The sequence below is a fragment of the Halomonas sp. SCS19 genome (assembly GCF_040147015.1).
In the GTDB taxonomy this organism is placed as follows: Bacteria; Pseudomonadota; Gammaproteobacteria; order Pseudomonadales; family Halomonadaceae; genus Halomonas; species Halomonas litopenaei.
On the sequence record NZ_JAMSHN010000001.1, the window covers coordinates 3607646 to 3664221 of the forward strand.

Consider the following 56576-nt stretch of genomic DNA (forward strand, 5'->3'; position numbering starts at 1 on the left):
GATCTCGGCGAGATCCTGGGGCGCGAGGTGAAGACTGCCGCGGCGAACGAAGCGACGGATATGCTTGAAGCGTTCGGATAGGCGCTGAATCTGATCGTTGATGCGGTTGAGGGGCAGCGCCAGTTGGTGGGCGGGTTGGTCGGGGTCGCGCTCGAGCTGCATCAGCGCGCCGCTGGCGTAGTTGCCCATAGCCGCCAGCGGCTGATTGCATTCGTGGGCGATATTGGTGGCCAGTTCACCCAGGCTCGCCAGGCGATTGGCGTGGGTGATCTGCTCCTGATGGCGGCGTGCCTGGGCCTCCGCCTCCAGGCGCAGACTGAGATCTCGATTGAGGATCGACAGTCGCGTCTGCCCTCCCTGTTCACGGTGCAGCTGGACCACGCTGAGCACCGGGATCTCGCCTGAGGGTGAGGCCAGGGCCAGCTCGCCACTCCAGCGCCCCTCCAGGGTGACGGCAGGCAGCACCTGTTCACGCCATCTTTGTGCCGACGTTGGCACCAACAGTTCGGCAATGGTCGTGCTTGCGCCTTCGTCGTCGAGCCTGAACAGGCTGCGTGCGGCCTGATTGCAGTAGACCACGTGTTCGTCCTGGTCGCAGAACAGCACAAAATCGGTGGTCGATTCCACCACCCTTGCCAGACGCTCGCGGCGTGCCTCGGACTCGACCCGCCGACTGACGTCGCGGGAGACGCACAGCACGTCGGTGAGTTCGCCGGTAGCGGGGTCGCGACGGGTACGGCTGGTGGTCTCGAACCAGATGTAGTGGCCGCTGCGGGTGCGAAAACGGTAGGTCTGCTCGTAGAAGCCCTCGTGGTAGTAGATACGAGGGGACTTGGACAGCAGCGCCGCCAGATCGTCCGGGTGGAAGAGGTCGTAGGCCGATACACCGATCAAGTCGTCAGGATCATAGCCCAGCAGGGTCCTGGCGGCCTGGGAGGCGTAGAGGAAGACGCCGTTGTGGTCGTGGCGCGAGATCAGATCCGTGGTGCTCTCGGCCAGCCACTGATAGTGGCGCTTCTCCTGTTCGAGCTGCTGTACCCGTTCGCTGAGCGCCTCTACCTGCTGGCGCAAGCGTGCCTCTTCGGTTCGCGGTTCGGCGCTGGAGGCTTTAGCGTCGTTGCTGTCGTGGCGCATGGTCATCAGGCCCTAGCGAGCCGGGTCTACCACGCCACCCAGCGAGGCATTGCGTCTGAACCAGCCGGCGATGCTGGCGCGGGGCAGGCGGGTCGGCAGTACTTCATGCGGCACCTGCTCGGACAGGAAGCACACCAGGGTGCCGGCCCTGGGGGCGACCCTGGTGAGCTCCCTCTGCGGGTCCTGTTCAGCGTAGATGACCATCTCGCCTCCGCCATCTTCCGGCCAGTCGGGATTGAGATAGCCTACCGTGGAGACCACGCGGTTGGCGCGGCCTCGGAAACTGTCGAGATGGCGACGGTAGAAGGCTCCGGCAGGGTAGCGGGCCAGATGCGCCTCGTACTCGAACAGGCCGAGAAACAGGCTCTCGTTGAGTCTCTGCTGGAGTTCGCCCATGGCGTCCAGATAGCGGCGCTGGGCCAGGGTTTCCCGATCGAGCCAGTGGATGGCGTCGCCACGAATGTCTTCGCGGGTATCGAAGTCGGATCCGCGGCCGATGCCGGCCCGGGCCAGGGCCTGCTGGTGCGCTCGGCCCTCGACCTCGGCGTGCAAGGCCTGGCACAGCTCGGCGTCGATCATCGCTTCACCGACATAGAAGCCGCGTTCCACCAGGGCGTCCACCAGCTCCTCCATCCGTTGCGGCGGCAGGGGGCAGGGATCGGGGTAGCTCATGAAATCGGTGCTCGTCTTGTCATCGCGGGGCCGTGCCTGGTCATCTTGGCGCTCTTCTCGGAGGCAGATGGCGTAGTCTACCCTCCGGGCGGCGAGAAAGGCTCATGTCCAGGTCGCATCCCTTGGCCAGCAGCTCCACCAGCATCATGGCGGACAGCCCCCAGATCACGTAGTCGTCGCCCTGGTCGGCGGGGATCAGGTAGCTCGGTACATAGATGTCGTTGTCGTCCACCGGGATCACGTCGGTGTGGGTACGCTGGTCATCGATAAAGTGCGACAGCGGCACCTCGAAGATCGCGTCCAGCTCGCCCAGGTCCGGGACCAGCGGCAGATCCGGCGGAATCAGTCCGACGAAAGGGGTGACCTTGAGACCATGCAGCGACAGCACATCAGAGAGCTGGCCGAGCACCTCTACCTGGCCGGGGGGCAGGCCTATCTCTTCTTCGGACTCGCGCAGGGCGGTGGCCAGCAGGTCGGCGTCATGAGGCTCCCGCTTGCCGCCCGGAAAGGCGACCTGGCCGCTGTGGGTCGACAGGTGGCTTGCGCGGCGGGTGAACAGCAGGCCGGGCTCGGGCCGATCGACCAACGGAATGAGTACCGCCGCCTCGGGCAGCTTCAGCGTCAGGCGGCGGGGGGAATGCGCTTGCAGGCGTTTGCGAAGTTTCTCTAACATGGGGGATCCGCAGGGTTTCACTCCTTGTACCCAGCCCCGTGCAGTGGCGTCAAGCCCGTCCTCCATTCCCGAGCCGGGAGCGACATGAACGATTGCAGCCCATGAATTTTTGCAGCCATTGCGGGCAGACCGTCCGTTTCGTCATCCCCGAGGGGGACGACCGTCCGCGTTACCTGTGTGACGACTGCGGCACCATCCACTACCAGAACCCGCGCATCGTGGCCGGCACGCTGCCGGTTTGCGGGTCACGGGTGCTGCTGTGTCGTCGCGCCATCGCACCGCGTGAAGGCTACTGGACGCTGCCGGCGGGATTCATGGAAAACGGCGAGACCACCCCGGACGCAGCACGGCGCGAGACCCGCGAGGAGGCCTGCGCCGAGGTAGCGCTGTCGGGGCTCTACACCATGATCGACCTGCCCCATATCAATCAGGTGTTCATGATCTTTCTCGCCGAGCTCGATGGAGGTTACGCCGCCGGCCCCGAGAGTCTTGAGGTCGCGCTGTTCGAGGAGCACGAGGTGCCCTGGGACGAACTGGCCTTTCCCACCATCGAGCGTACCCTGCGTCACTTCTTCGAGGACCGCGCAAGCGCGACCTTCCCGCTGCACATCAGCGATATCACACCGGATCAGCGCAGGCGCTTCTTCGGCAGCGCCTGACGGCACTCTTTCAAGGCTTGCCGGGGGCGGGGCCAGGTCTGCCCCCGGTGGCCCGACGCAGATTCGAAAGGCCCCTGGCCGGCTCGTCCGCTTTCGTTCGCGTTATAGATCTGCCAGCCGCCAGACGTCGTAGGCTACCTCCTCGTAGGGGTGGGCCAGCTTGAGCGCGGAGATGGCGGCGCCGATCAGCTCGTCCTCGCACACCAGCTCCACCTTGTATTCTTCTACCCGCTCAAGCTCACCCACCTGCCCGATGTGCGGGTCGGCGCCGTCCAGCGGGCGAAACTGGCCCTGACCGGCGGTCTGGAAGCAGCAGGCCTCGTAGTCACCGATGCGTCCGGCACCGGTGGCAAACACGGCTTCCTTGACCGCCTCGGCGTCGTCTCTAGGCACGAAGAAGGCAAGCTTGTACATGGGGTCTCCTTGCGTAAGCTGGGGGATGGTCGAGCCGGGTGTACCACCCGAGGGTGGCGACGCGCAACCTGCGCCCGGCGAATCTGCCAGCAGCCAGCAGGAGCCAGCATGAAACTGAATGACGCCCTCGAGACGCTGGGGCTAGCCGCCACGGCACCGCCACGTGCCCTGTCGGGGGGTGATATGGCCGAGGTGTGGCGGATCGAGACAGCGCAGGGCGCGGTGGTGGCCAAGCGCGACGATCCTGAACGCCTGGCAGGAGAGGCCGAGGGCCTTGCCGCACTCGGCGATGCCGGTAGCTCGCTGGTGATACCCGCAGTGATGGGCCAGGTCGGCTCCTGGCTGGTGATGGAAGCACTGGAGCCGGGGCCCGCCGACTGGACGGCGCTGGGGCGAGGGCTGGCGGAGCTGCACGCGCCTTGCGAGGCCGCCCACGGCTGGGCGCACGACAACGCCTGCGGGGCGACGCCCCAGCCCAATGCGCCGCTTCACGACGGACGCGCCTTCCAGCGTGAGCGCCGATTGATGCCTCTGGGCGAGGCCTGCCACGGCCGCGGCTTGCTGTCGCGCAGCGAACTTGCCCGCCTGGGGCAGGTGGCCGACCAGCTCGAGGCGTGGCTGCCTGACCAGGCGCCGAGTCTGGTGCACGGGGACCTGTGGTCCGGCAATGTCATCCACAGTTCGCGGGGCCCGGCATTGATCGACCCGGCGGTCTATCGCCACTACCCGGAGGTGGATCTGGCCATGCTGACGCTGTTCGGCGCGCCGGGCGAGGCCTTTTTCGAGGCCTACTGGCAGGCGCAGGGGCGGGAGCGCGCCCCCGCCGACTGGCCCCGGCGCGAAGCCGCCTTCCAGCTCTATCCGTTGCTCAATCACCTGCTGCTGTTCGGCCGTGGCTATCACGCGGCAGTGCTGCGAACGATCACGCGGCTGGAGCAGGACTCCAACGACTAGACAGAGCGGGCTTCAGGAGGCGCCGAGCCCCAGCAGGCGCCGCCACCAGGGACGCGTGATCGCCCTGGACGGCTCGTGAGGCTGCTCGGCGAGGCTTTTCTCGAGAAAGGCCTTGATCGGTGCAACCTGGCTCGGGCGATCGAGCATCGGGGCGTGGCCGCAGCCCGGGACCGCCAGCGTCTCGAGCTGTGGCTGGGCCTCGCCCATGCGGGTGACGATATCCTCGGACAGCAAAGGTGAGTCTTCGCCACGCACGACCATCAAGGGGCAGCGGATGGCCTTCCAGTCGGCCCAGGTGTCCCTGGGCGTGTCGTGGACGAATTGCTCGCCGATGCGCGGGTCGTAGTGGTAGGTCCAGCTACCGTCCGGCAGGCGGCGAGCGCTCTCCAGGGTAAGCTGGCGCCAGGCGTCCTCGTCATCGATGCCGAAGCCGGCGTAGTGGCGGCGAAGCTCCGCCTCCAGTTGGCTCAAGCGGGAAAAACGGTGGGGGACGGTGAAGTAGGTGGCCAGTTCGGCCAGGCCTTGTGGCACCAGTTCCGGACCGACATCGTTGAGCACCAGTCGCTCGATGCGGCCTGCACTGGATGGATCGGCGGCCAGCAGCATGCCGAGCAGCCCTCCCATGGAGGTACCCACCCAGGCTGCCCGGTCGAGTTCGAAGTGGTCCATGACCGCCAACGCGACTGTCATGTAGTGGGAGTACAAGTAGTCATTGGCAGGATACAGCGACCAGCTCGACAGCCCTCGCCCCGGTGTGTCGGGTGCCAGGACTCGCCATTCGGGGCCAAGTTCCCGGGCCAGGGCAGCGAAGTCACCGCCGTGGCGTGCCAGTCCGTGCCAGGCGATGACGGTTCTGGGGGCCTCGGGATGAAACACGCGTACCGCGATCTCGAGCTCTCGGAAGGTGACCAGTCTCAGAGTGTCCATGGTGGCTCCTGGTGATGGTCCTGCAGGGGAGGGCGATCTTGGCTGTGTTGCAGTGCAGCATTATGGTTTAGCCAGCAATATAGTGCGGAATTGCGAATTTTTCACCATCCTTGCATGAAGGGCGGTAGAATACGACGCCAAACATGCGACAATGTATGTATATCGAATACCCCTAGATTCGAACGCCACCCGGTGCTTTCCAGGAAGTCGAGGCGCCCAGGAAATGGCAAGGACAGTGTGTCAGGGAGGTCGTGCTCGCGTCGCGCGGCGTCCCTGGTGTGATGTCTCTGTGGCCTGGTCAAAGGGACTTGTGGACAACGCCGAGCAACAGATCCGAGGATGCTATCAATGACGCCTTCCCGACCAGTCCCCGTCACTCTGACCTCGCGGGTTCCTTCTCGCCGACGCCTTCTGTGTGCCGCTGTCGCCGCCCTGATGATGGGCCAGGTCCAGGCCGCCGATCTGTTGACCATTACCCGCGACGCGCTGGACAACAACTCCGAGTTGGCCTCCGAGCGGTCCACCACCAGTAGTGCGGAAGAAGGCATCAACGTCGAACAGGCGGATCTCAATCCTCAGGTGACCGCCTCCGGCGAGGCGGCCTACAACCATATCTTCGAGACCCAGTCGCAGTCCGGCTTCAGCGGCACCGGCAGCGATGACGACTACCTCAGCTACGGCCTCAACCTGCAGGCGACCCAGAAGCTCTACGACGCCCTGAACAGCCGCGAAGTGAACGTGGCCGAGGCCCAGCTGGAGCAGCAGACCTACACCCTGGCGGCTACCGAGCAGCAGGTGTTGATCGACACCTCGTCGGCCTACTTCGATATTCTGCGCGCCTACGAGATCCTCGAAGCGCGCAGGGCCCAGGAGCGTGCCATCGGGCGTCAGCTCGAGCAGGCCCAGGAGCAGTTCGACGTCGGTTTGATCGCGATCACCGAGGTCGAGGAAGCGCGGGCGACCTTCGACCAGTCACGGGCCGACCGGATCGTCGCCGAGAGCGACCTCCAGGTGGCCTTCGAGGCGCTGGAGCGCTTGACCGGCAAGCGCTACGACAGCATCGAGATGCTCCAGGACGATCTGCCCATTGCGCTGCCCGAGCCGTCCAGTCGTGATGCCTGGATCGAGCTTGCCATCGAGCGCAATCCGGAACTGCTGGCGCAGCAGGCTGGCGTCGATGTGGCGCGTGAGCGGATCGATGTGGCCAGGGCCGCCGATCTGCCGGTGGTGGAGGCCTTCGCCAACTACGCCTACAGCGACGACGAGCGTGATAACTTCGAGGACTACAACTCCAACAGCCAGGTGGGCGTGAGCGCGAGCATGCCGCTGTACACCGGCGGTCGGACCAGCGCCTCGGTGCGCCAGACCACCTACGACCTGGAGTCCAGCCAGTACGACTTCGAGTCCCAGCGCCGCGAGACGGTGCTGCAGGTGCGCTCGCTGTACACCCAGGTCAGCAATGACGTCTCCACGGTGGCGGCGCGCAAGCAGTCCATCGTCTCCAACCAGAGTGCCCTGGATGCCACCCGCGCGGGCTACGAGGTGGGTACCCGCAACATCGTCGACGTGCTCAACGCCGAGCAGAACCTGTATAACGCCATCGCTGACTACGCCGATGCCCGTTTCAACTACGTGATCAACCTGCTCAGTCTGCACCGTCAGGCGGGGGTGCTCGACGCCCAGGATATCGCCGAGCTCAACGCCTTCCTGGTCGAGGAAGGGCAGGTGAACTTCACCCTGCCGGAGCAGGGCGAGGCCGACGAATACGACGCGGTTCTCGATATCGGCGCACCGCCGAGTCAGGACGGCTGACGCACGCCTTGGCGTCCAGGCTGACCGCCTCCTCCCTCGAGGCGGTCAGCGCCCGGCATCTGACGATCCAATTACCCCGAAGGAATCAAGGGATGAAAACCACCATCTATCGCGGCCGCCTCTGGGCCGCACTGGCGGCGGCATTGCTGCTGGTCGGCTGTGGTCAGGAAGAAGACCCGTCCGCCGGTCAGGCCGGTGGTCAGCCACCCGCCAAGGCCATCGAGGTGGCCGAGCTGGCCTACCAGGACATTCCACTGGACAAGTCCTACCCCTCCAAGCTGATGAGCGAGCAGGAAGTCACCCTGGTCGCACGTGTCACCGGTGTGCTCGAGGAGCGCAAGTTCGAACCCGGCGATCAGGTCGAGCAGGGTGAGAGCCTCTACACCATCGAGCCGGACCTGTACGAGGCCACCGTGGCCCAGCGCGAGGCCGACCTGGCCAGCGCCCAGGCCGAGCTGTCGCGGGCCGAGCGTGACGCCAATCGTTTCCAGCAGCTGGCAGCCCAGAACTCGGTGAGCCGTCAGCAGGTCGACCAGGCCCTGGCCGACGCGCGCGTCGCGCGGGCCAGCGTGGCCCAGGCCGAGGCGGCGCTGAAGAGCGCCCAGCTCGACCTGGACTACGCCGAGGTCACGGCGCCGGTGTCTGGCGTGATCGGTCTCAGTGAGGTCAATGTCGGCAACCTGGTGTCACCCAATACCGAACTTGCCACCATCACTCCGCTGGATCCGCTGGAGGTCCGTTTCCAGATGCCTCAGAACGACGCCTTCGAGCTGCGTCGTCAGTTGAAGGACATGAGCATCGAGGACATCGCCGCCTCGCTCGAAGCGTTCTCTTCGCGTGGGGATGAGCCTGCCGTGCTCAGCGGCCACCTGGACTTCCTTGGCTCCCGTGTCGATCCCGAGACCAGCACCGTCCAGGCGGAGGCCACCTTTGCCAACCCGGACGGCGCGGTGCTGCCGGGTCAGTACGTGCGCGTGAAGATCGAGGGGCTGGCGCGCTTCGGCGTGCTGGCGGTGCCGGAGCTGGCGTTGACCCAGGGCCTGATGGGCCCGCAGGTCTACGTGCTCGATGAAGACAACGTCGCCAGGGCGCGTCCGGTGCAGCTCGGTGAGCTGGCGGGCGCCTGGCAGATCATCCTCGACGGCGTCGAACCCGGCGAGCGTGTGGTGGTCGGTGATCCGGGCAGCCTGAAGCCGGGTACCCCGATCGATCCCCAGCCGTTCGACGGCGACGCCGAGGCGCTGATGCAAGAAGCCCAGTACGAGCAACAGGGGCAGGGCGCCGGCCAGGCCGCGCCCGAGCAAGCTGAGCAGGGCGAAGCGGCGTCACCGGGCGAGCCAGCGGCCGATCAGAGCGGGCAGGGCACTGCCGAGAGCGGTGGTCAGGGCGAGGATGCCGCGAGTGCCACCCAGGCCGCCCAGCAGGCGCCGATGAACGCGCCGCAGGGCGATCAGGAGGCCGAGGAGGCTCGAGGAGAGGGTAACGAATGAATTTCGCCAACTTCTTCATCAAGCGGCCGATCTTCGCCTCGGTCCTGGCGATCATCCTGACCATCATCGGGGCGATGAGCATGCGGGTACTGCCGATCGAGCAGTATCCCAGCGTGGTGCCGCCCACGGTGTCGGTCAGCGCCACCTTCCCGGGGGCCGATGCCGAGACCGTGGCGCAGACGGTGGCCGCGCCGCTGGCGGAGGCGATCAACGGCGTCGAGAACATGCTCTACATGAACTCGACCAGCTCCGACAACGGCTCCATGAGCCTGAGCGTGGCCTTCGACATCGGGACCGACGGTGATATCAACACCATCAACGTCAACAACCGGGTCCAGGGCGCGCTGTCCCAGTTGCCCGAGGCGGTGCAGGAGCAGGGCGTCCAGGTCGAGCTGCGTTCCAGCTCGATCCTGATGCTGGTGTCGTTGATCTCGCCCCAGGACGACTACGACAACATCTACATGCAGAACTACGCCACCCTGAACATTCTCGACGAGCTGCGCCAGATTCCCGGCGTCGGTGAGGCCGAGGTGCTGGGCGGTGGCGAGTTCGCCATGCGCATCTGGATGGACCCCAACAAGCTGGCCGAGTACGACCTGACCCCCACCGAGGTGGCGGCGGCGATTCGTGCCCAGAACACCGAGGTACCGGCGGGTAGCCTGGCGTCCACGCCGATCGACAGCCCGCGAGCCTTCACCTACACCATCACCGCCGGCGGACGTCTGTCCAGCGCCGACGACTTCCGCGACATCCTGCTGCGCACCAACGAGGACGGCTCCGCGCTGCGCCTGGATGACGTCGCACGGATCGAGCTGGGCGCCTCCTTCTATGGCGTCGAGGCACGCCTCAACGGCGCCATCATGACGCCGATCATGATCCAGCAGCAGCCGGGCGCCAATGCCCTGCAGACGGCAGACATGGTCAAGGAAAAGATGAACGAGCTGGAGGTGCGCTTCCCGCCGGGCCTCGAGTACGTGGTGCCCTACGACACCACCTTGTTCATCGACGCCTCGGTGGAAACCGTCTTCCACACCTTTATCGAAGCCTTCCTGATCGTCGGCGTCATCCTGTTCATCTTCCTGCAGAACTGGCGCTTTACCGTGATCGCCATGTCGGTGGTGCCGGTATCGGTACTGGCCACCTTCGCAGGCTTCTACGTGTTCGGCTTCTCGATCAATCTTTTGACGCTGTTCGCTCTGGTGCTGTCCATCGGCATCGTGGTGGATGACGCCATCTTGGTGGTGGAGAACGTCGAAAGGGTGCTGTCGGAGGACGAGGAGATCACGGTTCGCCAGGCCACCATCCAGGCCATGAAGGAGGTCGGTGGGCCGGTCATCGCCACCTCGCTGATCATGGCGGCGGTGTTCGTGCCGGTGGCCTTCCTCGGCGGCTTCACAGGGCAGATCTATCAGCAGTTCGCCCTTACCATCGCCATCTCGGTTGCGTTCTCGGCGCTGATGGCATTGACCTTCACCCCGGCGCTGTCGGCGATCTTCATCAAGCACGACCTGCACAAGAAGGAATCCTCCTTCATGCGGGCGGTGCGCACCCCGCTGCGCCTGTTCGACCGCTTCTTCGACGGCGTCACCAGGGTGTTCATGGTGGCGGTCAAGGCGCTGGTCAAGGCCTGGGTGCTGACCCTGTTGCTGGTGGGGCTGGTCGGGGCCGGTTCCTTCTGGCTCTATGAGAACACGCCCTCGACGCTGGTGCCGGAAACCGACCAGGGCATCGCCCTGGCAGCCGTCAGCCTGCCGGACTCGGCATCGCTCAGCCGCACCAAGGCCTATATGGCCGAGGTCAGCAAGCGCATCGAGGAAGTGCCCGGTGTTCGCTATTCCTCGGCCATCGCCGGTTACGACATGCTGACCAGCTCGGTCAACACTGCACGCGGCATCATCTTCATCAACATGGACAACTGGGACGAGCGCGAGACCACGGTGGATGACCTGATCGGCCGGATCTTCCAGATCGGTGCCGAGGTCGACGGCGGCAACGTCATGGCCTTCAACATGCCGCCGATCATCGGTCTGTCCACCACCGGCGGCTTCACCGGTTACCTGCAGTCGTTCTCCGGTGCCACCCCCGAGGAGATCTACCAGGCCTCGCTCAAGGTGATGCAGGCGGCCAACCAGGACCCGGCGCTCAACCAGGTATTCTCGACCTTCAGCGTCAACGTGCCGTCCTTCCGCGCCGAGATCGACCAGCAAAAGGCGCTGAGCTACGGCGTGTCGCTGACCGACCTCAATGCCACTCTGTCGAACACCTTCGGCAATGGCTTCGTCAACTTCTTCAGCTACCAGAACCGCAACTTCCAGGTCTACCTGCAGAACGAGGCGGAGTACCGCGACACCCCGGACGATATCAACAACGTCTATGTGCGCGGCGGCAACGGTGAGCGGATTCCGCTGTCGGAGTTCGTGACCCTTGAGCGCAAGGCCGCCCCTGCAGTGGTGACGCGTTTCGGGGTCTACTCGGCGGCCCAGTTCCAGGGTGGCCCGGCGGAAGGCTACTCCTCGACTCAGGCGCTCCAGGCCATGGAGCGGATCGTCCAGGATACGCTTGGCAGCGACTGGGGCATGGGCTGGACCGGTACCGCCTACCAGGAGAGTGAAGCGGGTAACGCCGGCACCATCGCCATCATCTTCGGCATGGTCATGGTGTTCCTGATCCTGGCGGCGCAGTACGAGAGCTGGTCATTGCCGCTGGCGGTACTGACCGCCACGCCGTTCGCCTTCCTCGGGGGCATCGCCGGTATCGCCATGCGTGGCCTGGATACCAGCGTCTATGTCCAGATCGGGGTATTGGTGGTCATCGGCCTGGCGGCAAAGAACGCCATCCTGATCGTCGAGTTCGCCGAGTTGCAGCGCAAGGAGATGGGCAAGACCATCCGCGAGGCGGCGATCACCGCGGCGGAGCTGCGTTTCCGGCCCATCGTGATGACCTCCATGGCATTCATCTTCGGCACCCTGCCGCTGGCCATGGCCACCGGCGCCAGTGACACCAGCAGCCACCACATCGGTACCACGGTGGCCATGGGCATGGCCTCGGTGGCGATACTGGGTAGCTGTTTCGTGCCGTCGTTCTACGCCATGATCGCGTCGCTCTCCCTGCGCTTGTTCGGAGAGCGTGGTTCCGACGACGATGAGGACGAGAACGCCTCAGAAGCCAAGGGCACTGCCACCGATCATTGAACCAGTGGGCGGGTCAACATGACCGCCCCTCATCGGTAGAATGGTTGATGCAGGTCAAAGCGCCGCCTTTCCAGGCGGCGCTTTTTTTATGCTGCAGAGGCGGTGAGTCGCTGGTGACAGGGAGCTTTTTATTTCGTATTACAAGCTTGTGGCGGGCCTGGGGGAAGTGTGCAGTGCAGCATATTGTGCGTTGCAACATGCTGTCGCCAAAGGAAAAATTGGGATGTGCGGGTCGAGGTTTGTGGCCTATGGCGCTATGCTGCGGGTAGCAAGTACGCAAGTGGCAACGCCACGGGAGGTGGTATGGACATAACGCTGATCAGGGACATTGCCCTGAGTTTTCCGCTGATTCTGTTCACGGTGCTGCTTCCACTCGTCGCGCTCTACTGGATCCTGGTGGCATTGAAGCTGGTGCCGCTGCAGCTGTTCGAACGTGACAGCCTGCGTGACGATCATATGGCCAGCACGATGGTATCGCTGGGGTTTGCCGGGGTGCCGGTGACGGTGGCCTTGACCGCGCTGATCCTGTTCGCTGCTGTCTTCACGCTAGTGGCGGAACTGCTGATTCTGCAGTGGGTCAACTTGGCGATCGTGATCGTGCCGCTGGGCATCGTGGTGCTGTGGGGAGCCTTTGCGCTGTCGTCCCCGCTGGCATCCCGCTTCTGTCGGGTACTGTTGAAGCGCTATCGCGATCGGCCCTCGTTCAACCGCCGTTGCCTGCTGGGCGAGCGTGTTCAGGTGGTCGGCTTCATCGATGGCCAGGGGTGCTGCCGTGCGGTGCTCTGCTCGGACGGAACCCGGGAGATCTGCCTGAGGGGCAAGCCGGGGGCGATGCCGCGGGAAGGGGAAGTACGGGTGCTGGTCAAGTACCTGGAAGAGCACGACAGCTTCCGCTCGGTGGCCGAGCAGGAGTTTCTCGATGCGCGTACCCGCCTGGTAAGGCTCAAGCTGATCGAGCGCCATGAACCGGTACCACCCCATGAGGCGCCGACGCACGGGCACCACTACCACGGCCATCGTCACTCCCACGGCCATCAGCATTGAAGCGTGTCGAGCCCTTCCCGAGTCGATCGAGTGCCGGTTCGCGACGACGGGTCAGTCGCGACCGATCAGGCTGATCAGGTCATCGACCAGGGCAGGGCCTCGTTCACTTAGAGTGAAGGCCTGGGGCGCGCGCAGCCACTCCCAGAACAGCCCGCTCAGGGCATAGTGAAACAGGTCGGTGGCACGCTCCGGGCTAAGCCCGGGGCGTAGCTGCTGCTTGAGATCAGCCTGCTTGAACTGGCGCAGCAAGGCCTGGCAGGTTTCTCGGGCGATCTCGGCCTTGGCCTCCAGCGGGTCGAAATCGTCGGTACGCTCGCAGTGGTGCAGCAGGATACCGTGAACCCGGCGGTGGCGCGGAGTATCGGCCTGACGCAACCCGACATGACAGCTCAAGCGAATGGCCTCCAGCGGGTGGTGATCGACCGAGGAGTCGTCGAGCTCATTGAGCAGGTCCTCGAACGGCAGATGGACACGCTCCAGCATGGCCCGGAACAGATCGCCCTTGTTGCGAAAATGCCAGTACAGGGCGCCCCGGGTAACGCCGGCCCGTCGCGAGATGACCTCGAGCGAGGCGCGCGAGACGCCGCGCTCGAGGAACACTTCCTCGGCGGCATCGAGCAATGCGGCTCGGGTGGCGGCGGCTTCTTGCTTGGTACGGCGGGGCATGGGGGCGGGGTGCTCCGGCGGTGGGTCAGTCCGCGTATTCTACCGGACTGGCCCCGCGAGATCAGCGGCATCGATACGCGCACTGAGGTAAATTGGGCTCGTTTTGGCGACGTCACAAAGGTATAAGGACGACAGGTGCTGTCGTGTTGTCGACGGCGCGGCATGGCGACTAAGGAACTTCCATGGCAAGAGCCCCCTTCGAACTGGCCGGCATTACCGTCAAGCCGGGCACGCGTGCCCAGATCGACGTGCCGGTGGCCAAACTTTACACCCATGCACCGCTGGATATCCCGGTGGAGGTCGTTCACGGACGCCAGCCCGGTCCCACCTTGCTGGTGTGCAGCGCCATCCACGGCGACGAGATAAACGGCGTCGAGATCGTCAGGCGTCTTTTGCGTTCGCGCCAGATCAACCGTCTGCGCGGCACCCTGATCGCGGTGCCGATCGTCAATATCTTCGGCTTCGTTCAGCACTCTCGCTATCTGCCGGATCGGCGCGATCTCAATCGCTGCTTTCCCGGCAGTGAATCAGGCTCGCTCGGGGGGCGTATCGCGGCGCTGTTTCGCGAGCAGATCGTCGACCACGCGACCCACATCATCGACCTTCATACCGGCGCCATCCACCGCACCAACCTGCCGCAGATCCGCGCCCAGCTGGGTGACGCCGGCGAGGAGACCCGGCGCATGGCCGACGCCTTCGGCGCCCCGGTGATCCTCAACGCCGAGCTTCGCGAAGGCAGCCTTCGCCACTACGCCCAGACTCGCGGTACGCCAGTGCTCACTTACGAGGCCGGCGAGGCGCTGCGCTTCGACGAGTGGGCGATCACCGCTGGTGTCCGAGGGGTGCTGCGGGTGATGCGCCGGCTCGACATGCTGACCGGCGAGCAACGCCGTCGCAAGCCACCGGCAGCGGAGGTCGCCAATGGGTCGAGCTGGGCGCGTGCGCCCATCGACGGCATCCTGAGGCCCAAGGTGCGCCTGGGAGCCCGGGTCGCCAAGGGGCAGGTGCTGGGCAAGGTCGCCGATCCCTTCGGCGAGACCGAAGGCGAGATCCTGTCCATGGCCGACGGCATCGTCATCGGCATGAGCCGGCTGCCCCTGGCCAACGAAGGCGAGGCGTTGTTCCATATCGCCCGCTTCGACGCCATCGAAGAAGCCGAAAGCGCCATCGAGACCTTCCATTCGAGCCTGGAGCCGCCGCCCGATTCACTCTACTAGGCCTCAAGGCATGAAGCGGTTCACCCAGGAGCCAAGGTTGCACATGCAGGTGAGCACTCGCTTACCTTAAGGCATGAGGGTGGCGATAGGGGTAGCGGTAGGGCTAGCGAGACAGATGTCCAGAGGGCTTGATGAAGATCGAGTCCCCAACCCCGGACCCAATAAAGAACGGCCGAGTAGATCGCTCGGCCGTTGTCTTTTTTGCAGGGCAGGTTTGCCCGTGCAGCGGAGTGTCGTGCAGCTGTTGTCAGGCGCTGGCGGGCTCCGGCACCAGGCCCAGGGCATCGTCGAACACCGCCAGGCCCGCGCCGTCGCGATGAGCGTTCTCCGACAGATGTCGACGGAAGCGGCGCCCGCCGGGGCAGCCCTGGAACAGGCCAAGCAGATGGCGGGTGATATGGTTGAGCTTGGCACCTTCTTCCAGGCGGCGCTGGATGTAAGGGCGTAGCGCCATGGCGGCGGCGTGGCGACTGTCAGCAGGCCCCGGCTCGCCGTAGATCGCCTGGTCCACCTGGGCCAGCAGCCAGGGATTCTGGTAGGCCTCGCGACCCACCATCACGCTGTCGACGTGATTAAGCTGCGTCTGGCACTCCTCGAGGCTCTTGATGCCGCCGTTGATGCCGATATGCAGATCGGGGCGACTGGCCTTCAAGCGATGCACCCGCGGATAATTCAGCGGCGGCACGTCGCGGTTTTCCTTGGGGGACAGCCCCTGCAGCCAGGCCTTGCGCGCGTGCACGATAAACACCTCGCAGCCGGCGTCGGCCACCTGGGTGATAAAGCGCTCGAGATCGGCGTCCTCGTCCTGATCGTCGATCCCGATACGGCACTTCACCGTCACCGGAATCGACACCGCCTCGCGCATCGTCGCCACCGCCAGCGCCACCTTGTCCGGATGACCCATCAGGCAGGCCCCGATCAGGTTGTTCTGGACCCTGTCGCTGGGGCAACCCACGTTGAGATTGACCTCGTCGTAGCCCCACTCCTCGGCGATCGCCGCGCACTCGGCGAGTTCTCCTGGATCGCTGCCACCTAACTGCAGCGCCAGCGGATGCTCCACCTCGTCGTAGCCGAGGAAGCGCTCGCGCGGACGCCCGTGAAGGATCGCACCAGTGGTCACCATCTCGGTGTACAAGAGCGTCCGGCGCGTCAGGGTGCGCGCGAAGACGCGGTAGTCGCGGGTAGTCCAGTCCATCATCGGCGCCACGGAAAAGCGGCGGGCCTGGGCCAGGGGATCTCGGTCAGTCATCGGCATCAAGAGGTCGGGCAGGAGAGGGCGCGTAGTGTACCAGCCCCAAGGGGGCGTTTTCATCGTTGGTGCTGAGACATTGGAAGCGAGCGTTTACGAGCGGTCCTGCCCTTTCTATCGCAAGTTGGCCATCGTCTTCATAAAGGAGCCGAGCCCTTGAAGTGATCAACGAGGCCCACGGCGAGTGGGTGAGCCTCGACTTGGGGGGGCAGTGCTTTGACGCCGTGAATCACCCCACGCAGCGCTCGAGTTCATGCAGCGCCGCGCGGGCGAGGAAGCCAGAACGGCTTTTGAACTCGCTGTGTCGCGCGACGGTGCTGTCGATGCGCTTGATGAGCAGGTCGGGCAGGGTGACGTTGATCTTGTGGCTCTTGCCCAGATAGGAAGTCATGTCGATCTCGACTGCGGCCCACACCCAGCCGGCATAGTCGGGATCCGCCAGGTGCTGCTCGATAGCGCTGGCTGAAGGGATGGGATCACCATGGTCGGCCAGGCTCTCGAGATGTCCTTCAATGGCTTCGCGCGCGTTGGCGATCGCCTCATCGAAGGTGTCACCGGCCGAGAAGCAGCCTGGCAGGTCGGGCACTGCCACACCATAGGCATGCTGGTCGTCACCTACCTCGATGGCAATGGGATAGTGCATGTCGTGTCTCCTGTGGTGAGCCGGTGTGTCCGGCCTCACTTGAGGCCGGCTTGCTTCTTTGGATCGAGCAATGCGACCGCATGGCTGAGCTGGCCCCGACAGCGAAAGGGCAGGTCGTCATCAGCGTCAACGACGTAACCAAGATGCGCGAGGTGTTCCAGGGGCTAGACCTGTAGACGACGCAGCTGAGGTACACGGTGGTTCAGAAGACCACGGGCCCGAAAGGGGAATTGGTTATCGTAAATTCGTGACCAAAAGCTGGCAGGCTACCACCCAGTGATAGCTTGTCACCTATGGGAAACTATTTTCTAAAGAATTATGTTTAAGCCGGCACTAGCGCCTCGTTATTGATTTAAACCATCGAATCATGCCTGCCAGGAAACGCAAAGCAAACGCAGGGAGTGATAGTGCGAAAAAAGTCACGAAAAACCAGCCGAAAAACACTGAGGCGATAGATCCAAGTTGATACTCGCATTGTGTTGTTCCGGATAGATAACTACAGAATTCTCCTTGTGGATTATGATCAATGGCGATATATACCATAAGTGAAGAAATCGATAGAGAAATGGTGATTGATACGGTTAGATATACAAGTTCGAGATATCTTTTTTTCACTTCCATTCCGAAGTTGGTGGTGATAGATAAGTTTTTGGTTGTTCGGTTTTGCGATATCTCAAAGACTTATAATGTGTATTATTGGTGTTGAATTCGTCAAGAGGTTCGTTCTGGCGATTGGGTAGAATTCTTTTTATCCTTTGGAAATAAGTCGAGATATAAAAGTGTATGTGGTTAAAAGAATTGCCAAAGTTGCCGACAAAACTGCCCATGTGACGACTAGCCAGCTAAAGAAAAGTAATGCTATAGGCCCATAGCGATAATCGCACTCAGGATAAGTGGTATATATACAGTATTCTTCATATGAATTGTGCTGTATGGCTGCGTATACCGAAAATATCGCCATAATAACGCTTACCGCTAAAGATATATATATGTATGTTTTTTCGATTACTTTTTATTCATTTTTGGGGTTTTCTATAATTTTAAATCATTAATTCTCTCGGTTCTTGTGCCGTAGTTTTTCACCTGTTTCGATCCGATAAAACAGTATATGTTTGCAATTTTCTGTATGTTTGGCTCGATTATTCTGTCTTGTATTCTGCAGATGAGAAGCGCTGCCATTCACCGAGAATGTGGGATGGCCCTCGACTATGGGGCATGCCCCGTGTCCCTTTTGAGGGCAAGCTACCATATCACCTACCACCGCTACAGGAATGCCATCGACAAGGTAGTTTTGCCTGCCCTGTCACCACGGTCCCGCCATGTGATGAGCTATCTCCTACACGAATGACTCCATCCCCTGGACCAAACATCGTCTTTTTCCTTGTTTACCAATGTCGTTCTTTCGTCCTATGCAAAGTGAGTAGATCAGCCAGTCATTGGTGTGGCAATGAGCCTATGTGCTGTCTTGGCACTAAAAGCCTCTCTTGTGGTGTGTCGAAAGAGCGCAGTGACACCCGGCGCGCCGTCTACACCCCGGCCCGCCTGCGCGCTAAACCTGTCGATTCTTGGGCATCCTTGCACTCCCGCCGAGGGCGCCTGAACTCTGGGTCTCATGGCGTTAGGGAAAGGGCTAGCTTTCATGCGGAATCATGCGATTCTCACCATCGCTAGGGAAGTGTCGGCCGTCTCTAGTTGTTGAGCTTTTTTGGATTAATGCGCTCGACTGATTGGACGCTTTCGACCCGTATCCCTTCTATGCGAGCCAGGGGTCTACGCCAAGGTTCGTGGGGCAGCGGACTGCGCCATTCGATGAGTTCGGCAAACGATGATGTATCGATCTCAAGTAGTACAGGGTTCTCGGCGGGTGTGAAGTAACGCTTGGCTGTGTAATCAATCGCTTCCGGGAGGTTGAGATGTACGCCATCCTCTTTGTGGTCGTTGCCACAGCGGGGCACTATCCCGCTTTCTTGGGCGGTTTCCCAGGTCGCGAGAGTCAGTACACGATAAAGGGTCTGCAACGTTTGTTTCTCCTTGGCCTGCGACCAACATAGCCAAAGATCGTGTCGAGAGGCTAGGGCTTGTCTGAAAAGTGCCTGCGCTCGGTAATACGGCGTTAAAAATCGGATCAAAATGCTCATTTACACCCCGTAAACTGCGCTTTCTCACCGATTTTTGCCTTGTCTAACCTTCGCTCGTCGACTTTTCGGACAGCGCCTAGCCGTGCCTCCTGCGGAGCATCCAAGTGACTGCTGAGAATTTGTTGCGGATTCTGAGGCGGGGCCACCTCTGACGCGTAGGCACGCGTTCGTCATACCCATGCTCGCGCCTGTCTCACCGACAAGCGCAACTTCAGCGGTAGGATCCGTGCCACTGTTTCTTGCTGGTGCATTTTTGGCGCACGATACCGGGAAAGCCCGTGACTGTGGGTTTTACCTCCGACCGATCGTCGGCGCCACGGAAAAGCGGAGGGCCTGGGCCAGGGGATCTCGGTCAGTCATCGGCATCAAGAGGTCGGGCAGGAGAGGGCGCGTAGTGTACCAGCCCCAAGGGGGCGTTTAGGTCATTGGGATAAGGCCGTGGTACGCCGAGCAAAAATCTTGTCAAGGTGTTAACTATGGTTAACACTTGATGGTATGAATATGATCCGCGAGACGCAGTCCTATGCTGCCTGGTTCGCCAAGCTGCGAGATCCCAGGGCCAAGGCCAGGATACTGGCTCGGCTACGGCGCGTTGAACTGGGTAACGTCGGTGACTGTGAGGCTGTCGGTGAGGGAGTCTCGGAACTGAGGATCCATTACGGGCCTGGTTACCGAGTGTATTTCGTCCAGAAGGGGCACGAACTGATCATTTTGCTGGCAGGCGGCGACAAGTCCAGCCAGGCCAGAGATATCGAACTCGCCAAGCGATTGGCGAGGGAGTTGACGGAGGCACCATGAGCACACTTCAGAAATGGGATGTCGTTGACCATCTGCAGACGGAAGAAGACATGGCCTTGTATCTTGAGGCCTGCCTTGAAGAAGGTGATCCCGCTCTCGTCGTGGCGGCGCTTGGCGATATCGCTCGAGCGCGAGGCATGACGCAACTGGCGCGCGATACCGGCCTGACCCGCGAAGGGCTTTACAAGGCGCTTTCGGCCGATGGGAACCCAAGTTTTGCGACAGTCATGAAGGTCATGAATGCCCTTGGCTTCACGCTGCGAGCCGACGCTCCCTGACGCTTTCTGCGATTCAGACAAGCTATCGTCTTTTCCAAGCGCTTCCCCCCGGTGCTTGTGCTGCGGCTTTCAGGGCCTGAGGGCTGGAGAATTCAGCGCCCAGGCCGTCTGGTTTCATTGGTTGGCTCGGTTAGTGCCTACCACCGGTCGTAGACGCTTCTCTGCCCCATGTATTGCCTTTGCACAGCCCCGTGCTTCGCCCTTGCTTCGCTCCTTGTTTCATTGCTCCGGGCGGCACCGGGTTCAAGCACTTTTCGTTCTTACTGCTCCAGCGCCTCCAGTATCCGCCAGGCGGCTTCGACGCGCTCGCCGTTGGGGTAGCGCTTGTTGGCGAGGATGACGATGCCCAGTTCATGCGCCGGCATAAAGGCGGCGTAGGCGCCGAAGCCGCCGGTGGAGCCGGTCTTGTGGTACCAGCGCTGGGGCTGTGGCTCGCCTGACGGCTCGAGCATGGTGACAGGCTGGGGCTCCAGCGCCATCTCTGCGGTGGTGCCGTTTTGCAGCGTATCGAGGGTCGTCGGCAGGGCGTAGCTTTCCCAGGCGAGTCCCTGCTGCATCTCGCCGACGGTGGCGTAGCCCTGGTGGGTGGCCAGCAGGGCTTGTGCCATGCGCTGGTCGTCCTGGCTGCCTTGATAGGCGTCGATATTGGCCTGAACGAAGCGTGCCAGGTCCCGTGCCGTGGTCTTGATGCCGTAGGCCTGGGTGTCCAGCGGGCCCGGATTGACGCGCACGGGCTGGTCATCGCCGTTGTAGCCCTGGGCGTAGTGGCGGGCCTGGTCGTCGGGCACCGTAAGCCAGGTGGCATCGAGGCCAAGTGTGGGCAGCACGCTGTCCTGAATCAGCTCAGCGAAGCTTGAGCCTTCGCTCTGGGCCGCGAGCAGGCCGAACAGGCCGATGCTGGGGTTCGAGTACAGGCGCTTGGTGCCGGCGGCAAAGTCCGGCTGCCAGTTCACGAAGTAGTCGTGGAGGGTGGCGTCTTCGACGCCCGCGGGAAACTGCAGCGGGAAGCCGCCGGCGGTGTAGGTGGCAAGCTCTACCATGCTGACCTCGCCTACTGGACGACCCTCGAAGTCGGGCTCGATGCTGGCCGCACTGTCGCTCAGGGAGAAGGCTCCGCCTTGCTGCACCCAGGCGCCCAGCGCCGCGGTGAAGGTCTTGCTGACCGAGCCGATCTCGAACAGGGTGTCGTCGTTCACGGCGGCGCCGGTCGAGGACTCCCGGCTGGCGACGCCGTAGTGGCTCAGGCAGATGTTGCCGTGGTCGATCAGTGCCACCGACACCCCCGGGATGCCGTGGTGATCCATCAGTGCCTCGATCTGCTGGTCCATGGTCGGGTTTTCGCAGGATCGGCTACTCTGCTGCTCGACGGTAGTCCGGTCGGCGTCTTTAGGCGCGGAGGCCGCCTGGGCGGAGGTGGTCCCCACGGCGAAGACGAGGGGCAGAAGATGAACGGGGCGAACGGGCATGAGCGGTGATTCCGTCGTGTGGGGGTGTTGCCCGGGGCCGTGGGGCCACGGGGCAGGCGGACAGGCACAGGACGGCGCGCCTTGAAGGCTCACGGAGTCTGCTGTGCCGGCACAATCATCGCCTGAACCCGGCGGCGAGTCACCCGTGGGATGAGGTTCGATCGTGCGGCTCTCACCTCATTTCGTCTCGCTCTACCTCTACCGATCGCCACATTCACCGATCGCCACCTTCACCCTGGTAGCGCCTGCTATATCGCCTCAGGCCAGGACCTTGAGGCCTCGTTGCACGGCGGGACGCTCGAGAAACGCCTGGAGGGTGCGGTCGACGTGGGGGAAGTTGGCAAACTCGACCAGATCCCCGGCGTCGTAGCGGTAGACCAGGTTGCGTATCCAGGGAAGGATGGCGATATCCACCACCGAATAGTCCTCGCCCATGATCCACTCGCGCTGTTCCAGGCGCTTGTCCAGCACCCCAAGCAGGCGTTTGGCCTCGTCCACGTAGCGCTGAAGAGGGCGCTTGTCCTCGAATTCCTTGCCGGCGAAGAAGTGGAAGTAGCCGATCTGGCCAAACATCGGGCCCACGCCGCCGACCTGGAACATCAGCCATTGCAGGGCCTGGTAGTAGGCCTGGGGCGTCTGGGGCACCAGCTGGCCGGTCTTGTCGGCCAGGTACAGCAGAATCGTGCCTGACTCGAACAGTCCGATCGGCTGGCCTTCAGGGCCGTCGGGATCGAGGATCGCGGGAATCTTGTTGTTGGGGCTGAGCGAGAGAAACTCGGGAGAGTGCTGGTCCCTGGTATCGAAGTTGACCCGGTGCGCTTCGTAGTCCAGCCCGACTTCCTCCAGCATGATCGAGACCTTGACCCCGTTGGGGGTCGGCAGCGAATAGAGCTGCAGGCGCTCGGGGTGTGTCGCCGGCCACTTGGCAGTGATGGGGAAGCGGGAAAGGTCGGTCATGGGGACATTCCTTGTGGTGAAGAACGAAGGGAGCGTGACGCTGACATCTGGTGGCTGGAAGTACGAACTGAAGGTGCGAGCAAGGAGCGATCGAGACAGGCGTCGCCCTTGACCTGAACCGGGGAAAGCCGTCAGCCAACGTCTGGAGGGTAGCACCCGACGACGGATTCGAGCGTCGCCAGGCGCAGAAAGGCGCAGCTCTGGTGCATTTGGCGCTGCTGCCAAAGCGGGTTCGGGCGCGTACCGGCGGGTTCGGGCGCCTATCAGCGGGTTCGGACGCCTATTGTCGGGTAGCAGGTTCGGGCGCCTATCAGCGGGGTCTACCCCGGGCTGACTCAGGCCCTGGGTCTTGTACGAAAAGCCACCGAGCGCAGGCACTTTTCCTACAAGCCTCACTCAGGGCGGTTGGGCCAGACGCTCTCCAGGGTGGCAAGCGCGGCCTGCAGCGGCGGCTCGCGGGTACGTTCCTTCTTCCATACAAAGCACAGGGCGCAGTCCAGCGTCACCCCCTCGACGATGGTCAGGCCGCTGCGCTGGCGCTCGGTCAAGGCCAGCGAATCACGGGCCAGGCTCAACCCCACCCCGGCGCGTACCAGGTCGAGCATGCAGGCCTCCTGGTCGACCTGAGCGACCCGCCGGGGCGTCTCTCCGCTGTCCTGCATGGCGCGCTTGAGCAGTCGATGGTGGACCGAGTCGGGGGGTGTGACGATCCAGGGCAGGGTGGCCAGCGTCGACCAGCGGGTGTCCTCGACCCGCGATTCCCAACCGGAGGGCGCCACCACGTAGTAGCGAAAGTGGGTCAGCTCGACAAACGCAAGTTCGCCGGCGCCGTCGGCGTGGGTGCTGCCTGTTCCGGGGGGCGCCAGATAGAAACCTGCATCCAGCTCGCCGCGCTCCACTCGCGACAGGGCGTAACCGCTCATGCCGTGGTGCAGCTCGGTCTCGAGTTCCGGGGCGCGCTCGACCAGCACCTTGAGAAAGCTGCCCAGACGGATGAATTCGGGATCGATGATGGTGCCGATCCTTAACAGCCCCCGCACCGTCGAGTGCAGTGAGCGGGCCATCTGATCGAACACCCGGGCGCTCTCCAGGGCCTTTTCGGCGGTGGGCAGCAGTGCCTGACCGTGGGCCGTCAGCTCCAGTCCCTGGGGGCGGCGGTGGAACAGCGTCAGTCCTAGCGTTGCCTGCAGCTGCTTCAACTTTAGGCTAACCGCCGGCTGGGTGAGATGCAGCGCCTCGGCGGCGCGGGAGACGCTGCCGAGGTGCGCCACCGTGACGAATGCTCGCAGCGTGGGGTAGTCCTGCATGGCGCCTTCCTTCAACAGAGCGTGTTATTTGAGAACTTTATATCTGGGTTTCAAATAACTCAATTGCTCAGATCGCCACTAGAGATAGGCTGTACAGCGACAAGACGAGCAGGCTGGGCACCTTTCCTCATACGGCCACGCTCGAATGACTTAAACAACGCTTATAAAGGAGCACCCCATGACCTCGACGATTCCTCACTTCATCGGCGGCCAGATCGACGAAAGCGCTTCCCTGGGTCATCAGGACGTCTACAACCCGGCGACCGGCCAGGTCAGTGGCCGAGTGGCGCTGGCCTCCGCCAGCGAGATCGACAAGGCGGTAGAGGTGGCCAAGGCGGCCTTCCCGAGCTGGGCCGACACCCCGCCTATCCGCCGCGCCCGGGTGATGTTCCGCTTTCTCGAATTGCTCAATGCCAACAAGGATGCCCTGGCCGAGGCGATCACCCGTGAGCATGGCAAGGTCTTCACCGACGCCCAGGGCGAGGTGGCACGGGGTATCGACATCGTCGAGTTCGCCTGCGGAATCCCGCAGCTGCTCAAGGGCGACTTCACCGACCAGGTCAGCACCGGCATCGACAACTGGACACTGCGCCAGCCGCTTGGTGTGGTCGCCGGCATCACCCCGTTCAACTTCCCGGCCATGGTGCCGATGTGGATGTTCCCGGTCGCCATCGCCGCTGGCAACAGCTTCATCCTCAAGCCCAGCCCCACCGATCCCAGCGCCTCGCTGATGATGGCGGACCTGCTCAAGCAGGCCGGGCTGCCCGACGGCGTGTTCAACGTGGTCCAGGGCGGCAAGGAAACGGTGGACGCGCTGATCGACCATCCCGACGTCAAGGCGCTGTCCTTCGTCGGCTCCACTCCCATTGCCAACCTGATCTACCAGCGTGGCGCGGCGCTGGGCAAGCGTGTACAAGCCCTCGGCGGCGCCAAGAACCACATGGTGGTGATGCCCGACGCCGACCTCGACAAGGCGGTGGACGCGCTGATCGGTGCCGCCTACGGCTCCGCCGGCGAGCGCTGCATGGCCATCAGTGTGGCGGTGCTGGTCGGCGACGTGGCCGATGACGTGGTGGCACGCGTCGCCGAGCGCGCCCGTGGTCTCAAGGTCAAGGACGGCATGCAGCTGGACGCCGAGATGGGGCCGATCGTCACCGCCCAGGCCCATCAGCGTATTACCGGCTACATCGACAAGGGCGTCGAGGAGGGTGCCGAGCTGGTGGTCGATGGCCGTGGCTTCGACAGCAGCAATACCGGCGAAGGCTGCAGCGAGGGCTTCTGGATGGGCGGCACCCTGTTCGACCACGTCACCCCGGAAATGACGATCTACCGCGAGGAGATCTTCGGCCCGGTGCTGGCCTGCGTGCGCGTGCCGGACGTGGCCACCGCCATCGAGCTGATCAATGACCACGAGTTCGGCAACGGCGTCAGCTGCTTCACCGAGAGCGGCAAGGTCGCCCGCGAGTTTGGCCGTCGCATCCAGGTGGGCATGGTCGGCATCAACGTGCCGATTCCGGTGCCCATGGCGTGGCATGGCTTCGGTGGCTGGAAGCGCTCGCTGTTCGGCGACATGCACGCCTACGGCGAAGAGGGCGTGCGCTTCTACACCAAGCAGAAGTCGATCATGCAGCGCTGGTCCGACTCCATCGAGGCGGGCGCGGAGTTCGTGATGCCGACCGCCAAATAACGCCCTGAATCGAGGGATCTGCGATGACAACCGCACAACAATACGACAGCGAGTTTGACTACATCGTGGTCGGAGCAGGCACCGCCGGGTGCCTGCTGGCCAATCGCTTGAGCGCCAACCCCAACAACCGGGTGCTGCTGATCGAAGCCGGTGGTCGCGACAACTACCACTGGATCCACGTGCCGGTGGGCTACCTGTACTGCATCGACAACCCGCGTACCGACTGGCGCTTTCGCACCGATCCGGACGCGGGCCTCAACGGGCGCTCGCTGCTCTACCCGCGCGGCAAGACCCTCGGCGGCTGCTCGAGCATCAACGGCATGATCTACATGCGCGGCCAGGCCCGGGACTACAACCACTGGGCCGAGGTCACCGGTGACGATCAGTGGCGCTGGGAGCACTGCCTGCCGGCCTTCATCCAGCACGAGGATCACTATCGTCTGGACGAGGGCGGCGACGCCGACGCCGCGCACCGGGACTTTCACGGCCACGGTGGCGAGTGGCGCATCGAGAAGCAGCGGCTCAAGTGGGAGGTGCTGGACGACTTCGCCGAGGCGGCGGTCCAGGCGGGTATCCCACGGACCAAAGACTTCAACCGTGGCAGCAACGAGGGCGTCGACTACTTCGAGGTCAATCAGCGCTCCGGCTGGCGCTGGAACACCGCCAAGGCGTTCCTGCGTCCGGCGCTCAAGCGGCCGAACCTGACGCTGTGGCACTCCACCCAGGTCAATCGGCTGATCGTCGCCGGCGGCGAGCCCGATGGCGAGAAGCGCTGTGAAGGCGTCGAGGTCAAGCGCGAGGGCACCACCCAGCTGGCCAGGGCGTGCCGTGAGGTGGTGCTGTCCGCCGGCGCCATCGGCTCACCCCAGATCCTGCAGCTCTCCGGTATCGGGCCTGGTGAGCTGCTCAAGCAGCACGGCATCGACGTCGTCCACGAACTGCCGGGGGTCGGCGAGAACCTGCAGGACCATCTGCAGATTCGTTCGGTGTACAAGGTCAAGGGCGCCAAGACCCTCAACACCATGGCCAGCACCCTGTGGGGCAAGGCCGGCATCGGTCTGGAATACGTGTTCAAGCGCACAGGCCCGATGAGCATGGCGCCGTCTCAGCTCGGTATCTTCACCCGCAGCAGCGACGAGCACGAGCACCCCAACATCCAGTACCACGTCCAGCCCCTGAGTCTGGAGGCCTTCGGCCAGCCGCTGCATCCCTATCCGGCGGTCACCGCCAGCGTCTGCAACCTGAATCCGACCAGTCGCGGCAGCGTCAGGATTCAGAGCGCCGATCCGGCCCAGGCGCCGTCCATCGCCCCCAACTACCTGAGCACCGACGAGGACCGACGGGTGGCGGCGGACTCGCTGCGCGTCACCCGCAGGATCGCCGAGCAGAAGGCGTTCGCCAGGTACGAACCGGAGGAGGTCAAGCCCGGCGTCCAGTACCAGACCGATGAAGAGCTGTGGCGGCTGGCCGGTGACATCGGCACCACCATCTTCCACCCGGTCGGAACCACCCGGATGGGGCAGGCCGACGATCCCATGGCGGTGGTCGACTCACGCCTGCGGGTGAGGGGCATCCAGGGACTGCGGGTGGCGGACGCCGGCGTCATGCCGACCATCACCAGCGGCAATACCAACTCGCCGACCTTGATGATCGCCGAGCGAGCGGCGGGCTGGATGCTCGAGGCCGCCGGCTGAGCGCCGGTGTCTTGCGCAGCAAGCGTCACAACAACAAACGATAAAGGTATCCCTGATGAACGCGCCAGAGTCCCATTCCGATCGGCTCGACCTGCGGGTCTTCGTGCCCGCCGTGCTGGTCATCGCAGGCCTGATCCTGCCCATCATCGTGTTCCCGGAGTCGGGGGCCGCACTGGTCAATGCGGCCTTTGCCTTTGCCACCGGGCGATTCGGCTGGCTGTATCTGCTCGCCGGCATCGCCGTGGTGGTCTTTCTGGTGGGCCTGGCCATCAGTCGCTACGGCAACGTGCGGCTCGGCGGCCCCGATGACAAGCCGGAGTTCTCCTACTTCAGCTGGGTGGCGATGATCTTTGCCGGTGGTATCGGCATCGCCATCGTCAACTGGGCCTGGGTCGAACCCATCTACTATTTCACCGGGCCTCCCTTCGGCGTCGAGCCGAGCTCACAGGAAGCAGCCGAGTGGGCCTTGACCTACGGTCAGTTCCACTGGGGCTTCACGCCCTGGGCCTTCTATTGCCTGCCGGCCATCCCGATCGCCTACTCCATGTTCGTCCACAACCGCCCGGGCGTCAGGCTGTCCGTGGCCGCTCGCGGGGTGCTGGGGCGTCATGCCGACGGCTGGTGGGGCGCGCTTCTCGATGCGGTGGTGGTGTTCGGCATCGTCGGTGGCGTCGGTACCTCGCTGGGGCTGGCGGTGCCGCTCGTATCGCAGCTGCTGAGCGGCCTGCTCGGGGTGTCACCGTCGTTCATGCTGGATATCGCGGTGCTGCTGATCTGGACCGCCATCTTCTCCGCCAGCGTCTGGTTCGGCCTGGCCAAGGGCATCAAGATCCTGTCGGACATCAACGTGCTGCTGGCGGGGGTACTGCTGGTCTTCACCCTAGTGGTGGGCGACACCCTGTTCATGGTGGAAGGCTGGGTCAACAGCCTCGGCAAGATGGTCTCCAACTTCGTGCCCATGAGCATGTGGACCGACCCAGTGGGGGACTCCAGCTTCTGGCGCGACTGGACGGTGTTCTACTGGGCCTGGTGGATCGCCTACGCCCCGATGATGGGCCTGTTCGTCGCCCGCATCTCGCGTGGTCGCACCATCCGTGAGCTGATCATCGCCGAAATGGTGTTCGGTTCCCTGGGCTGCTGGGTTTTCTTCGCGGTGTGGGGCGGCTATGCGCTGGACCTGCAGATCTCCGGCACCCTGGACGTGGCAGCCATTCTTTCGGCCGAAGGCATCCCCGCCGCGGTCGAGGCGATCCTCGGCACCCTGCCGATGTCCGGCGTGATTACCACCCTGTTCGTGCTGCTGTGCTTCATCTTCCTGGCGACGACCCTGGACAGCTCCGCCTACGTGCTGGCGTCGGTGACCTCGCGCAAGTTGTCTGGCTATCAGGAACCGCAGCGCAAGATCCGCCTGATCTGGGCATTTTTGATCGCCGGCGTCGGGGTAGCGCTGATCCAGCTTGGCGGGCTCAAGCCGGTGCAGACCTCCACCATCGTGGTGGCGCTGCCGATGATTCCCGTGCTGGCGATCCTGGCATGGTCACTGGTGCGCTGGCTTCGCCAGGACTTCGCCAAGAAGGTCCTTGAACCCCACCTGGTCATCGAGGACGACAAACACTGACGTCACCGAGGAGGCTTCGGCCTCCTCCCGTTGCCACCCTTGCTTTACAGGAAGACCCCGATGTCACCGAATCCTCATTCCCAACTGCCGCTCAAGGACGTCAAGGTCATCGACTTCGGTCAGTACATGGCCGGCCCTGCGGTGGCGATGATCCTCGCCGACCTGGGCGCCACTGTCATTCACGTGGACCCGCCCACGGGCCCCATGTGGGAGTCACCGGCCAACGCCACCTTGCAGCGCAACAAGCTGATCGTGACGATCGACCTCAAGACCGAAGAGGGCCTCGAACAGGCGCTGGCGCTGATCGAGGAGGCCGATATCGTGATCGAAAGCTTCCGGCCCGGCGTCATGCAGCGCCTGGGCATCGACTTCAGCGCGCTGCGCGAAGAGCGTCCGGAGCTGATCACCCTGTCGATGCCGGGCTTTGCCTCCAACGACGAGCTGCGCCGTGACTGGCGGGCCTTCGAGAGCGTCATCGCCGCCCACTCGGGGGTGTTTACCGACATGGGGCTCAACCGGGTGCTGATGGGGATAAATCCGTCCTTCTCGCCGCTGCCGCTGGGCTCGGCCTACGGCACCATGCTGGCGGCCACCGCCGTCACCCTGGCGCTGCAGGCGCGTGAGCGTACCGGCCTCGGCGACGAGATCGAAGTGCCCATCGCCTGCGCCCTGATGGAAGGCCTCTGCTACAACTCGATCAAGATCGAGGGCCTGCCGGAGCGCTACAAGACCCAGCGCGAAAAGGAGATCGAGCGTCGCCGCATCGAAGGCGCGCCGATGAACCTGGACTACGACGAACTGCAGGAACTGCTCGACCCCTTCTATCGCAGCTACAAGTGCAAGGACGGGCGCATGTTCTACGTGGTCTGCCCGAGTCACAAGGAGCACGCCAAGCGTTGCCTCAAGGTGCTCGGTCTCTACGATGAACTTGTGGAAGAAGGGCTGGTGGAAGAGCCCGACACCTATGCGCCCACCAGCCAGTGGCAGAGTGACGTGTCACTTGGCGTCTACCCGCTGCCCAAGCGGTGGGCGGATCATATCGCCGCGCGTATGAAGGAGGTCTTCCTGACCCGCACCTCCAAGGAGTGGGAGAAGATCTTCGGCCGTGGCAAGTTCCCCGGCGCGCCGCAGCGCTGGCTGCAGGAGTGGATCCACGACGACCACGCCGAGACCGCCGGGCTGATGATCGAAGTGGATGATCCCGAATTCGGTTTGATGACCCAGCCCGGCCCGATGGTCTGGCTGCACGACAGCGGCCACGAGATGCTCACCCCGACGCCGCGCCGCTGGGTGTCGTTCGACCAGGCGCTGGCGGTGCTGCATCGCATCGAGACCAAGCTGCCCCGGGTTCGTGCGCGCAACGCCAAGGACGGTTGGCTCGAAGGCGTCAAGGTGCTGGATCTGTGCAACGTCATCGCCGGTCCCCACTCGGTGGCCTTTTTGGCTCGCTTCGGCGCCGACATCATCAAGGTGGACCCCGCCAAGCCGTTCTACGACTGCTGGAACACGGTCATCTTCGGCCTGTCGCATATGCGCTCCAAACGCTCCTTGCTGACCGATATCCAGGTGCCTCGGGGGCGTGAAATTCTCGATGAGCTGATCCGCCAGAGCGACGTGGTGGTGTGGAATGCCACCGACAGGCAGGTGGAGCGGATGGGGCTGACCGAGGCGGAAATGCAGCGCATCAATCCCGAGGCGATCTTCTGCCAGCTCGACTGCTTCAGCGGGGTGAAGGCGGGCCCCCGGACCAACTACCTGGGCTACGACGACCTGGTGCAGGCCACCACCGGCATCATGCTGCGCTTCGGGGGCAGCATGGACACGCCAGAAGAGCACGCCCACGTCGGCACCATCGACGTGATGTGCGGCTTCGGTGCCTCTCTTGGTGTCGCCACCGCCCTGTACCAGAAGCTGCGTACCCGCCGGGTCAGCCGGGTCAAGACCTCGCTGTCGGCGCTCAGCGGCCTGGCCCAGATGCCGTTCTGCTACGACTACGAGCGACGCGGCCTGTTCGACGAGCCCTCGGGCCGTGAACTCAACGGCTACGACGATCTGTCACGCTTCTATTTCACCGCCGACGGGGTGGTGCTGATCAGCGCCTACGAGCGGGACCTGCACAAGTTCGCCCAGGTGCCGGGGATCGAAGGGGTGGTCGATGTTCCGCCGGAGGAGCGGGCGGCCTATCTGGCACCTCGCTTTATCAATGCGGTGGCCACTGACTGGGTGGAACGGCTGCAGAAGGCCGGCATCGCCGCGGCGGTGTGCGAGAACATCGAGGCCCTGCGCTCCTACAACTCGCGGCGCTGGGACAACACCCCGGGCATCGATCGTGGCAGCTACTCCTTCACCGTCTACGACGAACACCCCAGCGGTCACGTCATTACGCAGCTCGATCCGTACGCCATCCGTCCCAAGCGAGGTCGCATCTATCCGCTGGCGCCGTCGGAGAAGTACGGCAGCTCGAGCCGTCAGGTGCTCGAAGAGCTGGGGCACAGCCCCGAGGAGATCGATCGGTTGATCGCCGAAGGCGTCGTGTCGGAGAGCTGGAGCGAGGAGTATCTGCCGACCTGAGTGGTGTTCGACGCGGGGTTTTTGCGCTGAGCCGACCAGGCGGGATGAAGGTGTTCTGAGTCGACCAGGCGGGGAATGCGCCTCCCCGCCTGGTCGTTTTCGTTGCGCTGGACCACTCCCGCTGCGACGGGCGTCGCCAGCGCAGCGGCTGGTAGAACGCCAGGGCGTCAGGTGAGCTGGCGCACCGCGGTCTCGACGCCACGCAGTTCGGCCAGGCCGCGCAGCCTGCCGTACAGCGGGTAGCCCGGGGCGGTGGCGCGGTGCTGATCGTCGAGAATGTGGTGGCCGTGGTCGGGGCGCAGCGGTAAGCGTCGGCCGCCTTCGCGCTCGCGACGGCGTTCCTCGGCGACCAGCGCGCTGATGACCGCGACCATGTCGACGTCACCGTCCAGGTGCGGCGCCTCGTGGAAGGAGCGAGGGTCGGGGGACTCGCGCCGGGTCGAGCGCAGATGCACGAAGTGGATGCTGGGACCAAAGCGCTGAACGATGGCGGCCAGGTCATTGGCGGCGAGCACGCCGTAGGACCCGGTGCACAGCGTCAGGCCATTGGCGGGGCTGTCGACGGCCGCAAGGATCCACTCGGCGTCCGCCGCCGTCGAGACCACCCGGGGCAGGCCGAGCAGCGGCCGGGGCGGGTCATCGGGGTGGATCGCCATCTTGATGCCGAGTTCTTCGGCGACCGGGATGACCGCTTTCAGAAAGTAGCCGAGGTGCTCGCGCAGGCGCGCGGCGTCGATCTCGGCGTATCCGGCCAGTACCTCGCGAAAGCGCTCCAGGGTGTAGTGCTCTTCGGCGCCGGGCAGGCCGGCGATCAGGGTATCGACCAGTGACTGGCGGGCTTCGGCATCCAGGCTATCGAGGTAGCTCCTGGCTTCGGTCTTCTCGTCGTCGCTGTACTCGTTCTCGGCGCCTGGTCTGGCGAGCAGGTACAGGTCGAAGGCGGCAAAGGCTGTCTGGTCAAAGCGTAGCGCCAGGGCGCCATCCGGCATCGCCCAGCGCAGGTCGGTGCGGGTCCAGTCGAGCACCGGCATGAAGTTGTAGCACACGGTATCGATGCCGCAGGCCGCCAGATTGCGCAGGGTGTCGCAGTAGCGGGTGATCAGGGCGTTGCGCTCCGGCAGTCCTTTCTTGATCGCCTCGTGCACCGGCACGCTTTCCACCACCGACCATTCGAGGCCAGCGTCCTCGATCATCTGCTTGCGCTCGGCGATGGCCTGCCGGGACCAGACCTCATCGTTGGGCACCTCGTGCAGCGCGGTGACGATGCCGGTCGCGCCGGTCTGGCGAATCTCCTCGAGTCGGATCGGGTCCTTGGGGCCGAACCAGCGCCAGGTGTGTTGCATGGAAATCTCCTTTTCTCGAGTCCGGCTAGAGGGTGCTCAGTGACGCCGCAAGCCCGGTATTGATCAGTCGGCGGTAGCCATCGGTGACAGCATCGGCAAATCCCTGCTGTGCCGCCAGGGCCGCAGGGACGATGTCTTGCTGGGCCAGAAAGGCCGCCACCAGCGCTTCAGGGTCATCGCCGTGACGTTCATGCAGCTCGATGAAGCGCGATGCCAGCGGGTCGCTCACCTCATGTGGCAGGCCGTCGAGCGAGACGCCGGAGGTGTAGCGTACCTAGGCGGCCAGCCCCAGTGCGGTGCAGTCGACCTGGTCGCTGGTCCAGTCTGCCAGTTCGCTCGCGCGCGGGGCGGTGAAGGTGATCGATGGCCTTGCAGGTGCGTTTGCCGTTGTGCTCAATATTGTCACAGGGCGGAACGGTGATGGCCGCAGGGCAGGGGGCGGGTGGCCCTTGCCCATGAGAGACGTCTGCCGGGTAGATAACTATCAGCCGTTGGTGTCCTCGAAGATCGACGAAAAGCGCTGCACCATCTGGGGCAGGGAGATCAGGATCTCGCTTTGATGCACCAGCATGGCTTGGTGGGCCTTGTCTTCGTCTCTCTGTTCGATGGCATCGACAATGTCGGCGTGCTGCTGGACCAGCTTTTCGAAGGGCGTGGTGTCAGGCACGCTGAGGTAGCGCACCCGGTCTAGCTGTGCCTTGACCTCTTCGATGACGCGCCAGGCGGTCTCGTGTCCGGCGCCAAGGGCGAGCACGCGGTGGAAGTCCTCGTCGAGGATGAAGAACTGGTCATACTGGCCGCTGCTGGCGCAGCGAATCTGTCGCTCGATCAGATCCCGCAGCTCGTAGATCACCTTGTCGGCGAGCCCTTGCCTGGCGGCGGAAGCGCTGACGGCGGTTTCGACCGCCTCCCTGACGAAGCGCGCTTCGCGCACCGACTTCTGCGAGATGCCCACGACATAGGTGCCGCGTTGTGGGCGAACGTCGACCAGGCCTGCCTCGGACAGGCGAATAAAGGCTTCGCGCACCGGCTGGCGGCTGACCGAGAAGGCGTCGGAAATCTCTTTCTCGGACAGTGCCTGGCCGGGGGCGAACTGCATCCGGATGATGGCGAGTCTAAGCACGCGGTAGAGCCGCTGACGCACCGATCCTCCGGCGGCATCCTGTTCCCAGAGTTCAGCGATTGCGGGGGTCAGCATGGGGGCACCTACCTTTCGTTGAGCTTTTTAGCTCTTGTACTGTTGAGCCTTTGAGTTCCGGCCTGGTATTGCTTGTATGGTAGTCATGCTAGCATGGCTAGTAGGTGCTGTCCGGCCTGGGCGTGTAGCACTTTGGTCTCGCCTCGCCACCATCATCGTCACCCCGGGGGGCGCCATGCCGCACTCCGCCAACTTCGCTGCACCGGATGACTGTGTGTTGCGCAAGGACGATCATCGACGCCGGCTCGGCGGACATCTATCACGCCTTCCAGGCGACCCTGCTGCCCTTGCTGCCGCTGGCGCCGACGCCGGCCAGCGCTCTGGTCCATTCGCCCTGGGGAGATTTGGCATAGGCAGCACGGCAATAGGCAGCGCCTCGATAGCCGGGGTTATCCTGGTGGAAAGGGTGACCCTTGCACGCCGGCGGCGCTGTGATGATGCTGTAAGGGGCGCGGCTTCTCAAGGCATATGGTCAGCGCGGGAGCCGGCGTGGCCGTCGACGGTGGGGTGGCCGGGACTGCGGTCGGTGTCTGTGCCGGCGGTTGGCGAGTCGGCAGGTGTGTCGCCTGCGAGCGGGCCTTCGCGCCCGGGTACCGGCACCACCATCATCCAGTCGAGCCCGGCGGCGATTGGCGCAAGGCGCATGCCGTCGCCCAGTGCGACCACGGCGTCTCCCAGTTCGCTTAACGGGCGACTGGACATCGGCGCCTGCACCACGGCGTCCGCCAGGCGGTTGACGCCGTCCTGCTGGGCGCTGGTGACGGGGTCAAGCGTGCCTCCCAGGCGATCGGCCAGCGTCTCGATGCGGGTATCGGCCTGCGCCAGCCCGTCTGCCAGGGTGTCGGCCAGGAGCAGCAGCCGGTTGCCGGTCCTGTCGAGGCCCTGATCGACGCGCCCAAGGGTCGTGACACCACTGTCCAGACTGTCCGCCAGCACCAGACCCTGCAAACGCCCGGACAGGTCCTGGCCGGCATCGACCAGCCGTCCGACCTCCTCGAGGGTGGTGCGAGTGTCGCCTACCAGGGATGACAGATTGGCCGACATGTCGCCTAGCTGCTGGGCCGGGGCCAGGGCGAGTGCCACCCGGTCGTCGAGCATGTCGCCGGGACGCGTGACCATGACGCCGAACTCACCGGTCAGGCCCACCGCCTCGGTGGCCAGCATCTGACTCAGGCTGCCTCGGCCCAGGTCCGTCGCTGCCGTGAGCGTGCTGCGCTCATCGTTTCCGATACTCTCGACCAGTCCGACGACGGCCTGCTCATCCAGCCGTGGAATGCCGCTGTGGCTGATCCCGCCATGGCGCAGCGCCGTGCGCGCCGCCACCCCTTGCAGGCTGGTCTCATCACGCCTGCCTCCCAGCACCTGACCGGCCAGGGCGACCCACTGGCCGGCGCGACTCAGCCCGCTGGCGGAGGCGTCGACCAGGGCGTTGCCGGTGGTGGCGCTGACGTCTGACAGCGCATCGCCTCCGGCGACGATCAGGTCCGCCGCCAGGCTTGGCCACAGCAAGGAGTCGGAGGTGATCAGGATCGGTTCCAGGCCGAGCTGGATGGCGTTAGCCACTCGGGTGGTCAGTGACTGCTCAAGATCGCCCCATGGCTCCTCGAGATCGAGTTCCTGCTGGCCGATGCCCAGTGTGCTGGCCAGGCGACGTCGATAGCGGTCCAGTGACAGCACCCGCTGCAGCCGGTCATCGAAGCGATGCAGTAACGGCAGAGCAGCGACGCTGTCGAGCACACCCTCAACCGCTTCCAGAGATCCCCCCAGTGGTCCCTCAAGGTAGGCCCCGGTGCTTGCCAGGGCGGACTCGGTAGCGCTGGCCCATCCGTCGGCACCGACAGCACGGGCCACGGCGGTTCCTTGAGTCGTGAGCTGGTTAGCGGTCATCCGTCCGATCCCCCCGGCCACCAGCTCGGCGGAACGGGAGGCGCTGGGCAGCGCCGGGCTGGCCGAAAGGTGCTGTCGGTCGCCGGAAATCTGGTCACGCTGAACGATCTGTACCGACGACTGGAAGCCGTGACCCGCAAGGGGGGCTGACGTCATCTCGGTGGCTGGTCTGGTGGCTGTTCTGGTGGCGGACGCTGCTGGCGAGAGAGGGGAGTGCTCAGCGCAGCCGGTCAGCAGAACGGCCAGAACGGTTACCGCTATCCATCGTGGCAATCGAGCCGCCTGTGCGCTGGGCTTGAGGATCATGAGGTGTCCAGCCGTCTGATACCGGCAATAGTGCACCAGACTATCGACAAAACGGGCGAGATCGTGGACGAACTTTGCTATAGCAGGCGTGTTGCCGGCATGGATGAGCGCTAGGAGCGAGTCATTGGCAGTTAACCTGCCCGGGATCGCGACAGGGTCGATCGGGCAAGAGGATCAGGCGAGCAGGTGGTGATACAGGGTGGTGGCGCCGATGGCGATCAATACCAGCCCCCCGATGATCTCGGCACGCGGCCCCACCGTCTTGCCGAGCCGGCGTCCCAGCAGCATGCCCAGGGTCGCCATCAGGGTGGTGGCACCACCGATCGCCAGTGCCGTCACCCAGATGTTGGCGTTCATGAACGCCAGACCTACGCCCACCGCCATGGCGTCCAGGCTGGTGGTGATCGCGGTGGCGATGATCAGCCACCAGCGGGTGCGATCGCTGGTCGAGCCGCAATCGCAGCTGGCGCAGTCCTTGGAGGCGGGAGCGAGGCCACTGTGGATCATCTTGCCGCCCAGGGCGAGCAGCAGGAAGAAGATGATCCAGTGATCCCAGTGGGCAATGGTGTCATAGGCGCTGGTGCCGAGCAGCCAGCCGATGATCGGCGTCGTGGCTTCCACCAGACCAAACAGCAGGCCGGTCTGCAGGGCCACCACGAAACGCAGCCGACGCACGCAGGCACCCTTGCTGACCGAGGCCGCAAAGGCATCGGAAGACAGCGAAAAGGCGAGCAGCAGGGTCGAAGTGGGCGTCATGAAGGTGCGAATCCGGCGGTTGCCTGTTGAAAATACGTGATGTCGATGAAAGAGCCTCGTGCCCAGCGTCACGACCGATATTCCGGGCATTGGCTATGGACACGATAGCGAATTTGCATGGCGATATTAGCGCGCAGGCTGACAGATGCAACTCTTTACCAAGGCTGCAAGTTTAAGCCAAAACAAAGACATATAGCCGTGACTATACCTTATGGCAGCGGCAAGAAAAGGAGAGGCCAGAGGCGCACTATTGTCCGCTGGCGGGTAATCCCGAGGCGCGACAAAGCGGCAAGGTCGTCGAGGCCCTTTCCCCGATCAACGAGCAAGAAGATGCATTGGCAGCGGCAAGAATGTTGGTTCTCGGGAAGAGAAGACGGTCAGGATTTCAAGGCGTCTTCCAGCATCTTTACGATGACGAGGCCGGCCTTGGCGGGCAGGTTGTCGCCGGCATAGTGGCGAATGGCTGCGACCTCTTCGCGAAGCTTTAGATGCCGAGCTCTGAGGTGTTCGAGTTCCTGTTCAAGGAGCTCCATTCCATCCATTCCAACCGATGCAAACTGGGAAGCCCGAGGTTCGAGGGAGTCGTCAAATGGCGTGGTCACTGTCATCTCCGGACCAGGACAAGGGCACCGCCGGGCAGGCGAGACCATCGGAGAATCCTGGTTATTGAAGTGTGGCGTATCTCTCCTTGTGGCGATATAGGGATCAGGGGGTAGTTCGCCTGTAATGACGAGGTAATCAAACCATTAATCCGTCACGATCATGATATTGCGACTCAGGCATTCGACCGACACGCGGTCGAGCCAGGCTCAGGCCTGGTCCTGAAACTCGGGCACGGCGACTGCGTCGTTGTGGGTGACGACCTCCTCGAGCTGTTGGCAGAAGGTGTTGAAGGCGTCGCTCGCATGTCCGGGGCGCCGGTGCATCTCGATTTCCACCTGGCCGAGCGCCGGCAGGCCCTGCTCCTCGCCGAGAATCCGACAGCCCGCCGGTACGCTGCGGGGTGTCTTGACGGTGATCGCGAGCCCCGCCTGGACCGGCAGGTTGATGCCGGTGGGGGACTGGCTCGAGTAACGCAGTTCCCAGGCGCGTTCCTGACGCCCCAGGGCGGCGAGGGCGTGGGCGCGAAAGATGCAGCCTTCGGGATTCAGTGCCAGGGGCAGTCGGCTGCCACGGGTAGGATCGGCATCTTCTGCCGCGACCCACACCATGGGTTCCCAGCCGAGCAACTGGCCCGATTGCGTCGGTCCGTGGCGGATCGACAGGACCACGTCGAGCAGGCCCTGCTGGAAGCTGTCCACCAGGTCGGCACTGATGCCACAGATGACCTCGATGCGGGTATGCGGATAGGCCTCGGCGAACCGGGGCAGCAGTTCCGGCAGGTAGGCGCTGGCCTGTTCCTCGGAGGTGCCGATACGAATCTTCTCGCCGTGCTGGCGGTCGCCGAGTGCCGCCCTGGCCTCGTCCTCCAGCGTCAGCATGTGTCGCGCATAGGGCAGCAGCCGTTCACCGTCGGACGTCAGCAGCACGCTGCGGCTGGTGCGCTCGAACAGCGACTTGTGCATCTGGTCCTCCAGTCGCTTGATCTGCAGGCTGACGGCGGACTGGGTGCGGTGCAGCACGCGGCCGGCGGCGCTGAAGCCCTGGCACTCGGCCACGGTGACGAAGGCGCGGAGCAGGTCGGTATCCATAATCGATGAGCCTTTGAAATAAGTGATATCTCAACCATTCATTTCTATTATGAAGAGGCGCTCTCTATCCTGTCCAACATCACTTGAGACAGGCAGGAGTTCCTCATGCAGGCCACCGATGCGCCCACCACTTCCTCGCTGGACGGTCTGATCGACCTTGAGCACTACCCGATTCATGACCTGGACGGCGAGTCCGGACGGGCGCTGATCCAGCGCTGTCACGAACAGCTGGCCGACGATGGCTGTGTGGTACTCAAGAACTTTGTCCCCGAGGAGGCGTTGGCGCGGCTGGAGCGCGAGACCGAGCGGCTGTCGCCCGAGGCGCACTACAACCAGACCGAGACCAACCCCTACAACAATGCCGGCGATCCCGAGCGCCCGGCCCGCCATCCGCTCAATCGCTTCGACGATCGCACCAACGGCTTTGTCGCCGGCGATCGCATCGGCGAAGACACCATCATTCGCCAGGTCTACCAGCACCCGGACTTCCAGCGCTTTATCGCCACTGTCGTGGGCATGGAAGAGATTCATCAGTACGCCGACCCGCTGGCGGACCTGGTGGTCAACGTGCTGAGAGAGGGCTGCCAGCATCCCTGGCACTACGACACCAACGAGTTCATCGTCACCATGATGACCCGCCAGTCCCACGGCGGTGGCCGTTTCGAGTATGCCCCGGGCATCCGTAGCCCCGAGGGTGAGAACTTCGACGAGGTCGAGCAGGTGCTGGACGGCGACCGTTCGCGGCTCAAGGCGCTGGACCTTCAACCGGGTGACCTGCAGGTGTTCTTCGGCCGCTATTCGCTGCACCGGGTGACGCCGGTGGAAGGCGAGAAGGAACGTCACACCGTGATCTTCGCCTACGCCAAGGAACCCGGCTTCATCGGTCGCCCCGAGCGTGCCCAGCGCATCTTCGGGCGCATGGCGCCGATTCACGAGACTCTGTTGAAGGAAGGCATGAATCGCAGCGATTCGCTGGCCGACTGAGCCCACGCCGATGACATCGAAGCCGAGCATGTAGAGGCTCGGCCTGTGCCCCTTGCGACCCCGCCATATTCGAACAGGACCCTGACATGAGCATCGTCGATTTCGACAACCTGACCGACAACGAGCCGGACCATATTCCGGTCGTGCCCTCTGCGCCGATGGCCAACGGCGACAGCATCCCCACCGCCTTCGATCCCAGGCAGCTGCGCGCCGGGCGCCTGGCGCGGCTGCGCGCGACGATGGCGGAGCAAGGCTACGCCGCCATGGTGCTGTTCGACCCCAACAACCAGCGCTATGCCACCGGTTCGCGCAACATGTTCGGCTACTTCCTGCGCAACTCGACCCGCTACATCTATGTGCCGCTGGAAGGGCCGGTGATCCTGTTCGAGTACCCGGGCAGCGCCCACGTCTCTACCTGGCTCGAGACCATCGATGAATCGCGCACGTCCAAGGTGGTGTGGTCCGCCGTCAACCAGCGCGACAACCTCTCTTCGGACCCCTTCGGTGTGGAGATCGCCGAACTGATCGAAGAGCACGGACGCGGCAACCGCAAGATCGGGCTGGATCGCTGTGCGCTCAACCTGGCGCGCTCACTCGAGGCCCAGGGCCTCGAGGTCTTCGACTGCATGCAGGACACCCTGCACTGCCGGCGCATCAAGACCCCCGAGGAGATCGCCTGTCTGGCCCAGTCCATGGCCGGCAGCGAGGCCGCGGTGGCCGAGGTCGAGGCGGCGATCAAGCCGGGCATCACCGAGAACGAGCTGTTCGCGATCATGTACGGCAACGTCATCCGCCAGGGCGGCGAGTTCATCGAGACCCGTCTGCTGTCGTCCGGCCCGCGCACCAATCCCTGGTTCAATGAGGCCAGTGACCGGGTCATTCGTCCGGGCGAGCTGGTGGCGCTGGACACCGATACCATCGGTTGTCACGGCTACTATTCGGACTTCTCGCGTACCTTCCACGTCGGCCCGAATCGCCCCAGCGCCTACCAGAAGGAGCTGTATCGCATGGCCTACGACCAGGTGCACCACAACATGGGCATCTTGAAGCCGGGCATGAGCTATCGCGAGATCGCCGAGCAGGCCTGGAAGATCCCCGAGCGCTTCCTCGACCGTCGCTATCCCTCCATCATCCACGGCGTCGGCATGCACGGTGAAACCCCGTTGGTCGCCCACCATATGGACTTCGATCGCTTCTCCAAGGATGGCGTTCTCGAACCCGGCATGGTGGTGTCCGTGGAGAGCTACATCGGCGAGGTGGGGGCCGCCGACGGGGTCAAGCTGGAAGAAGAAGTGCTGATCACCGACAGCGGTGTGGAAAAGCTGTCCCGCTATCCCTTCGACGAGGCGCTGCTCGACCGCCAGTTCTGAGCCGCATCATCTGCGTACCATGCTGCGCCGGGCCCCACGCGAGATGGCCGCCCGGCGCTGACGCCTTTTCAGAAAGTCATATCGAGAGTTTTGATGAAAGACGTGAATCATTGGATCGGCGGTGAGTCACAGCCGTCGCAGCGCCATCTGGATGTCATCAACCCGGCCACCGCCGAGCCGGTCGGTCGTGTCGCCCTGGGGGACGCTGCTACCGTCGAGAGTGCCATCGAGGCGGCCCGCCGCGCCCAGCCGGCCTGGCGCGACACGCCGCCGGCCAAGCGCGCCCAGGTGATGTACCGCTTCAAGGCGCTGCTCGAGCGTGACGCCGACGAGATCTGCGCGCTGGTCAGCGAAGAGCACGGCAAGGTGCTTGAAGACGCCATGGGCGAACTCAAGCGCGGTATCGAGAACGTCGAGTACGCCTGCGGCGCGCCGGAGCTGCTCAAGGGGGAGTACTCCCACAACGCCGGGCCGGCCATCGACACCTGGTCCAATCATCAGCCGCTGGGCATCGTGGCCGGGATCACGCCGTTCAACTTCCCGGCCATGGTGCCGCTGTGGATGTATCCGATGGCGCTGGCCTGCGGCAACGCCTTTATCCTCAAGCCCTCCGAGCAGGTGCCGTCGGCGGCGCTCAAGATGGCCGAGCTGCTCACCGAAGCCGGTCTGCCAGACGGCCTGTTCAGCGTGGTCCACGGCGACCGTGAGGTGGTCGAGGCGCTGATCGATGCGCCGGATGTGAAGGCGGTGTCCTTCGTCGGCTCGACCCCGGTGGCCAAGGCGATCTACCAGCGTGGCGCCGAGAATGGCAAGCGCGTCCAGGCGCTCGGTGGCGCCAAGAACCACGCCGTGGTACTGCCCGATGCCGATCTGGACAACGCCGCCAGCACCCTGATCGGGGCCGCCTACGGCAGTGCCGGTGAGCGCTGCATGGCGATCAGCGTGGCGGTGTGTGTCGGCGATGACACCGCCGATGCCCTGGTCGAACGGCTCTCGCAGGAGGCTCGGGAACTCAAGATCGGTGCCGGCACCGAGCGCGGCCTGGATATGGGTGCGCTGGTCAACGCCGGGCACCGCGACAAGGTGGCGGGCTATCTCCAGCAGGGCGTCGACGCCGGGGCCGAGCTGGTGGTGGATGGGCGCGAGCATCCGCTGGTCGAGTCGTCACCGGGCTACTTCCTGGGCGCGAGCCTGCTCGACCGGGTCACGCCCGAGATGAGCGTCTATCGTGACGAGATATTTGGGCCGGTGCTGTGCGTCGTGCGTGTCGCCAGCTACGATGAGGCCATTGCGCTGATCAACGCCCACCAGTACGGCAACGGCACCTGCGTGTTCACCCGGGATGGCGAGGCCGCGCGTCGCTTCGCCGACGCCATCGAGGTCGGCATGGTCGGCATCAACGTACCGCTGCCGGTGCCGGTGGCCTTCCACAGCTTCGGCGGCTGGAAGGAGTCGCTGTTCGGCGATCTGCATGCCTATGGCCCCGACGCCGTGCGCTTCTACACCCGGCGCAAGGCCATCTCCCAGCGCTGGCCGAGGAGCCAGGACAGGGAAAGCGCGCAGTTCAACTTCCCCTCGAACTAGCGCGCTCTCGAGGCCAGACTCGTCCAGCAAGCGCAGCGTCGGCCTCGGACCCCCGACGAGGGAGAGCGCCTCAGGCCACCGACAACGCCCACTCCTTGCGAGTGGGCGTTGTCGTATCCGTGGCAGGCGCTCGCGCCATCACTCGGGGGCAGTCGGTGTCGAAGTGGATGGCGGCGTCGCCGCAAGACGCGGGTGGATCGGGTTGGCGGGCCGATAGTCGGGCAGGGCAAGACGACGGGTGGCGACGCTCGGGTGCAGCGTCTCGTTGCCGAAGGAGGCAAAGCCGATGCGCCGCAGATAGCGCCGGGGCGAGATCAGCCGATAGAGGCGCGAAAGAAACCTCTGGTAGGAGTCGACGATGTCGTCCTCGCGCGGTGGTGAACCAAGCAAGGGGCGGCTGTCAGGCAGCAGCGGCAGCCCCTGTTCGCAGGCGCGGCCCATCATCCAGTCCAGGCTGACGTCCGACAGCACGCGGTCCCGGTAGCCTCCGCCGACGTTGGAGTGGGCGCCGGGAAACCATACCTGCTCGAGGGTGGAGGTGGTGGTCTGCGGCGACCACAGGGTGGGGGCGAAGGCCTTGCGGTGCTCGTCGATCGCCAGCGCCTGGTAGGCGTGGCGCACCAGCGGGCTCAGGCGGGTGTCATGGAACTCGAATCGGCGGCGGTTGAAGGCGGCAAAGCTCCTGAGTGGAATCCCCAGGCTGCCCACGGTGTCCCACACACCGATCATGTGGATCTCCGGCACCCAGGCGTAGCGCGAGGCGAAGCGTCGAGCCTCGGCGGATTGCGGGCCACGTCTTCGATCGCGGTAAAGCGCGTAGGCGCGTCCCGCCAACTGCCGGTGTTCGGGGTGCAGCAGACCGCTGGTGTGAAGCATCCCGCTCAGGCTTCGCGCGGTGTAGGCGCCTCGGCTGAAGCCGAACAGGAACAGCCGGTCGTCCGGGCGCAACAGTTCGACCAGCTCGACGTACGCCTCGACCAGAATTTCCGATAGCCCGAGTCCGGTGGCGCCTGCCACCAGGCGGTCGTACCAGTGCAGGTCACTGCCGACGCCATGGTAGTAGCGCTTGACGGTGCCGCCCTCGGCCATGGGGTTGTCGGCCACCGCCTGGTAGAGCCGGCTGACGTTGGTGTTGGTGTCACCGTCTTCCAGGTCCATGTCCGGCACCTGCCAGGTGCCATCGAAGAACAGCGCGACATTCTTGGCCATCGGCTTCCCTTGCTGTCAGCCCTCTTGATCCGAGCGATGCCCGGTGGTCGCTGTCAGTGTATGTCGGGGGCGTGGCCAGAAAATTGAGCGCAGAGGCGAAGGGCGTCGATCGGTCGTGCCGTCAGCGCTGCGGCAAAGATTGCAGGAGCGGGGCGGGTGGATGGTTTCCGCCCGCCCCTTGGTCGTTCGCTTGTCAGAGTGTCTAGAAGCGCGTCGCCCAGGTATCGACGACCCTGAGCGCGTCATCGACCAGATGGAGCTGGCGCCACTTGTCGAAGGTCATGCAGGGGTGCGAAGCGCCGAAGGCCAGCACGTCACCGATGCGCACGTCGCGGGCGCTGTCCGGTAGCTGGATAAAGGTGTGCTGATCCATCTGCTTGACGACTTGCCAGCCTTCCACCGACAGCTGCTCGCTGGCCTGTCCGCCTTCGCGATAGCGCCTGAGCACCTCGGGCGCCAGGTCGAAGCCGATATCGCGCTTGCCCAGTGCCACGATGGCCAGCCCCGGCTCGGGCAGCGACTGCACCTGTGCGAACACCTCCAGCGCCGGCTCAAGCCCCTGGTGCAGGTCCTGGCGCCGGGACAGCACGCCGGCCTGGGCCTCGCGGTAGATGCCGTGGTCGTGGACCACGTAGCAGCCCGGGCGCAGCACCGGGGTGAAGCGGCCTTCGAGTCCACCGTCGCGGAAGGCTTCGGCGATCAGGTCGTACCAGGCCGACCCCGACGCCGTAACGATGGGCTTGTCGCGATCGACCAGGCCTTCGTCGGCCAGTCGCTTGACGCCGTCGACCAGGCGCTGGGCGTAGCGACGGATACCGGCCACCGGATCGTCGCCATGGACCACACCCTCATACCCCTCCAGACCTGCCAGGGCTATGCCGGGCAGGGTAGCTGCCCGGCGGGCCAGCGCCATTACCTCGTCATCATTGCGAAGTCCGCACCTTCCCCCTTCGACGCCTACCTCGATCAGGATATTCAGGGAGATGCCGGCCGCCCCGAAAAAGGCGCCTAATTGGTCCAGGTTCTCGGCGCTGTCGACGGTGACATAGAGCTCGGCACCGGCGCGGATCAGGTCGGCGGCGATGGCCATGTTGGCCTGACCGACCATCTGGTTGGCCACCAGTAGTCGCTGGGCGCCCTCGGCGAAGGCGGCGCGGCACTGGGGCAGGGTGGCCAGGGTGATGCCCCAGGCGCCGGCCTCGAGCTGCCGCCGGAACAGCGCCGGGGTCATGGTGGTCTTGCCGTGGGGCGCAAGCTCGGCGCCGTGGCGGCGGGCGAAGTCCTGCATCCATGCCAGATTGTGGGCGAGCGGCGCCTGGTGGATCACCGCCGCCGGCAGGCTGACGTCGGCCAGCAGCCGGTCGCCGGTTTCCAGGGTGCCCTTGTGGCAACCCTTGGCATCGAAGGAAGAGGAAGAGGGGGAGTGGGCCATGGAAGTTCTCCTGAAGGCGGAACGCGGCTCATGTTACGCCGCGCCGGACGATTGGCAATGTTCGAAGATTGATCTGACTACGACCATTGTCGGAAATTTTCAAAAAACTGTGGATGGTTGTTAGAAACTAACATAGCGTAAGGATACCGCAGATGACGAGGGCCCTGGACAGGCTTCGTGATCTGGCAACGTCGCAACGGAGGGAGGCAAGCCGTGAGTCAACAGATCGATATCCTGTCGCGCATCACCGCGGTGGTTCGCTCCCTTAGCGAGTCGGAGCGCAAGGTGGCGGAGCTGATCTTCGACGACATCGACTTCGTGGCAGAGGCCAGCATCAGCGAGATCGCCCGGCGATCAGGCGTCAGTGACGCCACCGTGACCCGCTTCGCCCGCTCGGTGGACTGCGACAACGTGCGTGACCTCAAGCTGCGCCTGACCCGTGCCCTGGCCGCCGGTCGTCGCTTTATCGAGGACGCCGATCCCGCCCGGGGATCGAGCATCGTCTACGACGTTGCCGCCCAGACCCTGGCGCTCAACCGCGAGTTGCTGTTAGAGGCCGATATCGAAGGCGCGGTGGAGCGACTCGACAATGCCCGCCAGATCCTGACCTTCGGCAGTGGCGGCGGCTCCAGCGTGATGTGCCAGGAGCTGCAGTTTCGCCTGATGCGCCTGGGCTATGCGGTCAGCGCCTATCCTCACGGTCTGCTGCCGAGGATGGTGGCCGCCACCCTGGAGCCCGAGGACGTAGTGGTGGTGCTGTCGGTGTCCGGCTACACCCCGGAGATGGTCGAGTCGGCCCAGATCGCCAGTCAGTACGGGGCCCAGGTGATCGCCATCACCGCCGTGGGGTCTCCGCTTGCCGCCGCCGCCAACGTGGTGCTGCCGATCGCCGCCCGGGAGACCGATTTCATTCTTCACCCTTCGGCGTCGCGCTATGCGTTGATGGCCGCCATCGACGTGCTGGCGCTGGAGCTGGCCATGCGTCATCGCGACCAGGCACGCACCAAGCTCAGGCGTTTGAAGATTGCACTTGATGACCATCGCGGCGGTGACAATCGCCAGCCGCTGGGAGACTGACATGCACCATGACCTCTTGATTCGTCGCGCCACGCTGCTGGATGGCACCGGCGCAGATCCTCGTATCGCGGATGTCGCGATCAAGGGGGATCGTATCGTGGCGGTGGGGGATCTCGCCGGGCACGAGGCCAGCGAGGTGGTGCAGGCCGAGGGGCTGGTGCTGACCCCGGGATTCATCGACGTTCACACCCACGACGACACCAATGTGGTGCGCACCCCCGAGATGCTGCCGAAGCTGAGCCAGGGGGTGACCACGGTGGTGGTCGGCAACTGCGGCATCAGCGCCTCGCCGGTCACGCTACGCGGCAGCGAGGTGCCCGATCCGATGAACCTGCTGGGCGACGCCGAGGATTTCGCCTACCCCAGCTTCTCCGCCTACGCCGATGCCGTGGCGACGGCCTGCCCGGCGGTCAATGTGGCGGCGCTGGTGGGGCATACCAGCCTGCGCTCACTGGTGATGGATGACTACGAGCGGCCGGCCCGCGACGACGAGATCGCCGCCATGCGCCTTGCTCTGGAACAGGCGCTGGCCGAGGGGGCCATCGGCATGAGCACCGGGCTTGCCTATCGCAACGCCCGTCAGGCGCCAAGCGCCGAGGTCGGTGCCCTGGTGCGCGCGGTCAGCGAGGCGGGCGGCATCTACACCACCCACCTGCGTGACGAGTTCGCCGGACAGGCCGAGGCGATGGACGAGGCCTTTGCCACCGCCGCCGAAGCCCGTGCACCGCTGGTGATCTCGCACCTGAAGTGCGCCGGTGCCGGTAACTGGGGCCAGGCGCCACGGGCCCTGGCGCAGTTGACCGAGGCCGCCAGCCGCCAGCGTGTCCACTGCGACTGCTACCCCTATACCGCCGGTTCCTCGACCCTGGATCTGGGGCAGGTCACCGACGAGATCGACATCACCATCACCTGGTCGAAGCCGCATCCGGAGCAGGCGCGTCGGCCGCTGGCCGACATCGCCGCCGACTGGGGGCTGTCACTGATGGACGCGGCCAGGCGCCTGCAGCCCGCCGGCGCGGTCTATCACAACATGAGCGAGGACGACATGCGCCAGGTGCTGGCGCACCCCTTGACCATGGTCGGCTCCGACGGCCTACCCAATGACCCGCATCCGCACCCGCGCCTGTGGGGCGCCTTTCCCCGCGTGCTGGCCCACTACAGCCGCGACCTGGCACTGATGCCGCCGGCCGAGGCGGTACGCAAGATGACCGGTCTTTCCGCCGCCACCTTTGGCCTGGAAGACCGCGGTGTGATTCGTCCAGGCGCCTTCGCCGATCTGGTCCTTCTGGATCTCGAGCGCCTGGAAGATAGCGCCACCTATGACCAGCCGAAGACGCCCGCCAGCGGCATCCTTCGGGTGCTGGTCAACGGCACGACGGCCTACGCCAACGGTCAGGCGTCGGGCCAACGATCCGGGCGCATGTTGCGCCGAAGCGTGCGCCTTGCGGCCACGCCACTCTAGCCACGTTTATTGCATCAGTATTTTTCAGGAGACATTGACATGACGATCAAGCGTTATGGCGCCGAAGGCGGCGTCGGTACCGGCGGCCAGAAACTTCCCTTCTCCCGCGCGGTGGAAGCCGGCGGCTGGCTGAAGGTGTCCGGTCAGACCCCGATGACCGATGGAGAAGTGGTGGAAGGCGGCATCGTCGAGCAGAGCCGACTGGCCTTCGAGAATGCCCTGACCATCGCCCGCGAGGCGGGCTACGACATCGAGGACGTGGTCCACGTCACCGCCGTGCTGACTGACTCGCGCTACTTCCAGTCGTTCAACAAGGTGTTCGCCGAGTACTTCAAGGATCACCCGCCGGCGCGCATCTGCAGCGTTCAGGATCTGGTGGTGGACTGCAAGGTCGAGGTGGACCTGACCTGCTACCGCGCCGACCGCGCTTAAACCAGGGATATTGCGTCGAGCGGCAACTCGACCGGGGCAGGGATGCCCGCATCGTAGCGACAGGAAGGCGCCGGATCCCGGCAAGGACCCGACGCCAGGCACAGCAAACGTTCACGTTCACTGTCTCGATCGCGGCAACGACCGAGACGACAAGTATAAGAGGTCTGTATGAACAGTCATCTTTTCCTTGCTACCTTTTGCGTCTACATCGTCCTGATGATCGGCTTCGGCTGGTGGATGTCGCGGAACGATCGCGGCACCGGCGATGACTTTCTCCTTGGCGGGCGCAGCGTACCGATATTCCTGACCATCGGTACCACCGTGGCCACCATGGTGGGAACAGGTTCCAGCATGGGGGCGGTGGGCTTCGGCTACGCCAACGGCTGGGGCGGCGCACTCTATGGTCTGGGTGGTTCGATCGGGGTGCTGCTGCTGGCGCTGTGTTTCGCCGGTGTGCGCCGCTACCGCTTCATGACCATGAGCGAAGAGTTGTCGTTCTACGTCGGGGCCAACCGCCTCGTGCGCAATGTCGTGGCATTGTTCATCTACGTCGCCTGCATCGGCTGGCTCGGCGCCCATATCCTCGGTGGCGGCCTGTATCTGGCGTGGATGGCGGATATCCCCGCCTGGCAGGCCAAGATGGTGGTGGCCCTGGGCTTCGGTGTCTACTGCGTCATTGGCGGCTATATGGCGGTGGTCTGGACCGACACCGTGCAGGCCATCGTGCTGTTTGTCGGCTTCTTTTTGATGGCGGCGGTGGCCGTGGTCGAGGTGGGCGGCTTCTCCGAGATGACCGCCTCCATGGACGCCGCGGCGACCAGCTTCCTGGCCATCGACAAGGTCGGCCTGGTGCCCGCCCTGTCGCTGATCACGGTGATCGCCGTCGGCGTGCTGGCAACCCCGTCCTTCCGCCAGCGCATCTACTCCGGCGCCTCGGTGGGCTCGGTACGCCGCTCCTTCCTGGTGACTGGCTGCCTTTACATGCTGTTCTCCATCGTGCCGGCGATCATCGGCATGGCGACCTACGCCCTCAACCCCAACCTGGAAAACAGCAACTTCGCCTTCCCGTATCTGGCCACCGAGGTGCTGCCGCTGTGGCTGGGCCTGCTGCTGCTGGTGGCTGGTCTGTCGGCGACCATGTCCAGCGCCAGCAGTGACGCCATCGCCGGTGTCACCACCCTGATCCGCGATCTCTACGTGCTGGTCAAGGGCCGTGCGCCGTCGGCCAAGAGCGTGGTCATGCTGTCGCGGGTCGGCCTGGTCGGCACCATTGGCCTGGCGCTGGCCTTCGCCCTGACCTCCGACAACGTGATCGCCTACATCACCAAGATGGTGGCGACCGTGCTGGCGGGCATGTTCGTGTGCGGCGTGCTGGGCCGCTTCTGGCCGCGCTACAACTGGCAGGGCGCGATTGCCTCGCTGGTGGTGGCGTCCGCCACCTCGCTGACGGTCATCTCGGTGCAGAGCTGGAGTGAGTACTGGGGCAACCCGAGCATCCCGGCGGTGGGCCTGGCCATGGCCGCCGGTATTGTGGTCAGTCTGTTTACCCCGGCTTCCGAGCTCAGCGAAGACCAGGCACTCGAGCTGATCACCGAAGAGCGCGAGCGCATGGAGGCGGTGCCGGACGTGCCGCTGCGCAAGGGTCCCGCCAAGGCCTGAAGACCGCTCTCCAGGCCGAAGCACAAAAGCCCGCGCAGGTGACTGCGCGGGCTTCTTCGCATCTCTGCCGCGGTGGCGAGGAGCATGGGGCGCCGCTCAACGGCGCGGTGACCATATTCGGCCAAGGGCGCCGTCCTTCAACACAAGATGGTGAAACAGTGCCGCCGCGATATGGCCACCAAGCAAAAAGGGCAGCAGCAGATCGGCGCCCCAGTCACGATGAAAGCGGCCAAACGGCTCCATCAGGGTGATCAACGGCACCTCGAGCAGGGCCGCGAGCGAGTCTGCCAATGGCAGGCGCTGAAACGCGGGCAGTGTCCACTGGCCCAGCACCCTGAGGTCGAAGCCGGTACCGATATAGGCCGCCACGGGCAGCGCCAGGAGCACGGCGAGCAGGCCACGGTGGGCGAGGCGAGTCACTCGTGGCAGACCCAGGGGTGGCGGCTGCGGCAGCCACAGGTGGGCCGCCAGCAGCCCGAGCGACAGCGCCACACTCAAAAGCCCCAGGTTGACGTGGACCACCAGCAGGTACCAGTTGGCCGACTCGAGCTGGGTGGTCACCCACTTGCGCCCGTAGGCAGTGAGGTAGAGAAGACCGATGGTCAACGCCAGCGAGGCGTGCAGGGCGCGGCTGGTCACGGCATGACGGGCAGGGTGGACATCGGGGGCGTGGTTGACGTCGTGGGCTCGGCTCGCTGGCATGAAGGAAACCTCGGGGATGCGGTATTGCCCGGTGTCAGGCAACTACCGCCATGCTGACGCCTGGCCCTTCGCCTGTCAGCCATTCCCTGTGCCATGCTGGGGACAATTCGCCCTCGGAGCCTCCCATGTCGATCTTTCTCCTCACCCTCTTTGTTGCCTCCCTGCTGCCGATCCTGCTGGCCTGGATCGGCGCCGCCTGGCGTGTGCGCCAGTTCGGCCACCTGGACAATCGCCAGCCGCGTGCCCAGCAGGCGCGTCTTGAAGGCGTCGGTGCGCGGCTGCAGGCGGCCCAGTCCAACGCCTGGGAGGCGCTGATCATCTACGCCACCACCGCGGTGGTGGCCATCGGCGCAGGGGTGGAGCTTGAAAGCCTCGACGTGCCGGCGCTGGTCTTTCTCACCTCACGTCTGCTCCACCCGTTGGCCTACGCCCTGAACTGGCAGTGGACCCGCTCCATCGTCTTCGCCATCGGCATGCTGGCGTGTCTGACGATCATGATCGGAGCGTTGTGGTAGCCGCCCTGAAACGGGACAGGTGGCGGGCGGTTGTCCGCCGGCGTTCAGCCCTTTGACCGTCAGGGGCCGACGGCCGTCATTGTGACGACCGTGCCAGGGTGGTGACCAGGCGCTGACAAATGTTGTCCAGCGCCTTGGCCTTGCCTTCGTCGGCCAGGCTGCCGTCTTCATGGAAGGCGCTGCCAGCGCCGCCCACGGCAAGCTGGTCCGGCAGTACCGTGACGCCGATATTGCTCAAGAGCTGACGCAGCAGCGGCAGGGCGCGTAGCCCGCCCAGCCCGCCGGGTGAGGCACCGACGATGGCCGCCACCTTGTTTTGGTAGGGCTCGAGGGCGCCCAGGTCGCCGTCGGGGCGCGAGACCCAGTCGATGGTGTTCTTCAGAAGCGGTGTGATGAAGCCGTTGTACTCCGGGGAGGCGATGGCGAGGCCCTGATGCTCCATGAACATCCGCTTGAGGCGGCTGGCGTGCTCGGGAAGACCCTCGCCGGCCTCCAGGTCGCCGTCGTAGATCGGCATGGGAAAGTCGCGCAGGTCGATGAAGGTGGCCTGACCGCCAAGGGCGTCGATGCGTTGTGCCATCAGTCTGGCCAGACGCTTGTTGAAGGAATCCTCCCGGGCGCTGCCGGCAAAGACCAGGATACGGGGACGGGTGTCACTCATGGGGTTCTCCTGCGGTGTGAACGGAAGCGCAAAAGGGCAAGGCATGGACCAATAGCCAATGGAGCACGCTCTGTCAGCCATTGCCAGCGCCGATCTTGTGCATTCATCCTGCAACATATCGCATCAAGATGGCAGAAGGAGGTCGATGTGAAGTACCCCACAACGCCGGATGGGCGCTACTTTGTTGCCCGCAATCGCCTCTGGCGCTGCACCGATCCCGGCCTGGACGAGGACACGCGCAAGCGCCACGTCAAGGCGCTGATGGCGGCCCGACGCGCGGTCAAGGAGGCCAACAAGGTCGACGATGACGACGCGCTCAAGGCCGCGCGCCGCCAGGTCCAGGCAGCCAAGGAGGCGCTGGGCGAGCGTGGCCCGGTGTGGTGGTCCGACGGCGCCGAGGATGAGTCCGGACGCGCACCCCACAACAGCTCCTACGCCGACTGGTGGGCCAGCCTGAACGCGCAGGAGGACAAGGCGCCTGGATGAATGCCTTGCGTGTCGGCAAGGCGGCTTTCAGGAAGACCAGGGCAGCGGTGGTGCCTCCAGGCGTGCTCCCTGCCACTGGGGGATGTCACCAAAGCGCTCGCTGGCGGCTTCCCAGTCGTGCTGGGCCTGGATGATCGCTTCCCGTGAATGGCCAACGAAGTTCCACCAGATCAGGATCTCGTCCTGCATCGGCTCGCCGCCGATCAACAGGATCCGGCTGCCCGCCGACAGCGACATCTCGAGGCTGTCTCGCCCACGTCCCAGATACCCCAGCTCGTCCACCGCGAAGGCCTCGTCATCCAGCTCGAGGCCGCCTTCCAGCACCAGCACGCCGTATTCGAAGTCGGGACGCAGGGGCACCGCCAGCTTCGTGGTGTCACTGGCCTGAACGTCGAGTCCCACCAGCGGCGAAAAGCTCAGGGTGGGGGCGTGATGGCCTTCGGCTTCACCGATCAGCAGGGTGAAGTCGGCGCCGTCGCGGCGCCAGCGCGGCAGCTCGGCGTAGTGATCAAAGCGTGGCTCGGTGTCGGCCTTGTCCTGGGGCAGGGCGATCCATAGCTGGGCGGCGTGCAGGCTGTCGGTTTCCGCCAGGCTCTCTTCGGTATGGCTGATGCCGTGGCCGGCGGTCATCAGGTTGACCTCACCCGGGCGAATCACCTGGTCGCTGCCCAGGCTATCCCGGTGGTGGACCTCGCCGGAGAGCATCCAGGTAAAGGTCTGCAGGCTGGTGTGGGGATGGGGGCCGACCCGCATGGCCTGGCCCTCGCGCAGGATGCTGGGGCCGGCGTGGTCGAGAAAGCACCAGGCGCCGATCAGGCGGCGCTCGCGGGTGGGCAGTACGCGGTGGATCGGCAGGCCGCCGACGTCGGCCTCCCGGGAACCGATGCGCTGGATACAACGGCGTCCATCGACCACCGGGCAGTCCAAAGAAGATGATGGGCGATGGGGCGTTTCGTGCAGGCTCATGGTGGCCTCCTGGGCGGTCATGGCTAGACCTGGTTTGGCTGTACCTGGCTGGGATCGACAGAAAGGGCAAGACCTGGGCGCGGTACGCCCAGGCCTGAAGCTCACCCTTGGGTCTGTTGCGAATAGCTCTGCATCAGGTTGGCGTAGGCCGGCAGGTGGGACGCCAGCAGGCCGCCGAAGCCTTCGATGTCGTTGCGCCAGTCGCGGTGCAGCTCGCAGCCCACCCCGAACCAGGTCATCAACTGGGCGCCGGCCTGGCTCATGCGGTCCCAGGCGGCCTCGCGGGTCACCGGGTTGAAGGTGCCGGAGGCGTCGGTGACGACGAAGACGTCGTAGCCGGCCTCGATGGCCGACAGCGCGGGGAAGGCCACGCACACCTCGGCGACCACCCCGGCGATCAGTAGCTGCTTGCGCCCGGTCTTCTCGATGGCGGCGACGAACTCCTCGTTGTCCCAGGCGTTGATCTGGCCGGGGCGGGCGATGTAGGGCGCGGTGGGGAACATCTCCTTGAGTTCGGGGACCATGGGACCGTTGGGTCCGTCCTCGAAGCTGGTGGTCAGGATGGTCGGCAGCTCGAAGAACCTGGCGATATCGGCCAGGGCCAACACGTTGTTCTTGAAGGCGTCGGCGTCGAAGTCTCGTGCTACCGACAAGAGGCCGGCCTGGTGGTCGACCAGCAGCACGGTGACGTCATTCTTGTCGAGACGAACATAGGGGCGAGTCATGGCGATTTCCTGGAGTCAGGGGAAGCCTTCCCTGGAAGAGGTCTCCGGCATCCAGCCTGGAGGTACAGCCCCCGGCGGCGGCTGCCGTCGGGGTGTTTCGCAAGGCGTCGCAGGGCGATAGGAGCAGGTGCCTGGGCGCCGTGGGCTCAGGTACTGAGGCGGCCAAACCGGCCACGTCGAAAGGCGTCGATGGAGGCGTGGATCTCGGCCTCGCTGTTCATCACGAAGGGGCCATGACCCACCACCGGCTCGTCGATCGGTTCACCGGTCAGCACCAGCAGCCGGGCGGCGGTGTTGGCGGCCAGGGCCAGTGTCTCGCCATCGCGGGACAGCTCTACCACGCTGCCACCGCGCACGACCTCCTGATCCTGTACCAGCAGGGTGCCGTCGAGCACTACCAGAAGGCTAGTGTGCCCGTTGGGTAGCGACAAGGTCGTTTCAGCGTCCTCGTTCAATGCCAGTTCCCAGGCGTTGATCGGGGTAAAGGTCCGCGCCGGGCCGCGTGCATCCAGGTACTCGCCGGCCACCACCCTGAGCTGGCCCGCCTCGCCCGGTAGTGTCACCACCGGGATCTCGTCACGGGTCAGGTTCTGGTAGGCCGCCGGGGTCGTCTTGTGGCGCGCCGGCAGATTGACCCACAGCTGGACCATCTCCAGGTCGCCGCCCTGGCGAGTGAAGTCCTCGGAGTGAAACTCCTCGTGGAGGATGCCGTCGCCGGCGGTCATCCACTGAACGTCGCCCGGGCCGATGGTGCCGCCCCCGCCGGAGGAATCGCGGTGGCTGACCTCGCCACGATGCACGAAGGTCACCGTCTCGAAGCCCCGATGGGGGTGCACGCCGACGCCACGCTTTTGCTCGCTGGGCGCGAAGTGGTGAGGCCCGGCGTGGTCCAGCAGCAGAAAGGGGCTGATGCGCTCGGCGCCAAGGCGGTCGTAGCTGAACAGCGAGCGCACCGGGAAGCCGTCGCCCACCCAGTGACCGCGAGGGGCAGCGTGTACGGCGTTGATGGTCTTCATGGGACACCTCCTGTCATGGAAGGATCGTTGGCGATCCGTCATGGTGACAGCATAGAATCGAGACGATGTAGGCGGTAGTAGGCAAAATTCGGACGCATCGTTGCATACATGAAACGATGGTGCGCTCAATCACCCTCGACAGGACCCGAGCCGTGCAGGATCTCAACGACTTCTTCTATTTCGTCAAGGTGGTGGACCACGGCGGTTTTGCTCCGGCGGGCCGCGCCCTGGGGCTGCCCAAGTCACGGCTCAGCCGACGTATCGCGGCGCTGGAGGCACGCCTCGATACCCGCCTGATTCAGCGTTCCACCCGTCAGTTTGTGGTCACGGAACTGGGCCAGGCCTTCTATCAGCATTGCCAGGCCATGCTGTGGCAGGCCGAGGCGGCGGTGGAGGTGGTCGAGCGCCACCAGGCCGAACCGCGCGGGCGCATTCGCCTGAGCTGTCCGCCGAGCCTTCTCGCCACCTTGTTCACGCCGCTGTTTTCCGAGTTCCTGCGTCGCTGTCCCCGCATCGACCTGGACGTGGTGGCGACCAGTCGCCGAGTCGATGTGGTGCGAGAAGGCTTCGATCTGGCGATCCGGGTACGCTATCCGCCGCTGGAAGACAGCGAACTGGTGATGCGCAGGCTGTCGCGCAGCCCCCAGCGGCTGCTGGCATCACCGGATCTGGTGGCGCGCCTGGGGATGCCGGAAGCGCCGCAAGCCTTGAGCGATTGGCCCAGTCTCGACTTCGAGGAACCGGACCGGCGCCATCGCTGGCGCCTGGACGGTCCCGGCGGCGAGGAGCGAATCATCGAGCATCGGCCTCGGCTGGTGACCGACGACGTGGGGCTCTTGCACCGGGCGGTGCTCGATGGCCAGGGGGTGGCACGCTTGCCGTTGGTGGCCGCGGGCGCCGATCTGTGCGCCGGGCGTCTGGTGGACGTGTTGCCGGGCTGGGAGCCTCGGGCCGGACTGATCCACGCGGTCTACCCCAGCCGCCGCGGGCAGTTGCCGTCGGTACGGGCACTGCTCGACTTTCTCGACGGTGCCCTGGACGAGGACGACGCGCCGCTGCCCAGGGCGTAGTGACGATCGGGGCGCAACGGTGCCGGGCCTGACGAGACGGCCCGTGTCCGGCCGTCGGAAACGACAACGCCACGGCATGGGCCGTGGCGTTGTTGGTGCTGGGGCTCAAGCGGCCCCTGCGATCTTGCTGGTCCAGTGCCTGATCAGGCGTCCTTTCCGCTGCCCTTGGGCGCTTCAGAGGATGAGGCCTGCGAGGCCTTGTTGCTCAGGCTCGGCCAGGCGCTCGGGTCCACCTTGCCCTTGAGCTTGGGGAACTCGTCCGGGTTGAAGGTCGGCTCCTGGCCGGCCTTGAGCTGACGCTCGTAGTCGCGGAACAGGGCGAAGGCCAGCGGCGAGAGCAGCAGGATGGCGGTCAGGTTGATCAGTGCCATCATGCCCATGGACAGGTCGGCGAAGTTCCAGATGGTGCCGAGCTGGGCGATCGAGCCGATCATGATCATCGCCAGCACCGCCAGGCGATAGATGAACACCGCGCCCGCAGAGCGACGCGAGCCCGCCAGGTACTCGATGTTGGATTCACCGTAGGAGTAGTTGGCGATCAGCGAGGTGAAGGCGAACAGCAGGATGGCGATGGCCACGAACATGCCGCCCCAGTCACCCACGTGCTCGGACAGCGCGACCTGGGTCAGCTGGATGCCGTTGGGTGCGTCGCCGCTCTGCAGCGCCGGCTCCGACAGGATGATCACCGCGGCGGTGGCGGTACAGATCACCAGGGTGTCGAAGAACACGCCGAGCATCTGGATGAAGCCCTGGGCCGCCGGATGGTTCGGTCGGGTGCTGGCGGTG

Annotated in this window: 51 protein-coding genes and 1 pseudogene (2 of these 52 running past the window's edge); 24 read left to right on the plus strand and 28 right to left on the minus strand. The window is 64.6% G+C overall.

The window, feature by feature from the left end:
• The 3 genes from NFH97_RS15580 to NFH97_RS15590 form a co-directional block, all read right to left on the minus strand.
• On the minus strand, positions 1–1071 hold the 5' portion of the coding sequence (locus NFH97_RS15580) for a PAS domain-containing sensor histidine kinase (protein ID WP_349625089.1). The gene continues 501 nt to the left of window position 1, outside the view; the window shows 1071 of its 1572 coding nt (coding positions 1–1071); its start codon is at positions 1069–1071; its stop codon lies beyond the left edge, outside the window.
• Between the two features lie 75 nt (positions 1072–1146).
• Positions 1147–1806 carry a 2OG-Fe(II) oxygenase gene (locus NFH97_RS15585; RefSeq protein ID WP_108449077.1) on the minus strand — a complete coding sequence of 220 codons (660 nt, stop codon included), beginning with the start codon at positions 1804–1806 and terminating at the stop codon, positions 1147–1149.
• Between the two features lie 40 nt (positions 1807–1846).
• The gene (locus NFH97_RS15590; protein ID WP_349625090.1) at positions 1847–2479 is read right to left on the minus strand and encodes a CoA pyrophosphatase; all 633 of its coding nucleotides are present in this window, start codon (positions 2477–2479) and stop codon (positions 1847–1849) included.
• A gap of 101 nt (positions 2480–2580) precedes the next feature.
• Here NFH97_RS15590 and NFH97_RS15595 point away from each other — a divergent pair, with 101 nt between their 5' ends.
• On the plus strand, positions 2581–3138 hold the full coding sequence (locus tag NFH97_RS15595) for an NUDIX hydrolase (RefSeq protein WP_045992893.1): 558 nt from the start codon (positions 2581–2583) through the stop codon (positions 3136–3138).
• A 102-nt stretch (positions 3139–3240) separates the two neighbouring features.
• On the opposite strand, the gene NFH97_RS15600 is transcribed toward NFH97_RS15595, so the two are convergent.
• Positions 3241–3552, minus strand: a complete 312-nt coding sequence (locus NFH97_RS15600; RefSeq protein ID WP_108133275.1) for a YqfO family protein — start codon at positions 3550–3552, stop codon at positions 3241–3243.
• Between the two features lie 108 nt (positions 3553–3660).
• Between NFH97_RS15600 and NFH97_RS15605 the strand changes: the two genes are divergently transcribed.
• Complete coding sequence (locus NFH97_RS15605; protein ID WP_222517183.1) at positions 3661–4506, plus strand: fructosamine kinase family protein; 846 nt, start codon at positions 3661–3663, stop codon at positions 4504–4506.
• A 12-nt stretch (positions 4507–4518) separates the two neighbouring features.
• Here the strand turns inward: NFH97_RS15605 and NFH97_RS15610 are convergent, their stop codons facing one another.
• Complete coding sequence (locus NFH97_RS15610; protein ID WP_222517184.1) at positions 4519–5433, minus strand: alpha/beta fold hydrolase; 915 nt, start codon at positions 5431–5433, stop codon at positions 4519–4521.
• A 348-nt stretch (positions 5434–5781) separates the two neighbouring features.
• Here NFH97_RS15610 and NFH97_RS15615 point away from each other — a divergent pair, with 348 nt between their 5' ends.
• From NFH97_RS15615 to NFH97_RS15630, 4 genes are all read left to right on the plus strand, one after another.
• Positions 5782–7245 carry a TolC family outer membrane protein gene (locus tag NFH97_RS15615; RefSeq protein ID WP_108133278.1) on the plus strand — a complete coding sequence of 488 codons (1464 nt, stop codon included), beginning with the start codon at positions 5782–5784 and terminating at the stop codon, positions 7243–7245.
• A 92-nt stretch (positions 7246–7337) separates the two neighbouring features.
• Positions 7338–8735 carry an efflux RND transporter periplasmic adaptor subunit gene (locus tag NFH97_RS15620; protein ID WP_349591409.1) on the plus strand — a complete coding sequence of 466 codons (1398 nt, stop codon included), beginning with the start codon at positions 7338–7340 and terminating at the stop codon, positions 8733–8735.
• Positions 8732–11926 carry an efflux RND transporter permease subunit gene (locus NFH97_RS15625; RefSeq protein ID WP_108133280.1) on the plus strand — a complete coding sequence of 1065 codons (3195 nt, stop codon included), beginning with the start codon at positions 8732–8734 and terminating at the stop codon, positions 11924–11926. Before NFH97_RS15620 ends, NFH97_RS15625 begins: the two co-directional genes overlap by 4 nt.
• A gap of 303 nt (positions 11927–12229) precedes the next feature.
• A complete protein-coding gene (locus tag NFH97_RS15630) occupies positions 12230–12970 on the plus strand; it encodes a hypothetical protein (RefSeq protein ID WP_052704358.1) in 741 nt (246 codons plus the stop codon).
• Positions 12971–13021: 51 nt separating this feature from the next.
• On the opposite strand, the gene NFH97_RS15635 is transcribed toward NFH97_RS15630, so the two are convergent.
• A complete protein-coding gene (locus NFH97_RS15635; RefSeq protein WP_108449083.1) occupies positions 13022–13636 on the minus strand; it encodes a TetR family transcriptional regulator in 615 nt (204 codons plus the stop codon).
• Between the two features lie 182 nt (positions 13637–13818).
• On the opposite strand from NFH97_RS15635, the gene NFH97_RS15640 reads away from it, so the two are divergent.
• On the plus strand, positions 13819–14853 hold the full coding sequence (locus NFH97_RS15640) for a succinylglutamate desuccinylase/aspartoacylase family protein (RefSeq protein ID WP_045992886.1): 1035 nt from the start codon (positions 13819–13821) through the stop codon (positions 14851–14853).
• 247 nt (positions 14854–15100) lie between these two features.
• Here NFH97_RS15640 and dusA read toward each other — a convergent pair whose 3' ends face one another.
• The 4 genes and pseudogenes from dusA to NFH97_RS15655 all read right to left on the minus strand — a co-directional run bounded on the left by dusA (position 15101) and on the right by NFH97_RS15655 (position 18883).
• On the minus strand, positions 15101–16108 hold the full coding sequence (gene dusA / locus NFH97_RS15645; protein WP_409996595.1) for a tRNA dihydrouridine(20/20a) synthase DusA: 1008 nt from the start codon (positions 16106–16108) through the stop codon (positions 15101–15103).
• A gap of 223 nt (positions 16109–16331) precedes the next feature.
• The gene (locus NFH97_RS15650) at positions 16332–16745 is read right to left on the minus strand and encodes a type II toxin-antitoxin system HicB family antitoxin (protein ID WP_349625091.1); all 414 of its coding nucleotides are present in this window, start codon (positions 16743–16745) and stop codon (positions 16332–16334) included.
• A gap of 1048 nt (positions 16746–17793) precedes the next feature.
• A pseudogene (locus tag NFH97_RS21235) lies at positions 17794–18033 on the minus strand (PAAR domain-containing protein); the annotation flags it as partial.
• Positions 18034–18433: 400 nt separating this feature from the next.
• Entirely contained in the window at positions 18434–18883 is a 450-nt protein-coding gene (locus NFH97_RS15655; protein ID WP_349625092.1) for a DUF952 domain-containing protein, read from the minus strand.
• 501 nt (positions 18884–19384) lie between these two features.
• Here NFH97_RS15655 and NFH97_RS15660 point away from each other — a divergent pair.
• Positions 19385–19681 (plus strand): type II toxin-antitoxin system RelE/ParE family toxin, encoded by a 297-nt coding sequence (locus NFH97_RS15660; RefSeq protein ID WP_239452513.1) that lies wholly within the window; start codon positions 19385–19387, stop codon positions 19679–19681.
• Entirely contained in the window at positions 19678–19959 is a 282-nt protein-coding gene (locus tag NFH97_RS15665) for an addiction module antidote protein (RefSeq protein WP_045991840.1), read from the plus strand. Before NFH97_RS15660 ends, NFH97_RS15665 begins: the two co-directional genes overlap by 4 nt.
• Before the next feature lie 260 nt (positions 19960–20219).
• Here the strand turns inward: NFH97_RS15665 and ampC are convergent, their stop codons facing one another.
• The 3 genes from ampC to NFH97_RS15680 all read right to left on the minus strand — a co-directional run bounded on the left by ampC (position 20220) and on the right by NFH97_RS15680 (position 23689).
• Entirely contained in the window at positions 20220–21425 is a 1206-nt protein-coding gene (gene ampC, locus NFH97_RS15670) for a class C beta-lactamase (RefSeq protein ID WP_222517187.1), read from the minus strand.
• Between the two features lie 258 nt (positions 21426–21683).
• Entirely contained in the window at positions 21684–22382 is a 699-nt protein-coding gene (locus tag NFH97_RS15675) for a glutathione binding-like protein (protein ID WP_222517188.1), read from the minus strand.
• A 392-nt stretch (positions 22383–22774) separates the two neighbouring features.
• Positions 22775–23689: a LysR family transcriptional regulator gene (locus NFH97_RS15680; RefSeq protein WP_045991838.1), complete on the minus strand. Its 915-nt coding sequence runs from the start codon at positions 23687–23689 to the stop codon at positions 22775–22777.
• 178 nt (positions 23690–23867) lie between these two features.
• On the opposite strand from NFH97_RS15680, the gene NFH97_RS15685 reads away from it, so the two are divergent.
• The 4 genes from NFH97_RS15685 to NFH97_RS15700 are packed head-to-tail and all read left to right on the plus strand — an operon-like array spanning position 23868 to position 31259.
• The gene (locus tag NFH97_RS15685; RefSeq protein WP_108133287.1) at positions 23868–25376 is read left to right on the plus strand and encodes a CoA-acylating methylmalonate-semialdehyde dehydrogenase; all 1509 of its coding nucleotides are present in this window, start codon (positions 23868–23870) and stop codon (positions 25374–25376) included.
• 23 nt (positions 25377–25399) lie between these two features.
• Positions 25400–27070, plus strand: coding sequence for a GMC family oxidoreductase (locus tag NFH97_RS15690; RefSeq protein ID WP_349591401.1), 1671 nt, complete (start codon positions 25400–25402; stop codon positions 27068–27070).
• A 55-nt stretch (positions 27071–27125) separates the two neighbouring features.
• The gene (locus NFH97_RS15695; protein WP_349625093.1) at positions 27126–28688 is read left to right on the plus strand and encodes a BCCT family transporter; all 1563 of its coding nucleotides are present in this window, start codon (positions 27126–27128) and stop codon (positions 28686–28688) included.
• A 60-nt stretch (positions 28689–28748) separates the two neighbouring features.
• Positions 28749–31259: a CoA transferase gene (locus NFH97_RS15700; protein ID WP_349625094.1), complete on the plus strand. Its 2511-nt coding sequence runs from the start codon at positions 28749–28751 to the stop codon at positions 31257–31259.
• A 167-nt stretch (positions 31260–31426) separates the two neighbouring features.
• Here NFH97_RS15700 and uxuA read toward each other — a convergent pair whose 3' ends face one another.
• From uxuA to NFH97_RS15715, 3 genes are all read right to left on the minus strand, one after another.
• Complete coding sequence (uxuA, locus tag NFH97_RS15705) at positions 31427–32602, minus strand: mannonate dehydratase (protein WP_349625095.1); 1176 nt, start codon at positions 32600–32602, stop codon at positions 31427–31429.
• Positions 32603–32627: 25 nt separating this feature from the next.
• Positions 32628–32831: a hypothetical protein gene (locus NFH97_RS15710; protein ID WP_349625096.1), complete on the minus strand. Its 204-nt coding sequence runs from the start codon at positions 32829–32831 to the stop codon at positions 32628–32630.
• Between the two features lie 255 nt (positions 32832–33086).
• Entirely contained in the window at positions 33087–33800 is a 714-nt protein-coding gene (locus NFH97_RS15715) for a GntR family transcriptional regulator (RefSeq protein ID WP_349625097.1), read from the minus strand.
• A gap of 206 nt (positions 33801–34006) precedes the next feature.
• On the opposite strand from NFH97_RS15715, the gene NFH97_RS15720 reads away from it, so the two are divergent.
• Positions 34007–34153: a hypothetical protein gene (locus NFH97_RS15720; protein WP_349625098.1), complete on the plus strand. Its 147-nt coding sequence runs from the start codon at positions 34007–34009 to the stop codon at positions 34151–34153.
• A 106-nt stretch (positions 34154–34259) separates the two neighbouring features.
• Here NFH97_RS15720 and NFH97_RS15725 read toward each other — a convergent pair whose 3' ends face one another.
• The 4 genes from NFH97_RS15725 to NFH97_RS15740 all read right to left on the minus strand — a co-directional run bounded on the left by NFH97_RS15725 (position 34260) and on the right by NFH97_RS15740 (position 38440).
• A complete protein-coding gene (locus NFH97_RS15725) occupies positions 34260–35843 on the minus strand; it encodes a hypothetical protein (RefSeq protein WP_349625100.1) in 1584 nt (527 codons plus the stop codon).
• A 324-nt stretch (positions 35844–36167) separates the two neighbouring features.
• Positions 36168–36749, minus strand: coding sequence for a manganese efflux pump MntP (locus NFH97_RS15730; protein ID WP_349625101.1), 582 nt, complete (start codon positions 36747–36749; stop codon positions 36168–36170).
• A 377-nt stretch (positions 36750–37126) separates the two neighbouring features.
• Positions 37127–37351, minus strand: a complete 225-nt coding sequence (locus NFH97_RS15735) for a hypothetical protein (RefSeq protein ID WP_157033011.1) — start codon at positions 37349–37351, stop codon at positions 37127–37129.
• A 207-nt stretch (positions 37352–37558) separates the two neighbouring features.
• Positions 37559–38440, minus strand: coding sequence for a LysR substrate-binding domain-containing protein (locus tag NFH97_RS15740; RefSeq protein WP_045991825.1), 882 nt, complete (start codon positions 38438–38440; stop codon positions 37559–37561).
• 105 nt (positions 38441–38545) lie between these two features.
• Between NFH97_RS15740 and NFH97_RS15745 the strand changes: the two genes are divergently transcribed.
• The 3 genes from NFH97_RS15745 (at position 38546) to NFH97_RS15755 (ending at position 42378) form a co-directional block, all read left to right on the plus strand.
• On the plus strand, positions 38546–39424 hold the full coding sequence (locus tag NFH97_RS15745) for a HalD/BesD family halogenase (RefSeq protein ID WP_045991824.1): 879 nt from the start codon (positions 38546–38548) through the stop codon (positions 39422–39424).
• Positions 39425–39510: 86 nt separating this feature from the next.
• Positions 39511–40794, plus strand: coding sequence for a M24 family metallopeptidase (locus NFH97_RS15750; RefSeq protein WP_045991823.1), 1284 nt, complete (start codon positions 39511–39513; stop codon positions 40792–40794).
• Positions 40795–40887: 93 nt separating this feature from the next.
• Positions 40888–42378, plus strand: coding sequence for a CoA-acylating methylmalonate-semialdehyde dehydrogenase (locus NFH97_RS15755; RefSeq protein ID WP_349625102.1), 1491 nt, complete (start codon positions 40888–40890; stop codon positions 42376–42378).
• Positions 42379–42516: 138 nt separating this feature from the next.
• On the opposite strand, the gene NFH97_RS15760 is transcribed toward NFH97_RS15755, so the two are convergent.
• Together NFH97_RS15760 and NFH97_RS15765 are read right to left on the minus strand one after the other, a co-directional pair.
• A complete protein-coding gene (locus NFH97_RS15760; RefSeq protein ID WP_349625103.1) occupies positions 42517–43587 on the minus strand; it encodes a T6SS phospholipase effector Tle1-like catalytic domain-containing protein in 1071 nt (356 codons plus the stop codon).
• Between the two features lie 202 nt (positions 43588–43789).
• Positions 43790–45019, minus strand: a complete 1230-nt coding sequence (locus NFH97_RS15765; RefSeq protein WP_349625104.1) for an amino acid deaminase — start codon at positions 45017–45019, stop codon at positions 43790–43792.
• 213 nt (positions 45020–45232) lie between these two features.
• On the opposite strand from NFH97_RS15765, the gene NFH97_RS15770 reads away from it, so the two are divergent.
• The 4 genes from NFH97_RS15770 (at position 45233) to NFH97_RS15785 (ending at position 49649) form a co-directional block, all read left to right on the plus strand.
• A complete protein-coding gene (locus NFH97_RS15770) occupies positions 45233–46096 on the plus strand; it encodes a MurR/RpiR family transcriptional regulator (RefSeq protein WP_108449141.1) in 864 nt (287 codons plus the stop codon).
• A 1-nt stretch (position 46097) separates the two neighbouring features.
• The gene (locus tag NFH97_RS15775; RefSeq protein WP_349625105.1) at positions 46098–47558 is read left to right on the plus strand and encodes an N-acyl-D-amino-acid deacylase family protein; all 1461 of its coding nucleotides are present in this window, start codon (positions 46098–46100) and stop codon (positions 47556–47558) included.
• A gap of 39 nt (positions 47559–47597) precedes the next feature.
• The gene (locus NFH97_RS15780) at positions 47598–47990 is read left to right on the plus strand and encodes a RidA family protein (RefSeq protein WP_045995074.1); all 393 of its coding nucleotides are present in this window, start codon (positions 47598–47600) and stop codon (positions 47988–47990) included.
• A 168-nt stretch (positions 47991–48158) separates the two neighbouring features.
• Complete coding sequence (locus tag NFH97_RS15785) at positions 48159–49649, plus strand: sodium:solute symporter family protein (RefSeq protein ID WP_349625106.1); 1491 nt, start codon at positions 48159–48161, stop codon at positions 49647–49649.
• A gap of 96 nt (positions 49650–49745) precedes the next feature.
• Here the strand turns inward: NFH97_RS15785 and NFH97_RS15790 are convergent, their stop codons facing one another.
• Entirely contained in the window at positions 49746–50351 is a 606-nt protein-coding gene (locus NFH97_RS15790; protein ID WP_349625107.1) for a cytochrome b/b6 domain-containing protein, read from the minus strand.
• A 125-nt stretch (positions 50352–50476) separates the two neighbouring features.
• On the opposite strand from NFH97_RS15790, the gene NFH97_RS15795 reads away from it, so the two are divergent.
• Positions 50477–50866, plus strand: a complete 390-nt coding sequence (locus NFH97_RS15795; RefSeq protein ID WP_349625108.1) for an MAPEG family protein — start codon at positions 50477–50479, stop codon at positions 50864–50866.
• 76 nt (positions 50867–50942) lie between these two features.
• Here NFH97_RS15795 and NFH97_RS15800 read toward each other — a convergent pair whose 3' ends face one another.
• Complete coding sequence (locus tag NFH97_RS15800; protein ID WP_348814547.1) at positions 50943–51527, minus strand: NADPH-dependent FMN reductase; 585 nt, start codon at positions 51525–51527, stop codon at positions 50943–50945.
• Positions 51528–51674: 147 nt separating this feature from the next.
• Here NFH97_RS15800 and NFH97_RS15805 point away from each other — a divergent pair, with 147 nt between their 5' ends.
• Positions 51675–52013: a hypothetical protein gene (locus NFH97_RS15805; RefSeq protein WP_222568481.1), complete on the plus strand. Its 339-nt coding sequence runs from the start codon at positions 51675–51677 to the stop codon at positions 52011–52013.
• Positions 52014–52040: 27 nt separating this feature from the next.
• Here the strand turns inward: NFH97_RS15805 and NFH97_RS15810 are convergent, their stop codons facing one another.
• From NFH97_RS15810 to NFH97_RS15820, 3 genes are all read right to left on the minus strand, one after another.
• A complete protein-coding gene (locus NFH97_RS15810) occupies positions 52041–52979 on the minus strand; it encodes a pirin family protein (protein WP_349625109.1) in 939 nt (312 codons plus the stop codon).
• A 101-nt stretch (positions 52980–53080) separates the two neighbouring features.
• Positions 53081–53704 carry an isochorismate family cysteine hydrolase YcaC gene (gene ycaC, locus NFH97_RS15815; RefSeq protein WP_349625110.1) on the minus strand — a complete coding sequence of 208 codons (624 nt, stop codon included), beginning with the start codon at positions 53702–53704 and terminating at the stop codon, positions 53081–53083.
• Positions 53705–53850: 146 nt separating this feature from the next.
• A complete protein-coding gene (locus tag NFH97_RS15820; RefSeq protein ID WP_349625111.1) occupies positions 53851–54720 on the minus strand; it encodes a pirin family protein in 870 nt (289 codons plus the stop codon).
• Between the two features lie 152 nt (positions 54721–54872).
• Here NFH97_RS15820 and NFH97_RS15825 point away from each other — a divergent pair, with 152 nt between their 5' ends.
• Positions 54873–55790 (plus strand): LysR substrate-binding domain-containing protein, encoded by a 918-nt coding sequence (locus NFH97_RS15825; RefSeq protein WP_348814544.1) that lies wholly within the window; start codon positions 54873–54875, stop codon positions 55788–55790.
• Between the two features lie 143 nt (positions 55791–55933).
• Here NFH97_RS15825 and NFH97_RS15830 read toward each other — a convergent pair whose 3' ends face one another.
• A protein-coding gene (locus NFH97_RS15830) for an alanine/glycine:cation symporter family protein (RefSeq protein ID WP_222568478.1) crosses the window boundary here: on the minus strand, positions 55934–56576 show its 3' portion. The gene runs 866 nt beyond the window's last position; 643 of the gene's 1509 nt are visible here — the last part of the coding sequence; the start codon falls outside the window, past its right edge — the gene reads right to left on this strand; it ends in the stop codon at positions 55934–55936.

Coding starts and splice junctions, on each gene's coding strand:
- NFH97_RS15585 (WP_108449077.1), bottom strand. CDS start 1,806: ATGAGCTACCCCGATCCCTGCCCCCTGCCGCCGCAACGGATGGAGGAG.
- NFH97_RS15590 (WP_349625090.1), bottom strand. CDS start 2,479: ATGTTAGAGAAACTTCGCAAACGCCTGCAAGCGCATTCCCCCCGCCGC.
- NFH97_RS15595 (WP_045992893.1), top strand. CDS start 2,581: ATGAATTTTTGCAGCCATTGCGGGCAGACCGTCCGTTTCGTCATCCCC.
- NFH97_RS15600 (WP_108133275.1), bottom strand. CDS start 3,552: ATGTACAAGCTTGCCTTCTTCGTGCCTAGAGACGACGCCGAGGCGGTC.
- NFH97_RS15605 (WP_222517183.1), top strand. CDS start 3,661: ATGAAACTGAATGACGCCCTCGAGACGCTGGGGCTAGCCGCCACGGCA.
- NFH97_RS15610 (WP_222517184.1), bottom strand. CDS start 5,433: ATGGACACTCTGAGACTGGTCACCTTCCGAGAGCTCGAGATCGCGGTA.
- NFH97_RS15615 (WP_108133278.1), top strand. CDS start 5,782: ATGACGCCTTCCCGACCAGTCCCCGTCACTCTGACCTCGCGGGTTCCT.
- NFH97_RS15620 (WP_349591409.1), top strand. CDS start 7,338: ATGAAAACCACCATCTATCGCGGCCGCCTCTGGGCCGCACTGGCGGCG.
- NFH97_RS15625 (WP_108133280.1), top strand. CDS start 8,732: ATGAATTTCGCCAACTTCTTCATCAAGCGGCCGATCTTCGCCTCGGTC.
- NFH97_RS15630 (WP_052704358.1), top strand. CDS start 12,230: ATGGACATAACGCTGATCAGGGACATTGCCCTGAGTTTTCCGCTGATT.
- NFH97_RS15635 (WP_108449083.1), bottom strand. CDS start 13,636: ATGCCCCGCCGTACCAAGCAAGAAGCCGCCGCCACCCGAGCCGCATTG.
- NFH97_RS15640 (WP_045992886.1), top strand. CDS start 13,819: ATGGCAAGAGCCCCCTTCGAACTGGCCGGCATTACCGTCAAGCCGGGC.
- dusA (WP_409996595.1), bottom strand. CDS start 16,108: ATGCCGATGACTGACCGAGATCCCCTGGCCCAGGCCCGCCGCTTTTCC.
- NFH97_RS15650 (WP_349625091.1), bottom strand. CDS start 16,745: ATGCACTATCCCATTGCCATCGAGGTAGGTGACGACCAGCATGCCTAT.
- NFH97_RS15655 (WP_349625092.1), bottom strand. CDS start 18,883: ATGAGCATTTTGATCCGATTTTTAACGCCGTATTACCGAGCGCAGGCA.
- NFH97_RS15660 (WP_239452513.1), top strand. CDS start 19,385: ATGATCCGCGAGACGCAGTCCTATGCTGCCTGGTTCGCCAAGCTGCGA.
- NFH97_RS15665 (WP_045991840.1), top strand. CDS start 19,678: ATGAGCACACTTCAGAAATGGGATGTCGTTGACCATCTGCAGACGGAA.
- ampC (WP_222517187.1), bottom strand. CDS start 21,425: ATGCCCGTTCGCCCCGTTCATCTTCTGCCCCTCGTCTTCGCCGTGGGG.
- NFH97_RS15675 (WP_222517188.1), bottom strand. CDS start 22,382: ATGACCGACCTTTCCCGCTTCCCCATCACTGCCAAGTGGCCGGCGACA.
- NFH97_RS15680 (WP_045991838.1), bottom strand. CDS start 23,689: ATGCAGGACTACCCCACGCTGCGAGCATTCGTCACGGTGGCGCACCTC.
- NFH97_RS15685 (WP_108133287.1), top strand. CDS start 23,868: ATGACCTCGACGATTCCTCACTTCATCGGCGGCCAGATCGACGAAAGC.
- NFH97_RS15690 (WP_349591401.1), top strand. CDS start 25,400: ATGACAACCGCACAACAATACGACAGCGAGTTTGACTACATCGTGGTC.
- NFH97_RS15695 (WP_349625093.1), top strand. CDS start 27,126: ATGAACGCGCCAGAGTCCCATTCCGATCGGCTCGACCTGCGGGTCTTC.
- NFH97_RS15700 (WP_349625094.1), top strand. CDS start 28,749: ATGTCACCGAATCCTCATTCCCAACTGCCGCTCAAGGACGTCAAGGTC.
- uxuA (WP_349625095.1), bottom strand. CDS start 32,602: ATGCAACACACCTGGCGCTGGTTCGGCCCCAAGGACCCGATCCGACTC.
- NFH97_RS15715 (WP_349625097.1), bottom strand. CDS start 33,800: ATGCTGACCCCCGCAATCGCTGAACTCTGGGAACAGGATGCCGCCGGA.
- NFH97_RS15720 (WP_349625098.1), top strand. CDS start 34,007: ATGACTGTGTGTTGCGCAAGGACGATCATCGACGCCGGCTCGGCGGAC.
- NFH97_RS15725 (WP_349625100.1), bottom strand. CDS start 35,843: ATGACGTCAGCCCCCCTTGCGGGTCACGGCTTCCAGTCGTCGGTACAG.
- NFH97_RS15730 (WP_349625101.1), bottom strand. CDS start 36,749: ATGACGCCCACTTCGACCCTGCTGCTCGCCTTTTCGCTGTCTTCCGAT.
- NFH97_RS15740 (WP_045991825.1), bottom strand. CDS start 38,440: ATGGATACCGACCTGCTCCGCGCCTTCGTCACCGTGGCCGAGTGCCAG.
- NFH97_RS15745 (WP_045991824.1), top strand. CDS start 38,546: ATGCAGGCCACCGATGCGCCCACCACTTCCTCGCTGGACGGTCTGATC.
- NFH97_RS15750 (WP_045991823.1), top strand. CDS start 39,511: ATGAGCATCGTCGATTTCGACAACCTGACCGACAACGAGCCGGACCAT.
- NFH97_RS15755 (WP_349625102.1), top strand. CDS start 40,888: ATGAAAGACGTGAATCATTGGATCGGCGGTGAGTCACAGCCGTCGCAG.
- NFH97_RS15760 (WP_349625103.1), bottom strand. CDS start 43,587: ATGGCCAAGAATGTCGCGCTGTTCTTCGATGGCACCTGGCAGGTGCCG.
- NFH97_RS15765 (WP_349625104.1), bottom strand. CDS start 45,019: ATGGCCCACTCCCCCTCTTCCTCTTCCTTCGATGCCAAGGGTTGCCAC.
- NFH97_RS15775 (WP_349625105.1), top strand. CDS start 46,098: ATGCACCATGACCTCTTGATTCGTCGCGCCACGCTGCTGGATGGCACC.
- NFH97_RS15780 (WP_045995074.1), top strand. CDS start 47,598: ATGACGATCAAGCGTTATGGCGCCGAAGGCGGCGTCGGTACCGGCGGC.
- NFH97_RS15785 (WP_349625106.1), top strand. CDS start 48,159: ATGAACAGTCATCTTTTCCTTGCTACCTTTTGCGTCTACATCGTCCTG.
- NFH97_RS15790 (WP_349625107.1), bottom strand. CDS start 50,351: ATGCCAGCGAGCCGAGCCCACGACGTCAACCACGCCCCCGATGTCCAC.
- NFH97_RS15795 (WP_349625108.1), top strand. CDS start 50,477: ATGTCGATCTTTCTCCTCACCCTCTTTGTTGCCTCCCTGCTGCCGATC.
- NFH97_RS15800 (WP_348814547.1), bottom strand. CDS start 51,527: ATGAGTGACACCCGTCCCCGTATCCTGGTCTTTGCCGGCAGCGCCCGG.
- NFH97_RS15810 (WP_349625109.1), bottom strand. CDS start 52,979: ATGAGCCTGCACGAAACGCCCCATCGCCCATCATCTTCTTTGGACTGC.
- ycaC (WP_349625110.1), bottom strand. CDS start 53,704: ATGACTCGCCCCTATGTTCGTCTCGACAAGAATGACGTCACCGTGCTG.
- NFH97_RS15820 (WP_349625111.1), bottom strand. CDS start 54,720: ATGAAGACCATCAACGCCGTACACGCTGCCCCTCGCGGTCACTGGGTG.